We start from the raw sequence: 57,671 nt of genomic DNA, 5'->3' as shown, positions 1-57,671 counted from the left end.
CACAATACCCACATTATGGCCGCCACCCGTGAGGACGAAGGTCACATCACCATCCGTCATCAAGTGGATTTTATACACTGACTGCCAGGGAGCTACGTGGTCTTTTTCAGTGCTCACAGCAAAAACAGGCCACTGAATGTTTTCGGCGGCCACCGGTTTTCCTTCCACCGTATAACGCCCCTCGGCAAAATCATTTTTTAAAAAAAGTTTTTCAAGGTATTCGCTGTGCATTTTATAAGGCATTCGGGTAGCATCAGCATTCCAAGCGGTTAAATCAATCATTCCACGCCGCATGCCATGCATGTAATCTTGAATCATCTTGGACCAGATTAAGTCATAAGCACGCAACATCTGGAAAGAACCCGCCATTTGCTTCGTGTCCAGATACCCCTGTTCCTGCATCATGCTTTTCAGAAAATCCACTTGGCTTTCCGTCACAAAAAGCATTAATTCACCAGCCTCGGTAAAATCCCCTTGGGCTGCCAACAGCGTAAGGCTATTTAACCGTTCATCCTTGTCTCTTCCCATCACGGACGCCGTAATTAGGGCCAAGGTGCCGCCTAAACAATAGCCCATCAGATTGATTTTGGTCTCTGGTAGAATGGTGGAAACCGCATCAATCGCCGCCATGGCACCAAGACGATAATAATCATCCATCCCCAAATCACGGTCCTCTTTATCGGGATTGCGCCAGGAGATTATAAATACCGTGTGTCCTTGCTTTACGAGCCACTTCACCAAAGAATTATGTGGGGACAAATCCAGTATATAATATTTCATAATCCAAGCCGGCAGTATCAATATCGGCTCTTTGTATACCGTCTTGGTTTGTGACTCATATTGAATGAGTTCAATTAAATGATTTTGAAACACCACACGTCCTGGCGTAATGGCCACCTGTTGGCCTGGGATAAAGTGTTCGGAGCCTGTTGGTGGTGTGCCGGTTAGTTTTTCTAGCCAGTCTTCTAATGCAATTTGGCTGCCTTGAGTGAGATTAAGGCCACCAGTGCGCAGGGCTTCGTTGAATAAATCAGGGTTCGACCAGACAAAATTGGAGGGGGATAAAGCATCAAGCCATTGGCGTGCCCAAAATGAAACCGTGCGCTCCACCGGACGAGGTAACCCTGGTACATTCGTTGTAGCACGTCGCCACCAATCCTCCACCTGCAAAAACCCTTCTGCGAATAAACGCCATGGCATGGGCTGCCAACTGTCTTTTTTGAATCGCACGTCTTTACCACCAGCAGCACGGTCAACGCAAACGATGTTATTAATGCAATCATTGGCATGAACAAGAGGATAAGCAGCCAATTCCGATAATAATCCAGGGGTTTGGGCCAATTGCCAAAGCCAGGTGGAATAGGATGAACCGATTGCTGCGGGACTTATTCCCATAGTCCATTTCGCGAGGTTTGCGTGAACCAGGCGAGTAAAGAACAGAAAGAAATCATCAGGGGTACTGACCTCAGTAGGGACACAACACGAATCCAAATCGTCCATCGATTCTTTTTGCTGGGTCAATAGAATTTCCTTAGGACAACATTGCTTCTCTAATCCCTTCATCACCGGCATCCTTAGTATTAAGCTCTATAATCAATAAGATACAGTAATAATAGCACAAGATTTAACCCGCCTCCTTCGGTTCAAGAGCCACTTCATCCAGGGGGAAGGAACTAAATAATCACCCCGTGCGGATTTCTGAGGCCAGAGAGCGCTTCTATTTCTTGAGGCTTTAATAAGGATTCCTGCTTAAAGCCTAAACAGTTCGCACTGGCACTAAGAATATGGGCCCAAGTTTGACGATTGACAAACAGCATGCCTGCGGTATCCAAAGTTCCTCCTTGATTGATAAATCCTAAAAAGATAGTTTGCTTACCTGTGTCAAGCGGTCTTAGAACGCCTGCCATCACTTCAGGCCGCGTATGGCTTATAAAAATTCGTGAAGCAATGTGGGCAGGATAATACGCTTGGCGCAAACTGTAGGAGGTTTGAAAAAGCGCTTCCCGAGGAGTTCGTGGATTGCGAAAACGACCCGGCTCCATCATATAATTGACCACTGCCACAATGCCTCGTTCTGCAAGTCGCTTCTCAGCGATTAATGCGTGTTGCAATTGATAAGAGCCAATGGCTGTTAAAATGATGTCTGCTTTATCAGGATTCTTAAGAGGTCTCATACGAATTATCCCATCTTCCAACAGTTGCTTGGCTTGTTGCTCGCTCCATTGCAAAGGAACTTTTTCTTTAGATACCACCAACGTCACAATAGCACCATGCATCCGGTAACATCCATCAAGCGCTGCCACGGTAGAATTATAGTCGGCGGGAAATAACACACGCGACACATCCGAATATTCGCTTAACAAAGCTTCACACAAGGTGGTGTCTTGATGTGAGCGCTCATTCTTGCCATTTTCATACGTATGAGAAGTCAACACGAGAGGAACCGATAGCCATCCGGGTTTTTTGCCACACGCGTGTAACTCATCAGACCAATTCAATTCTTGCCGAATGGCACCTAGCATTTTGAGGGCAAAGGCTTCATAAGTCACCACTAGATTAATCCCTGCTTTATTACCAAGGCAGGCACAAACTACCGCTTCTTCATTGAGCACAGTAATCACTTGTCCATCGATGGCTTCCAATTCTTGAGACTCCACTTCCGTCACCCGATGTTTTAAATGATGGAGCGTCTTTAGCATGTGATTGGATAACATCTCGTCAGGATTCCCTACCCGTGGTCTTAACTCAGGATTGGCTTGTACGTAGGCTAAAAAGGTATTGTCAATAGCCGACATAGGACACCCTACGAGCTGCTCATTGCCATTCGTCGTGTAAAATAGTAACTGTGGGTGACTTTTTATTCGCACGTGACGATTGGCAATAGGGTAATCACGCTCTGATGGCCTCTTCGTTTGAGCGTGATTTTTTAAGGTGTCTCGAGCATGGATTAATTCAGCAAAAGGTACAAACAGTCGCTGTACCCCTTCATTAAAACGTCGTCTAGCCACCGCATCGGTTTTTGGATTGGCGCTTAAAGGAAGGCTATGCGCAGCATTGGTGCCCGCCCCATAAAATCCTGCCCCTTTAGGTGCCACAGCCACCCCATAAGGCAACAAAACAGGGTAAGATTCCTCTTTGACCAAAACACTTTGGCCGCGTGCTTGCAATAAACGTTCCCCTTCTAAAATGAGGCAAGCAAAGGCAGCCGGATCGGTGCCATCAAAGACCATGGGATCAAAATGATACGTTTTTAGGTGCTGTAAAAAGGAGGATAAACCTTCCCCTTGTGCTTCTAACGAGCGTTGGTCAATACGCCTGCCATTGAATATCATCATCGGAATGACGAAACCACAGTCTGTAGCACGCCACCAATGAGGCGCCCAATCCGAGCCACGCTGCTCCTCAAATGCCCCATCCGATAAGAAAGCAACCAAACTTTCATTAGGCAAGGGCATATGGCTATACTGTAAGCCTGCAAAACCAAGGTAACCTCCTTCTAAGATACCTCCTGCAGTATGGATATTGACATGACTGCCTAAGGGGGAATCCTGTTGCCCTTTTTTATTCAATCGATAAGAATAAAAATCAGTCACGTAACGAGTTAAGCCTTCATTGGTCAGTTCATAGCGCTTTTCATGTTCAGGGCACATATTATCTAACAAAAGATTCACACTATCGATAGCCGCCACACAGTGACCTTGTTCCATGACCCAACCACGAGTCCTCTCACTTAAGGCATTGGCGAGCATGAAACCGACATAAGCAGGCACCATATTGAGTGAACCTCCTGTATGGCCTTGCGGATTGGTTTTAAACGCATTCGGGTCTAAAGGCTGTCCTTCTAAATCGACACAACTCGCATAAGTTTGATGCACCACCAACCACATGGCCGCATTAGCAATGCGATCGGCGGCGGTAAACAATGCGAGAGTACTTGCTTCACTTTGCCCTTTTTGGGCTAACTCAGAAATGACGTATTGCACCTTGATTTGCGTTGCTTTTTGATGAGAAATGGCTCCATAGCCCATTGCCCATTTTTGGAAAAGCGATTGTTCATCAGCCATGTTACCATCCCTTTCAGTAATCCTTTCCGGATGTTTGTTGTGCTTGAATTTAATATAAGTGTAATGCATACCCGCTAATTCTCCATTCTTTAGGTTATGAAAGTCATTGAAGCATGGTGTTAATAAATTTCTAAGTAAAAAAGAAATCAGTGAGAATTTTCTTCGGAATGGTTCGTTTGTGCTAAGCTATAATAAATTATTGTGGCAATGTGATGGCATTCATGGACGAACAAGGCTTAAAACAAGGGGAAAGAACCATCCCCAAGGAACAGAATTCTTCATTCTCAGCATGGTCTCAATCTTATCAATTGTGGAATGATGGGCTTCATTACTCTATTGATTTTTGGCAACGAAGTACTTTATTTTTCGACACACTGCGCCAACGCGCCAATGACATGATGGCGCATGAACAACAAGGGATGCCACCGCCTCTGCGCTTTACATACGAGCAGGTATTGGATGGTCGAAACTTGAAACCCAAAACGAATTATGCGCTCCTTAAAATTCTTGAAGTCGACGATATTTGTTTTAAAAATTGTTTTGATCCCAATAAACCTCCTGTCATTATTGTCGATCCTCGTGCCGGTCACGGCCCAGGGATTGGTGGTTTTAAACGAGATTCTGAAATAGGAATTGCTCTGCATCGAGGTCATGCCGTTTACTTTGTCACATTTTACCCTCACCCCATCCCTCACCAAACTCTGAGCGATGTGCTGGCCACGATGAAGCAGTTCGTGGAACAAGTGAAAATCTGGCATCAAAACCAATCCCCCATTCTTTATGGCAATTGCCAAGCCGGTTGGATGTTGGCATTACTCGCTTCGGACTGTAAGGGTTTAGTAGGTCCACTGGTGATGAATGGCTCACCCATTTCCTATTGGGCAAGCAGCAAAGAAGAAACCAATCCTATGCAATTGCTCGGCGGATTGTTAGGAGGCGTGTGGCTTACTCGCTTTCTTTCCGATTTAAACGATGGAACATTGGATGGCGCATGGCTTGTGCAAAATTTTGAATGTTTAAATCCTACTACCGCTATCTGGGATAAATATCATCGTCTCTTTGATGAAATAGACACAGAGCGCGCGCGTTTTTTAGATTTTGAACACTGGTGGAATGGCTTTTATCAATTCAGTCAAGAAGAAATCACTGAAACGGTAGCAAGCCTTTTTATTGGCAATCAATTGGAGCGTGGCGAAATCACCCTTCATCACCATTGCGTGTTGGATTTAAAGCGTATTCATAATCCCATTGTGATTTTTGCATCCCAAGGCGATGAAATCACCCCACCTTATCAAGCGCTGCATTGGTTAAGAACTATCTACCCAACGACTACTGATTTAAAAAGGGCAAAACAATGCATTGTTTATTTGCTTCATCCTACGGTAGGTCATTTGGGTATTTTTGTTTCAGCCAAAGTGGTTCGCTTGGAACACCGCGCCATTTTAGAACATTGTGCGGCAATAGAGGAACTACCGCCCGGTTTGTATGAAATGATAATTGATAATCCCACAGGCGACCCGGATTGCAGCAAGGAACAGTATAGAGTTCGCTTTGAAGAACGTGATTTGACAGAACTTTGTTCCATCAAACCTCTCGAACCCTTTGAAAGCGTTCGCAAAATATCGGAAGCAAACGATTATCATTATCGCATCCTTGGTCAACCTTGGGTTCGAGCGTTTAGCAATCCATTGTCCACGTTTTGGTTAGAGAAAATGCATCCCATGCGTCTAAGTCGCACCGTTTTTTCCGAAAAAATGAACCCCACTATGCGTTCTATGTCATGGTTAGCCAGAGTAGTGGAAGAGAATCGCCAAGCTCTTGTAGAAGAGAATGTGTTCAAAAAACTGGAACAATTGGGTTGTGACATGATTCGTTCTTCAATAGAAAGCTTGAGGAATCAACGCAATGAATGCATGGAGCAGGTGTTTGAATTCCTCTACGGAGAATGACAATGAATAACGATTTGCATTGGTGGAAGGGAAGCCACCGCACTGGCATTGAGATGTTGAACTAAACAGTGAGTTGATAAGGATACCACAGATGAAAACGAAACACGAGCAACACCCTAACTCACACTATAAGCCACCTCGAAAGGCTTGGCAACCTTCTGTACGCGGATTAATTCTGATTCTTATTTTTGTGATTATCGGGTATTACCTCTTTACAGAACATCGGGCTCATGTGACTGGCTTTTTGGCGGCTTTTCCCTGGTGGATAGTACTGTTTTTATTATGCCCTTTAATGCACCTTTTTCATGGAGGGCATGGCCACCATCATGATAAAAAGGAAAACAACTCGGACTCTGATAAGGATGAATGATGGAACACTCTAACGCCTATGGTCTTTGGTTTTTAGTCATTGTTAACTCGGCCATTTTTATCCTCTTTGCCTTCAGTTTCACCCGATTCAAAACCAAGAGAGATTGGAAGAGTTTTGGTGCCTTTTCTGCCTTTGTCATCGCTTACTTTACGGAAATGTACGGTTTCCCTTTAACCATTTATCTCTTATCCGGCTGGCTTGCTAATTATTATCCGGGTATTAACCTCTACAGTCATGACAGTGGCCATCTACTGCATACGTTATTGGGATTAAAAGGCGATCCACATTTTGACCTGCTCCATATCCTCAGTAATCTCTTCATCTTGGGCGGCCTTTATTTGATTTATTCAGGATGGAGTACGCTTTATGCAGCACAGAAAAACAATCAACTTGCTACCACAGGACTTTACGCCTACGTTCGTCATCCGCAATACGATGGTTTCATTCTCGTCATGATTGGATTTTTATTGCAATGGCCAACCCTTATTACCTTAGTGATGTTTCCAATCCTAGTGTATGTTTATGTGCATCTTGCTCGGCGAGAAGAAAAAGATACCTTGGCTGAATTTGGGGAAGCTTATCAACGTTATGCCGATAAAACACCGGCTTTTCTGCCCCATCTTTTTTCTAAACAATCGACAAAAGGAGACGCGTCATGATGTTTTTATTTCACATCGCGATAACTATGGGTTTCATTGCATTTATATTAAGCATAAGTCTTCTTATTTGGGGACTGCGCCACCAGGGAGCTGGTGTGTCATTAGCTAAAGTACTAGGTTCCTTAATCGCTGTTCTTTCCGTGATTGGCGTACTATGCAGTGGCTATTATGGTATTAAATATTGGCATGAAGGCTACTTTGAAACACCCGCTGCAATGGAGAAGGTTCCACACTGATGAAGAACACAAAATGGAAGGTAAAGGCTGGCACTAATACTCGTCTTTTGCTTTTCATGACTGGCAGATGTACGATTAGGATAATCCATTGAAAAAATAATAAGGAGATTTCATTATGTTTAAACGGAATGCATTAATTCTATTGGCCGCTTGCAGTTTAGTGACCACAACGCTCTTTGCTGAGGAAATGTCTTCAGGTTCTCAAATGAATAATACGAATAGCATGGGAATGCAAAGTAATAATCAGCAGTCAACCCAACTACAAGAAGAAATGAAACAAATGCAAGAGTCAATAAAACAAATGCAGGAGATGCATGATAAGCTCATGAACGCGAAAACGCCAGAGGAAAAAAAATCGTTAATGCAAACTCAAATGCCCATGATGGAAGAAAACATGCATACCATGCAAAAAGGCATGAAGATGATGAAAGGTATGCACGATGATACAGCAAAACAACCTGAAATGATGGATCAGCGCATGAAAATGATGCAAATGATGGTGCAAATGATGCAAATGATGATGGATCGCCAAATGATGGGATGCCCAATGATGAAAAACAAATAAATTCTCTGGATGAAAGAGCCCATTACTCGCTCCAATCCAGTATGAGGCTCTTTCTTAATTAAATTTTTCTGATGGCACACAATGAATGTCATCTGCCACAAACAAAATTGGAACATGATGGGTAAAAACACGGTCATTGCTCAAAGTCATGAAAAACTAATCGGCAGGATAGTCGAAATCAATGGGCCTGTTGTCAAAATACGTTGTGATGTTTTACCTTCTTTACATCAGTCTCTTGAAACCCACACTGAGAATGATCAATATATTTTAGAGGTGTGTCAGCATCTTGATCAACATCACGTGAGAGCCCTCACACTTCATCGCGCAACGGGGTTGCAAAGAGGATTAGCGGTCTATGATCAAGGCACGTCATTACAAATTCCAGTTTCTAAAGAGTGCTTGGGCCGTCTTTTAAATATTTTTGGTGAGCCTTTAGATGGTGGCTCACCATTAGAAACCAATGAATACCGTGATATTCTAGCCAACCCCGCGCCACTTGAAATGACGATCGCTCAAGAGAGCATTCTTGAGACAGGAATTAAAGTGATTGATTTACTTTGCCCCTTCGTTAAAGGCTCTAAAACGGGATTGTTTGGTGGCGCAGGAGTTGGAAAAACGGTACTACTGATGGAGTTGATGCATGCTATTATTCAATTACATCAAGGGACTTCCGTTTTTGCTGGCATCGGAGAGCGCATTCGGGAAGGACATGAATTATGGTATGAGATGAAATCGGCCGGAGTGATGGATAAAACCCTCATGGTATTTGGTCAAATGGATGAATCGCCAGGGGTTCGTTTTCGTACAGGATTATCCGCATTAACCTATGCGGAATATTTGCGTGATACATTAGGACATGAAGTTCTTTTTCTTGTTGATAATATTTATCGTTTCGTGCAAGCCGGCAGTGAAATTTCAGGACTTTTAGGCAGGATGCCTGCGAGTGTCGGTTATCAACCGACCTTAATGACCGAGATAGCGGAACTTGAAGAGCGCATGACGTCGACTGCCAAGGGAGCCGTTACTTCCGTACAAGCCGTTTATGTTCCCGCCGATGATATGAGCGATCCGGCTGTGACTGGAATCATTACTCATTTAGATTCCATCATAGTACTCTCCCGCTCACAAGCAGGCAAAGGCATTTATCCTGCCGTAGATCCCTTAGCTTCCAAAAGTAAATTTATGGATAAAATCGTACTAGGGGATCGGCATTATTCCATTGCACAAGCCGTACGAGAACATCTAGCCCATTATCAAGAGTTAGAAGACATTATTTCCATGATGGGAATTGAAGAACTTTCTCCTAAAGACCGTGTTATAGTGTTGAGAGCACGCAAATTGCAGCGGTATCTGACGCAACCCTTTCATGTGACCAAACAACAAACGGGTATCGAAGGGAAATCGGTTTTATTAGACCAAACATTAACCGATTGTGAAGCGTTCATCAAAGGAGATTACGATGAATTTTCAGAAGATCAATGTTATATGATAGGCGCCATGAACAAAAGGAGTTAATCACTGAAATGGAACTTTTGACCATCCATCTCCAAAGTGCCACGCAGTATGAAACAATAGATAAAGTAGTTAGTTTTGTTGGCGAAGACGGCTCAGGCCAATTTGGGATTTTGGCTCATCATGCTCGAATGATGACCTGTTTAAAATTCGGTTTGGCTTGGTTTCGTTATGAGAATCATGAGATCGAATACTTAGCCTTACCAGGAGCCATTGTTTATTTTGTTGAAAATCAATTGCATATCGTAACAAGACATTATGTTCGCCATAAAAATTACCAAGCCATACAAATGGCAATAGAGGCAGAAGTACGTTGGGAAGAAGACAAGCTATTGCGTACGAAAGAAAGCTTACATCATTTGGATGAAGAAATGCTCAAGAGATTATGGAAATTAAAACGGCAGAATGCCTATGAAATTTAAAGATTCGAAAAAGGAACTTGAACAACAAGTGAAACGGAATATCCGTAAAATGAATGAAGCTAAAAAGGAGAAATCGACTTTATTAGCCCAAACGGTTTATTTGGGTACCTTAGGCTTTGTTTTTGTCTTACCTATCATTGCAGGAGCTTATCTTGGCGTTTGGCTGGATGAAAAAATGAAAGGGTTTTCCATTAGTTGGACAATCAATTTAATCATTGTCGGTGTGATTATTGGCGCAATCAACGTTTATCTTTTGCTTAAGGAATAACCATGGGAGAGGAAGGATTTTTAGCGCGTTGGGCATTTTCAATCGGTGGGCTACCCATCACACAAAGCGTATTGACCACCTGGTTTATTATGATGACCTTATTCCTTTTGGCATGGGTGTCGACTCGAAAGCGCTCTCTACGACAACCAGGAACTTGCCAAATCATTTTGGAGAGTATTTTGAGCACTATGCATGATGCGATAAAAGAAATAGTGCCTCAACACGTGGAACTGGTATTTCCTTTTGTAACCACCTTGTGGATTTTTATCCTTATTTCCAATTTAATTGGGATTATTCCAGGATTTTATTCACCAACGGCTGATTTATCCGTAACGGCTTCACTTGCGATGATTACTTTCTTATCGGTGCACTGGTTTGGAATTCGTGCCGAAGGGTTGCGAGATTATTTAAAACATTATATTAGGCCAACCCCCTTTTTGTTGCCTTTTCATTTGATAAGCGAAGTCTCTCGAACATTAGCATTGGCAGTTCGATTGTTTGGTAATATCATGAGTTTGCAATTAACCGCATTGATTGTACTCATGATCGCGGGATTTTTAGCCCCTATCCCGATATTAATGCTCCATATCATCGAAGCCATCATCCAAGCTTATATCTTTGGTATGCTGGCTTTAATTTACATTGCTGGGGGCATTCAATCCCATGAGCTTAAGAAGCAAGGAGAATCGTCATGAATGACATGAGTTGGTTTAGTTTAGCGTCAACCGTTATTGCAGCAATAGCCATTGCCATAGGAACAATAGGTCCAGCACTGGCCATGGGGCGCGCTATAAGTCACGCCTTGGATGCTTTGGCAAGGCAGCCTGAGGCTGAAAAATCCATCACAAGAACCTTATTTATTGGTTTAGCCATGATCGAATCGTTAGCCATTTATTGTTTGGTGATTGTTTTGATCATTCTCTTTAGAAATCCATTATTGTCTTATTTTGTAACGCAACAGGGATAAAGCCAATGGAACTCTCTTGGTCCACTTTCTCGTTAGAACTAATTAATTTCCTTATCCTCATTTGGATTTTAAAGCACTTTCTTTATACGCCAATACAAAAAACGATGTTGGAACGAAAAAAATTGGTGCAAGAACAATTAGAACATGCTGAAGCACTTCACAAAGAAGCGAAGCAATTGCAAATAAATTATGAAAATCGTCTCACCGATTGGCAACAAGAGAAAGCAACAATGCAAAGTGAATGGCAGCAAGCGATGGAACAATGGAAGTCAGAAGAGAGGTTTCATTTTGAAAAGCAATTGAGTGAAGAAAAAAAGCAAATTTTTTCCCATGAAATGCAGCGAGTCTCAGTAATCATTGAAAATAATGCCAAGGAAATGTTTCTTTTAGCTGGGAAATTTGCTGAAAAATTGTTAATTCCTTTTGCTGACGCGCATCTTGAAGAAAAAATCATTGAAAAAACCATCGAAGAGTTCCGTCATTTCCCAGTGGAAAAATGGCAATGGAGGAATACCATTTCGAAGGAAGACACTGTTTTCATCCAAAGCGCCTACCCCATCAAAGAACATCAGAAGCAGCATCTGTTACAAGTCATTGAACAATTAGTGCCAAAGAAACCCACAGTCCATTTTACAAAAAATCCAAAACTTCTAGCTGGATTAACCCTTCAAATTGGCCCAATATGTTTGCAAGCCAATCTTCGTGATGAATTAAAATTCTTTACCGAGATAAAAAATGAACTTGCCTAACACTCATTCTTTTCTTGAGAAGCAACGACAACGCCTTGAGAACTATCAATTTCAAATCAAAGTATCAGAACAAGGACAGGTTGTTTCAGTAGGAGATGGCATTATCTGGATTAAGGGATTACCCACGGCAGCCATCGATGAAATTCTTATTTCAGAGGATAATTGTTGTATCGCTATGGTCTTCCATCTCACAGAAGATCTTGTTGGCGCGATTATGTTAGTGCAAACCAAAAAATTAAAGGCAGGCACCCCTATTTTTCATCTCAAGCGAGCATTAAGTATTCCTGTAGGTGATAAACTGCTTGGACGAGTGATTGATCCGTTAGGCAATCCCTTGGATGGTGGTGAAATTCCTCCATGTGATGAACAAGGATTACTGGATATTTTGTCACCACCCATTATTCACCGCGACTTTGTGAATCGTCCCTTGTACACAGGAAACAAGATTATTGATAATTTAATTCCCATAGGCAAAGGACAAAGGGAGTTACTTATCGGTGACAATGGGGTTGGGAAAAGTTCTCTAGCGATTGATGTTGTAATCAATCAAAAAGATAAAAAAGTGTATTGTGTCTATGTATTGATTGGCCAAAAGCGTTCCACTGTGAGCAATACGATTCAATTATTAAAAGAAGCGAGGGCATTGGATTACACGACCGTTGTAGTAGCCCAAGCGATGGCATTACCAGGATTACTTTATCTTGCGCCTTTTGCAGGATGCGCCATTGCCGAGCACTGGATGAACAAAGGCTTAGATACGTTGATAGTCTATGATGATTTGAGCGCCCATGCCAATAGTTACCGTGAACTGTCCCTTCTACTGCGAAGACCCCCTGGACGTGAAGCGTTTCCTGCCGACATTTTTTATCTGCATTCCCGTTTATTAGAGCGCTCAACGTGTCTTTCTCTTGCCATGGGAGGCGGCAGTATGACCGCATTGCCTATTATCGAAACCAAAGAAGGTGACATTGCGACTTATATTCCAACAAATCTCATATCAATCACTGATGGACAAATCTTTTTTGATGAAAAATTATTCTCTTCAGGATTTCTTCCAGCCATTGATATCACAAAATCCGTCTCACGAGTCGGTGGCAAAGCTCAGCATCCGCAAATTAAAAAAGAAGCCGGCCGAATGAAACTGGATTACATGCAGTTTCTTGATTTGGAACTGTTCACTCGCTTTGGTGCAGGACTGGATGCCAAAATGCAACAGCAGATTCAAAAAGGACGCATTTTAAGAGAAATTCTAAAACAAGAACGATTTTCACCCATGCCTATTGAATTTCAACTCGCATGGCTTATTGCATATAATGAGGGTTTTTTTGACGAGTTGAGCTTAGAAGATACTCCTAAAATCCTCAAAAAAATAGAGGCAGAAATAAAACAGTGTCATTTGTCATTGGGAAGCCCAAGAGAGCAATGGAACAATGCTGTAAAAGAATGGCTGATGTAGCTTACTCATTACTCATCATTCATGCCAAAGTAAAGGGTATCATAACACGGAGGAGGTTTTATGACGAAGCGAATCAAACTCAAAGACCATCTGCATACCTTAGAAGACATTGGCAACATCATGACGGCCATGAAAAATTTGTGTTCTATTGAATTGAATAAAATCACCAGGTTTCTTTCCATTCAGAACAATGCCATTAAAACCATCCGTGAAGTGAGCAACGATTTTTTAAGTTTTTATCCCATTTTCCCTATGAATCCATCAGAGATTCGACCCGTAGTTTCTATTCTTATTGGCTCAGAAAGAGGTTTTTGTGGTAGTTTTAATGATAATGTGATTTATCAGTTAAACACTCTAAAAGAGAAACACCCTGAGTTTCAGCCCGCATTAATTATTGTAGGAAGTAAACTGGCCCTAAAAATGGCTCATGATTCGTGTATCGTTGCAGAAATAGAAGGGCCTAATGCTATTGAAGAAATTCCGACTGTGATTTTAAATTTGTTACAAACGTTAGAGAAAACTTCGTTACAAAAACAGGTGACATTGCATTCATGGCAGTGGGATATCCTCTTCAACGAAGAAGAACAAAATCAAATTCATACAAAAACATGGCAACCTTTTAACGAATTTTGCGTCAGTCCTGCGCGTCATTTTTCCATCCCACCCGTATTAAATTTACCTAATGACCAATTCTTTGCTGAGTTTGTTGATCATTACTTACTTTCAATGTGTTATTTTATTTTTTATCAATCGTTTTTTGCCGAGAATCATCAAAGACTTTTTCATTTAAATAATGCCCTAGATCGCTTAGAGAACAAAAAAAACTCACTAAAAGAACGTCTCAATTTACTGCGCCAAGAAGAAATTACTGAAGAAATTCAGAATATTTTGCAAAGCGCACAAGCGATTGCTGGTCATGATCTCACCTAGAATTATTAGGTAAAAAAGTAACTTTACCTTTTTATGGTGGCGTTTTCCCATGCAGATTACAGACGACTATTCTTTTCAACTGCCCTGGTTTTGTTTCTCCACGACATAAGGCATTATATTTTTCCTCTCCTGAAATCACTGACACAGCAATTCATGTGGACCTTGGATACTATTTTGATTTATTGGAAATTTATTAAGAATATGGGATAAACTAATAGGAGACGGGAAAACAAATAATCTCAGCGAAAAATACGCAAATGGTCTTTTCGGGAATAAGAAAGACACCTATGCTGACTGCGCCACTTAACTATCTAATGCTAATGCTTCAACCTTTTAAGTGAGCGCTTTGGAGGAAAGGATGCTGTTTCGATACATTAAACTTCAATGGCTTCAAACTTTGTTGATTTCTTTCATGCTCGTGGTGGCCTCTACGGCCATTGCTCAAAGCGCATCAGAAGAGCATGCCGCACATCATCCAGGAGGAGGCGAGAAAGAAGGAGGTATGATGAAACAAATCGGTTCCCCTCTCAAGGAACTTTACCCCTCTTTCATGAATTTACCCGTATTATCCCCAGAAAAACGCATTGAAATTCAACAAATGGCGCACCAGCGCATCGCATCGGGTATTGCGCTCATGAAAGGGGGATTGGGCGAGCTTTCGTCAGCATCAAACAGTAACGATTATTCTAAAATGCAGGAGGCCTTAGAGAAATTACGGGAAGGAATTGCCCAATATGAGAGTGGGTTGGCCGCTCTTCGTGCACTTGCTGAAGGAAAAAATCCGCGTGACATTGCATTACAGTGGTTTAAACGTGAAATGAATCTCCTTCCAAGTGCTCCTCAAGCAGAAAATATCTTAGGAGGCCCTTTTTTTCATTTAACAATTATAGGCCTATTTAGTCTGTTTTTTTTGATCATGATTTGGATGTATTTTTTTAAAATGAAAAGAGCCGCTGCCTTGCTTGACAGTTTAGTACAACAAAAAATAACTGTTTCTTCGGATGGATCACAGCCGCCCTTTTCAAAAACACTTAAACCAACCCCTTCGTCAGTATCCATTGAGCGAAGCCGCACCACCGAGGCTTCTAAAGCACCATCAGAAACCACATCCGCTTCGCTTACCTGTCCAGCTCATAAATGCCCAGTTCCTAAATTTCCGGTCATGAGATCGCTCACTGAACCAGAAGACAAGTGGGAAGGGAAACTTCGCGTTTGTCGTATTTTTCAAGAAGCACCAGGAATAAAAACATTTCATTTGGCATCACCAAACGAGGTGGCTTTGCCATTGACTTATTATCCTGGCCAGTTCATCACGCTCACTGCAGTAATTCATGGTAAAACGGTAAGACGCAGTTACACCATGGCTTCTACACCAACCCAGTTACATTATTGCGCCATTACAGTAAAACGAGAAGAACACGGTTTATTTTCTCGCTATTTGCATGACGAGGTTAAGGAAGGAGATCTACTGGATGTCATGGGGCCTAATGGTAAATTTACTTTTACTGGTGAAGAGGCGAAGAGCATTGTACTGATTTGTGGAGGGGTTGGTGTCACCCCGATGATGAGTATTATACGCTATCTTACCGATATTGGATGGCACAATGACATTTATTTGCTTTACTGTTGTCGTACGACCAGCGAATTTATCTTCCGCGAAGAATTAGAGCTACTTCAGGAAAGATATCTTAATCTCCGCGTGTATGCCTCCATGCTGCGTTCAGAAGGAACCATTTGGATGGGATTACAAGGCCTATTTACCAAGAATATTATCAGTCATCTTGTCCCTGATATTGCCTCTCATCGTATTCATGTTTGCGGCCCACCAGCGATGATGGAATCGATACTTGCTATCTTAAAAGAACTTAAGGTACCCGCTGATTTGATTCTAACAGAAGCGTTTGGACCAGAAAAGAAACCGGACATAACACAGGAAGACATAGATCTCATTAAAGCGGATACCCGCACGATGATTTCTTTTAGAAAATCTGGAAAAGTGGTTCCGATTTTGCAAGACCGAACTCTTCTTGAAATCGCTGAAGCAAACGGTATAACTATTGATAATGCGTGTCGAACTGGTCAATGCGGGTTATGTAAAGTGACATTGCTGTCAGGAGAGGTAACCATGGCTTGTGAAGACGCTCTTTCAAAGGAGGACAAACAACAGGGCCTTATCTTAGCCTGTCAGGCCAAAGCGACTCAAAATATTGAGGTGGATGCTTAATGAATGAGCAAGGACGTATGATAGTTTTGGGTCTGGTGCTGTTAATGCTTTTCACGTGGCTGGGCTTTACAGTCCATGCGTCTCCTCGTTTTGCAGGGAGTTTCTGGGGTGGGGTTTTTGGTGTCAGTGGCTCGATATTGATGCTCTTCCCACTACTCTATCTCTTTATTAAGCGTATTCCCTTTTTGAAGAATTGGGTTACACAGTACGTATCCATGAACACCCTGTTGTCCTGGCATATTTACGCAGGCATTATTGGTTCTATTTTAGTCTTGATTCATACAGGACATAAATTCAATAGCCCTCTAGGCATAGCGCTTACTACTATGACACTCATTGTCACGATTAGTGGTTTTATTGGTCGTTATCTCATGGGCTTTATTACTCATGAAATAGATGAAAAAAAGACCCTACTGATGGGATTGCAAAGACAATACCAAATAGTTGCTCAGGAATTGCAATCAGGCACATACTCCAATCAAAAAGTCGGGAAAGTCTCTCTTATAAAAGCTCGCTTGCTTTCATGGTTGATTAAAGACACCGCGTTTGATGGACATTTAATGAAATCAATAGAGATACGTGCTTTGTGTTTAGCGGATGCTATCTCTGAACTGGAATATGCCATCCGTTTTCATGAACACTTCAAACGCGTATTTCAAAAATGGTTAAAGTGCCACATTATTATCGCACTGGCATTGTATGTTCTGCTTGGTCTGCACGTGTGGTCTGGAATTTATTTTGGATTAAGGTGGTTTCAATGAAGCTTAGCTGGGCTACACTGGTTGCCCTTGCCATTTTAGCGGCACTGTCTTTTACAGCCTACTATAGGTCTTATCATGGAGATGAGGCCAGAAGTTTGACTAACCTGGTAGAGTGGCAAAGAATGGCAAGTCCTGGAGAACTCTCCAAAGCCCACTCTTTTCTGAGTCACAACTGCAATGCATGTCACACCCCAGTCAAAGGGGTTGAAGCAGTGAACTGTGTGGTATGCCATGCCAATAACGAATCGCTTTTAAAACGTCAACCAACCTCATTTCATGCCAACATAGGCAGTTGTGTCGCGTGTCATGCAGAGCACCAAGGTAGCAAGGCACGCATTACTCAGATGGATCATAATGCCTTGGTTTCGTTAGGACTGCAGCAACTTCATTCTTTTTCAAATGCAAATAGTGAAGAAGAGAAGTTGATTATTGAGCAGGTTACACTCTTTTTAGAGCAGAGTGAATCCAAGAGGCCAACGTTACTGGCAAGCCCCTATTTATCGACTCAAGAACTGACTTTACGGTGCGCCTCTTGCCATCAAAACAACGACAAGCACTTTAAATTATTTGGTGATGATTGTTCTGCTTGTCATGAAACGGCTCATTGGAGCATCCCTGAATTTAGACACCCTTCCCCTCGCTCAATGGATTGTGCTCAATGCCATCAAGCCCCACCAAGCCATTATATGGAGCATTTTAATATGATTTCAAAAGTAGTTGCTCATGAGCATGAAGCGCGTGTTGACCAATGTTTCCTTTGCCATCAAACCACTTCCTGGACTGATATTAAGGGCGTTGGATTTTATAAGCATCATTGAGGAAGGTTTAAGCTACTCTATGAATGCCTTTATTCCATTTTTTACATAGATCTTCACCACTTAATAAATTCGACATCACAAAAGCTTTCTTGCCAGTGATTCAAGCATCATGGTCAAGAGGAATTTCTGCTGCATCCCAAAGCCCCGGTTCCTACTTAAAAAAGAACAGCAACCCCTAAAGTAATTGTGTCTTGAGTAGTGGGTTCTCCCTGGCTTTGAAGAATCCTCTTAAGAGTCCCATACTCTTTATCATGTTCGTACTCTGTAAAAATACTAAGCCCCGGCTTAAGACGATAATAAGGTCTAAGGATATAACGCATTTGATTTAAACCATTGCCAATCTCATTTTTAACTACGGTGTGAGTGGCCAGAATGCTACGAATCCCCGTTATGAGGAAGAAGTTATCGGTCAGCTGGTTAGCTCGTGCTAACTGAATGTCAAACTTAACACTGCCATCACGGTAATACGTTCTAATATTGGTATCAATGTAGTAAGGCATCAATCCTTCAATACCAATACCAGGTTGCCAATAAGGTCCTCCCGGGCGATAAAAATAATTGACCCCACCTTTAATGGCCCAAAATTGACTAATCAAATGCCAATAGAACACATCGATGTCTGCATTTTCGACTGCTCCTTTATAGATTTCAGCATCCTCAGTATACAACTGCAGTTTATTGTAATCACCTCCATAGTAACCTCTAAAAGTCATTTCCTGAGCATTATGAAAAGGATCTTCGCCCAATTCGATATAGTTTGCGCGATAGAAGCCTTGATGATGTACTAAGGGGTGCTTGATGAGTGCAGTATCCAGCGGCATGACTTCGTCTTCTCTTACGATTGGTCGATTAATATAGGCTTGTTGAAAAGCAACATTTTCGGGCTTTAGAGTACCTTTGGAAATCTCGATGATGGTGGTGTACTGAAATACCCGCGCCATGCCCGCCGCCATGTGCAGAAGATGGTGGCAATGGAAAAACCATTGGCCACTGGCATCGGTATCGAAATCAGCAACAGCGGTAGCCCCTGGTGCCACCTCAATGGTATGCAACAGTGGATCGTAAGCCCCATGACCATTACGTAAAATAAACCAATGACCATGAATGTGCATGGGGTGACGCATCATCGAATTATTAGTAAAAATAATCCGATAACGCTTTCCTGGCTCAATCAGAATCGGTTTGGCTCTGTATTCTGGTAGACCATTAATAAACCATATGTAGCGATCCATATAACCAAACAATTCCATTTTAATAATCCCATCAACTGGTTTATTAGGATTATTGGTTTTCACTGCTGCTTTTAACTCTTGATATTTGGTTCCTATTGTGGTCGCTTTTGAAGAATCAGGCGGCTCTATCTTATCGCCTATGATGGTCGGCTCGATGGGCATCTTCATATCCATGGAATCATTCATTGACATGTTCGATTCCATGGTCATACCCTCGTTCTTTTTCCTCGCTGCGCTGTCGCTTCGATGAGTAGACTGAGTCGATTGATGGTTGTCCATAGCTCTGGCTACTGAAGAAGAATGTGCCTGCATCGAGTGAGACGATTGACCAGGTTTAGATATCTTAACGCTGTTCATTGCTCCATGATTCATCCCTGACATAGCCTTACTCTTATTCATCGAAGTCGATGAGGGATTCGATTTCATCGATGTGGCGTGAGCTGAATGATTTGATAAATTGTCCTTTTTTTTGTGGGCCGTCATGGAAGACATGGAGTGTTGAGGACTTTGCGAACCCATGGTCTTAGAATGGGAAGGCATGGTCATTGATGACTTCATCGCCGTTGATGATTTATTATGGCTCATCAAGGCATGCTGTTGGTTTCCATTCATCGCGCCACCATTCATAGACCTCATCATGTTGGCCATCATCTCTCTTGTAACAGGAAGTGGTTCAGGGAAAGGAGCCACCTGCTGATAATCAACGAATTGATTAGGGGAAGTCACTAAGGCACCATAGGCTTTGCCCAGAGTGTCAATCGACTCTGCATAAATAATGTAAGGCCTGTTTTTTTGAATTGTAACCAAGATATCATAGGTTTCACCCGGGGCAATCCAAAAATCCTCGATGGGATAAGGTGTGACATCATTGCCCTGGATATGTACCATCTCCACTTTGGCTTCAGGAATTTTGACACGATAGATGGTACTGGCTCCTGCGCCAATGAAGCGTAAACGTACGGTATCCCCTACCTTCACAGGGGCTGTCCAGGGAAGAGATTTGGGCTGACCATTTAATAAATACGCATCATAGGCCACATCACTCAGATCATAAATACTCATCCGCATTTGTTGCATCATTTTGTAATCAACGATTAATTTTTTACGTTCTTCTTGGGATGCTTTACGATAATCATGGAGAAACTTCGTAAGCGAGGGTTGTAGGGGGAATCGAGGACCGTAATAATCGCCGTCTTTTTTTAAATTCGCAAACACGTGTTCAGCAGGTGTGTTGATCCAATCGGATAACACCACCACATAATCTTTTGTATATTGATAGCTTGGGGGATGTGGTGGATCAATAATAAACGTACCATACAAGCCCTCTTGTTCTTGAACCTTGGCGTGGGCGTGATACCAATAGGTCCCCTGTTGATACAACTTAAAGCGATAATGGAACACCCCTCCTGGAGGAATTGGTTTTTGACTCACACCGTCCACCCCATCCATTTGCCAAGGAACAAGTAAACCATGCCAATGAATGGATGTCCCCTCATCCAAATGGTTATACACATTGATGGTGACATCATCCCCTTCTTTAAAATGCAAAGTTGGTGCAGGAATTTGCCCATTGACGGCAATGGCGCGCCTGGGTTTACCTGCAAAATTCACCGTTTTATAAGCAACCACTAAATTAACCGTATGTTTTGCTCCGCCTGTCAGGGTTAAAGGCTTTACCGTTTTAAGAGCTTGCTGGTTAGTAGCCTGTTGTTCCGTTTTGTAGTTCACAGATTTGGATTGAGACTGTATTGTCTTGGGAGAAGTTGGCGTTGATATTGCAGCACCGTGTTGTTCATGCTGGGCAAACAAAGCAGAAGAACTGAGCAGTAAAAAGGAAAAAATAAGGAAACAGCTTCTTCTTAAATAATACAAGTCCATTTTCGGCATGCCTCTATCCTTATATAAAAAATCGTATCAATGCTGAGATGCTTTGTCTGCTTTGGCGGGCACCAATACACCGTAACCATAGCGATAGACTAATTCCCCTCCATACCAAGCCGTTGTGAGTAACAACATTTGGACAATGAACAGCGCGATTAAGAAGGTCAGAGTCGGTTTTTGGGCTTTAATATAACGCCAAATTGACCAAAAAGCCATGAGTAAAATAGCACTTGCTGTAGCGAGTGCCCAGTTGCGGTGGATCACTTTCACGGTGTGCGCCATAGCACCATGTTTCACCGTATAAAAAGCATAAAACCCAGCCGAGACAGTAGCGATTGTACTCAATGCCGCGAGCCATAAACACCAACGTGCCACTATCTCAAATTCAATAACAAACAAGTTAGTTTCCCATCGGGTATAGGAAGCCAAGTAATTTGCGGCATAAAGAATAGCCGATACAGTAAATAAAGCCATGGTAAAATGGACAAAAATGGGATGCCAATTGGGGATAATTTCTATCATGGTCGATGCGTTCCTTATTTCAGTGTAGGGAACCAACATCCCCTTCACATTGCCTTGATTTTCCTATAAAAAAGGTGGGGCATGCCCCATGAGCTCTTTTGCAAATGGGTGCTTCCTCCAAAAATATCACGGCACACAAGGCAGCAACAGTTGGAGCGTAGTCACCCAATCAATTCATTTTAAACGTTTATTGATTTAATCTGAACTGGCCGAATTACCTTCGGGCATAATAAGTACGAATTTGGGCCAGCACCTTTTGCAATTTTTGCCAGTTGGCTTGTGTGCCTTCTTTATCATTGGCATCACCCGTTTTATCAAGGTGCTTTGCCAGTTGCTCCGTATATCCGACGTTTTGCTTAAGATTTTTGAGTTGTTCTTCAGACAAACTCGGGACTTGGCCAACCGACTTAAGGATTATTAGGATCCCTTAGTGACCTTAATTTTCCATCCTTTACCTCATCAGGCATCGAGAATGAATATCAACCAAGCATATTAAAATGTGTTTTTTGCCGTAATTGGCATACTATGTAGTATGCTATTATGGTATTAAATTCTGATCAATAATGGATAGTGTTTTTTAATGATTTCTAAAATTGATATGGAGATTTTTTATGAAATAATTATTGATACGACGTCTTGTTAACCATAAAATGAAAAAAATTGCTAATTCGCACTGCCACAGCTGTCATATTTACCACTAAAAAATACCAATACACCACTTATTATTTCTATGGTAAGTGGTGATATTGTATCTTACAGGGAGGCATTGAGAACATTACCGCCACTTGCCATATTAAATGATTATCACAATGAACACGTGCTCAATAGATACAAATAAGATCACCCGAATAATAAACTAACAAGCGAAGAAGCCTTTTCTGAATTAATGAAATATTTTTTGTTGTGTCAAAAACATAAAATAGATAGAAAAAATCACCCAATAAAGAAAATTTTAATTTTATGTGTGTAGTCCATGCGGAAATGAAAGAAATTGACGACATGTGGCATACCTTCCTACTCTTTACTAAAGATTACATGGATTTTTGTAATCATTATAATCATTATTTTGGTGAATACATTCATCACCACCTCGCTAAAGAAGATGAAGTGCTACCGAAAGAGGGATTTGAACAAGAATTTAATCTCTATTTATCTTATATTTATGACCACTTGGGCGAAGGAACTTTAAACGTATGGTTTAATGATTTACTCGCAGAAACTTTATAAGCAGATGTTCTTTTTAAATTATTCTATTCAAAACAAATTGAAATATATTTTGTTGCCTAATAGGTAAGCGAAGAGGTCGACCAACTTAAATCTACCCATTATAAAAAACATAACGCGCAGCCAGCATTAGTGCCAACCAATTCCTCCCGTGTTGTGTCCTTTGTACGTAGAAGAATCATTTTTTGAATTCAGGGCTGTTGTTGATGCACAAGAAGTAAACAAAGGGGATGAACTAACCAATATCCCTAACACGATAATCATCTTGAATAGTCTACGAGTTCGCATATTGATATTCCTTGCAATAAAATAGGTCTCATAAGTTAACAACCCCTCATTGTTAATTATAATAGCACAAAATCCGAGCAATCAATTGAATAGGAATGGTATGACTATATAGTTTGGAGATATTCAAACTCCCCAATAAAATTAAGTATTTGTTTTGAATTTTTATTGATTCAATAATAAGATAGGTTTCCATTTGTCGCTGTTATCAAGGAACAGTATTGTATGCGATTACGTCTATTAGCATTCCCATTAGCCGGAATTATCGTTGGTGTGAGCATTTATTCTGGAATCATTAATACGATTAAAGAATATGTAGACAATTATGTTGTTCAGCACCAAGATCCAGCAGCTTGGAATAATCGCGGGATAGATTATATGATTGGCAAAAAGGTACCCCAAAATTACTCTGAGGCAGTAAAGTGGTTTCAAAAGGCAGCAGAGCAAGCTGACACCATGGGTCAACGCAACCTTGGTTTAACGTACACAACCGGCAAAGGTGTTGCTCAAAATCATAGCAAGGCCATGAAATGGTTTCGAAAAGCAGCTGAAAAAAATGATCCCGTCGCTGAATTTAATCTTGGTGTACTCTATATAGAAGGCATTGGCATTTCACATAATGATGGGGAAGCTGTTAAATGGATCCACAAAGCAGCTGAACAAGGATTTCCAGACGCGGAACGTACTCTGGGTATCCTATATTTAACTGGCAATGGTGTAAAACAAAATGATGGTGAGGCAATAATATGGTTTCGTAAAGCAGGTGAACATGGCGATCTGGTGTCTCAGCGTACTCTCAGTGCAATGTATGCAGAAGGTAATCATACTCAGCAAAATGATTTTGAGGCGATGAAATGGTTTGATCTGGCTGCTAAGCAAGGAGATCCTATCGCTCAATATAATATAGCTATCGGTTTTTTTGTAGGGAAAGGTATGAAGCAAAATAATATTGAAGCAATGAAATGGTTTCATCTCGCTGCCAATCAAGGATTGCCTCAAGCTCAATACGCGCTTGCTGCAATTTATCATGATGGCCAGGGAGTTCCTCAAAATCATGATGAAGCACTAAAGTGGCTTCAAAAAGCTGCTGAGCAGGGGTACCCAGCGGCTCAGCAGCACTTGCAGAATCTTAAGCGAGAGTGAATCACGTGACTGTAATCTCTGATGACTTACCACCAATTTCGCTTTTATTGCCTTAATTTTTCTTACTTAAATAGGAATGTAAAAAACTAGGAACTCTCGTTATTGTTTACTGGATACGAAGGTGGTACTAATGCCTTCGAGTATGACTGGCCCAAATACGCCCAATAGAAGGATTTTTATGCTTTAAACCACTGCTCTGATTTTTGCCATTATTTTGAGTTTTTTTAGTTGTTGGAGTCAAAGACGTGCATGCTGAGACACTAAAGAATAAAAGAAGTGCTATTAAAAGAATGGTGCTCCTTAATACTGTTACAATATTCATAGCAAATCCTTATAAAATTAAAATGTTTATTCGCTCGTCGTTTTGCCATTACATCCATCCCTTGAATCTGCTTTATCCCTTATTTAACGAAACCAAGGCTTAGAATTTCCAATCCATGTGAAGCATGACTGGAACAAGTTGTTCTTTGCCATATCAATCTAGTTGATAGAACGTATCACATCAAACTCTTCATTCCAATCCAGCATATCGGCTGAGTCACTTTGTTCATAATGCTCTTCTTCTTGGAAAAGAAAAAATGCGTTCTCTTTTTCCTCTTCCAAGCTTTCCTGAACCAAGCATTCCAAGACCTCCATATCACTCATGATAGCTCCTCTATTCCAAGATCAATCCAAATCATCCGAGCATGATCAATACGATAAAACAACATAATTAGATGTTTCTTTCCAAATGAGGATGAACCACTTGAATAGGCTCTGATCCTTTGTCATCCTCCTATTTGCTCGATGGATTGAAGCAATCCATGCGCTTTACCTTCACCATTTTGAAAGAATGGCGATTCCCCTTTTATTTTTAGTCTGCTATTTTATAGCACTACTCAGATAAATAGTAAAAGTTATTGAGTTGCAATAACTTACCTTGCGATGGAATGGGCGCTAAGCGGTTTTCAACTTAATCGCCATGGTTTTCGCATGTGTTTTGTTACCGGTGAAGTGACTGTCACCTATGTTTGTATTTTTTGCCTAATGTCACAAAGCTTGTGCTGCGGCTTGTTACTGTCCAGCACCAGTTGCCTCATAAGTGAATGTTACCGAAGGGTCAATGTTCAACAATTGAGCAAGTCGACATCCTGACCTATACTTATATAAAGCTCCTTTTTTATTTTTAAGGAGTAAGGAGTGTTGTATGGATGTTTTAAAGGCATTAAAAATCGCCATTCCTGCAATCGCCCTTATGGGTGCACCTGTTGTTTCTGCGTTTACTCCTAATACTCCAGTAAACCCTCAAAGTAACGTCGTTTTAGCCGCAAATAACTATCATGGCGGACATCACAATGCTCCTCACGGAGGGCATCCTGGATGGATAAAGTGGAAAGGACATTGGATTTGGTGGGATGGGCATCATGGTTGGCAGAATCAATGGCATCATGGTGGGTACTATCATCACGGAAACCCTGGATGGCATCACGGCGGTGGTTGGCACCATGGAGGCGGGCATCATAGTGGGCATTAAATTAATTGCCCTCTGTGATTATTATTAATGAATCAGCTTGCCTTTCTGTCGAGCGGTCTTATCTTTTATCCCAAAACAGAAAGGCAGCTTACCATCAGGTGAGTTGATTGGCTGTGAATCAAGGAGTAGCCTAGGAGCCTGATGTAGCGTAATTGGCTCGAATTTGTACCAGCACCTTTTGCAATTTTTGCCAGTTGGCTTCTGTGCCTTCTTTATCATTGGCATCGCCTGTTTTATCAAGACGCTTTGCCAGTTGCTCAGTATACCCTACGTTTTGCTTCAGATTTTTGAGTTGTTCTTCAGACAAATTCTTGCTTAAATCGGGCAGTGCTTTGACTAAGTCTCGAATCGCAAACGCATGTTGGTGAATCGTATCCAGCTGATTGTCAGCCAACGCTTTATTAATAGCCGCAGCATGTTGGTCAATGGCCTCCCAAATGGCAGGAATGGTAGTTGGGATTGTCTGAGCTTCCTCTTCATGATTGGCAGCAGCATACGCAGGTGACAATAAAAACAGCAAAACAACAAGCAGGTTAAACAAACCTAGTGCTTTTTTATTAAAGAACTTCGTTATTTGATTCATCATGATTCTCCTTGAAAGTTTTCCTTTGCATACTGTCTTTTTTCACGCCAAGCTTCCATCGCGTTATACACTGTAGGCACCACAAACATATTTAAAAATGTAGAGGTAAACAATCCTCCAAGCAATACTTGTGCCAAAGGACGCTCCAATTCTTTCCCAGACGGGGAGCCCCACAACAGGGGAATTAAGCCAAGCGCTGCCGTTGCTGCGGTCATGAGCACAGGTACCAAACGGTCCAGAGTGCCTTGAATGACTACCTGTTCCCGTGGTTGTCCTTGGGTACGTAACTGATTGTAATGGCTTACTAAAATAATCCCGTTACGTGCCGCAATGCCAAATAAGGTGATAAACCCAATCATGGCGGCTACACTCATATCCCCACTTGCTAGAAACAAAGAAACTACGCCACCAATCAAAGCGAGCGGCAAATTAAACATGACCAATAATGCTTCACGGAAGGTGCCAAACGCTTTATGAAGCAAAATCAACATGATGAAAATGGCCAACGCGCCAAACAGAATTATCACACGAGAGGCCTGTTGTTGACTTTCAAACTGTCCGCCATACTGAATGAAATAGCCACTTGGCAACGACATTTTTTCCTTAATCCGTTGCTGCACTTCTTGAATCACGCTGCCCAAATCCCGCCCTTGCACATTAAACGCAATCACTAAGACGCGCTGTACGTTTTCCCGATTAATTGCAAAAGGTTGAGGCTCTAACTGAATATCCGCCACTGCACGCAAGGGGATTTTGGTTTCCTGATTCGCCGCTCCATGAGCATCAATCAACATGTTTTGAATGGTTTTCATGCTGTCTCGCCCTGCTTCACCCATGCGTACATACAAATCAAACGTTCGCTGGCCTTCGAGAACACTCGATACCGTCACCCCATTAAGAAGAACTTGCACATCTTCTGAAATCTGCCCCACATTAACCCCATAACGGGCCGCTTTCTCTCGGTCAATAGTAATGACCAACTGCGCCACCTTGATTTGTTGCTCTTTGTTCACATCCACCACCCCTGGCACGGTTTTTAAAATGGCTTCAACCGATTGACCTAATTCGTTAAGGGTAGCCAGATTATCGCCAAAAAGTTTCACCGCTACTTGCGCTCTGACTCCTGAGAGCACTTCATCCATACGATGGGCAATAAATTGCCCGACATTAAACACAGCACCTGGAATGTTCGCCAAATCTGCTCGAATACGTCGCAACAATTCATCCGGTGACATGGTTTTGTCTTTGTCAAAATCAAGACGCACATCAAATTCACTGGCATTGGGTGGCATGGCGTCTTCATCCAACTCACTGCGCCCTGCCCGTTGGGCAATGGAAATGACTTGCGGATACTTCAGCAAGGTTTTGCTCACTTGTTGCCCTAAGCGCATGGTTTCATCCAGGGAAGTCCCTGGAAGGGTGCTCATCGCAATAATAAAATTGCCTTCATGAAATTCAGGCAAAAACGAAGTCCCAAAAAAAGGAAGTAAGGCTAAAGCAAAAACAAAGGCAGCAATAGCCATAGTCACAACCGTTTTACAATGCGCTAACGACCAATTTAAACCCCTTAAAAAATGTTTTTTTAACCACATCACAAAACGAGTTTCCGCTTGCGCATGTTGGGCGATTTCTTCTTCGGTCAAATGATAACGCGCCTCTTGAGGCAATGCATGCATCACGACTTGAGTATCTTGTTTTTTTTCCGTTGTTCCTACTAAAAGAAGATAACAAAGAGCGGGTACTGTGGTAATAGAAACCACAAGTGAGCCCATAACTGATGCGATATAAGCAATGGCCAAAGGACTAAAAATCCGCTCAGAAATTCCTGATAAAAAGAAAATCGGCAAAAATACGAGGCTAATGATAATGGTCGCATAAACGACCGAGCTTCGAATTTCCAAAACCGCATCAAAAACAATTTCAATGGCGGGCACGGGCTTCTTGGCCAAACGATTTAATCGTAGGCGATGTACCACATTTTCAACGGTGATAATGCCATCGTCCACCACTTCACCAATGGCAATCGCCATGCCCCCTAAAGTCATGGAGTTAATACCAAAACCAAAATAGTGAAGAACCAAGAGGCCCACTATGAAAGAAACTGGCATGGAAAGAAACGTAATAAAGGATGCTCTCCAATTCATTAAAAACAAAAACAACACCGCAATGACAATGATGGCGCCTTCAATCAAGGCTCTGGTCAAGTTGTGGATCGCCGACTCAATAAAATTGGCTTGGCGAAATACTTCAGTTACTAATTCCACTCCTGCTGGCAACGAGCGTTTAATCTCCTCTAATGCTTGCTCGACTTTATAAGTGGTGGTTAAGGTATCCGCCCCATAGATTTTAGAAATCGTGCCAATGACCGCATTTTTTGCATTATAAGCCCCATCGCCCCGTTTGATTTCACCACCGAAAGCGACGGTGGCTACGTTATTAATGGTAATAGGAACTCCATTACGAACCACAATCAATGTTTTTTTAATGTCATCCAGTGTTTTGACGCGACCCATGGTACTCACCACAAACTCCGTACCCGCCTGATGCACAAAAGCACCAGGAACGTTTTGATTCGCAGACGTTAAAGCTTGACGTACCTCTTCAATGGTGATGCCATAAGCCACCATGCGTTGTGGGTCAAGCAGCACCTGATATTGCTTGACTTCTCCACCAACGGAAACCACCGCAGCCACCCCACCTAAAGCCAAGATACGGGGACGAATGGTCCAGTCGGAAATCGTACGCAATGTTTCAGGGCTTGCGCTATGGCTAATCAGTGCGTATTTAACAAGCCATCCCACGGCCGAAGTTACAGGCAGCATAACGGGTGCATTAGCCCCTGGGGGAAGGCGATTCACTGCTTGCTGAAGACGCTCGTTCACCAGTTGACGATTGCGATAAATGTCCGTTTTGTCATCGAATACCACCGTAATCGTCGATAATCCCACCGAAGTTTTTGATCGAACACTAGCTACCCCAGGTGTTCCATTGATGGCACTTTCCAAGGGATAAGTCACCAGAGTTTCCACATCTTGGGTGGCCATGCCAGGCACTTGCGTTTGCACCACCACTTGCGGCGGGGCAAATTCGGGAAACACATCCACTGGCATTTGCTGCAAGATATAGCCGCCTAACAAGCAGAGGATAATGGTCAAAGCTAAAATTAAGGGACGATTTCGTAAAGACCAGGCGATAAGATAAGTAAACATTTAATGAGGCTCCTCTTGGCCTGCTTTTGGTTTACTGCCCCCACTTAACCATAAGGTATAAAGCTCACGGTTGCCTTGAGTTACCACCAGGTCGCCAGGAACTAAGCCATCGGTAATTTCTGAATGCTCATCGTCCACCGCACCCACGTTCACCACGACGCGATCGTAGGTGTCGTCGTTTTGCACAAAAACAAAGGACTCATTATCCGCATGCAACAAAGCCGCATTAGGCACAGCCAGTGCTGCCTCATTATGAGCTAAAATAACGTTAGAACGCACAAACATACCCGGTTTGAGAAGCCCCTCCTTATTGTCTAAGGTAATTCTGATATTCACTGTACGAGTTAACGAGTCAAGATTCGGTTCGATTAAAGTCACTTGGCCTTTAAAGATTTGCTTGGGGTAACTTAGGGCATGAATATTCACTGCTTGCCCGACCTTAATCCTGCCTAAATCTTCTTCATACACTTGAGCAATCACGAATAATTTATCGCGATTGCTGATGTGAAAAAGAACGGTATTGGGCTCCACCGCTTGCCCTAAATTGATATTCCTGGCATCAATGAGGCCTGCAATCGGCGCTGTGACCGCAACACTCGGTGGTGGATTGCCCACTAATCTTGATTGGACTGTAGCTAAGCGCTGTCCTGCCTTGACTCTATCGCCTAAATTCACATCAATGGCGGTGACACTGCCACTAATCCGAATACTGACATCCGCTTGCGCATCCGGTAAAAGTTGAATTTGGCCATTCAAACCCAACAGTTGCTCCATAGGACGATTGGTGGCTTCTGCCACTTTAATCCCCAACATTTTGGTTTGTTGCGGTGTTAAATGCACTGGGCCTTTGGCTCCTCCTTCACTCACTTCAATTTCTTCGCCATGGGCAAAGCACCCTTGCATAGGAAGAAATAAACTTAAAAAAACACCAATAAAAGTAAGTCTTCTACTTCGTTGTCGTAACATGTTGACCATCACCATTCCTTTGATAAGCTAAGTAAGGACAAAATCCTTGGGCATTCCCAGAGCCAAGGGCTGTACACAAAGCCACATACACTTGTAAATATTTTTCTAGCGTTGCGAGATAGGTCATTTGCAAATCATTTTGTTGCTTTTGCACTTGCAAGACGTTTAAAAGCGAAATTTGCCCGTTTTCATAAGAATCTTGTGCCAGTTTTATGTTTTCAACCCCCAACTTAAGAGAAACCGTTTGTGTTTCTCTAAGACTCATTTTAAGCGCTTTCAGCTGTCCGTAATTACTCGCTATTTCCGTTTCAATACTTAAATTCAAGGCGCTTAACGCCATCATCGCTTGAGTTGCCGTGTGACTGGCTTCTAAAATTCGCCCCTGATTACGATTTAAAAGAGGGAGAGGTACCGAAAGAGTCACACCTAAGGTGCGGTCGGCGGGTTGAGGCGGTCCTTCTTCGACTACAATTTTATCTTGTTGGACACCAAGCCCTACCGTCCAATCAGCAAAACGCTCAGCTTTTGCCAAGCGGTGGTCGGCCTCGGCGCGACCCATCGATAAGACAATGGCTTGGCGGTCAGGACGATGGCTAAGCGCCCATGTTTTTAAGAGGGTTAATTCCGGGAGTTGTCGTCCTGTCACTAAATCGCCCTTAAGTAATAAAGGAGAGTCTGCTTGCCGCCCCATTAATTGATTAAGGGTAGCATTTTGACTGATGCGAAGACTATGCTGTAGATGCTTTTCTTGAGCAATACGCAGATATTCTATGCGTGCTGCATTCTCATCCAGCTTGGAAATCTCCGCAGCATGATAGCGATTATGGATGACATTGACTAATTCTTTATTGATTTTTAACAAATAATTCAATTGTTGCAGGCGACGTTCCGTAATTACCGCTGCATAAAAGGCATTCGCTACTTTGGCACTGAGTTGGCGCTCTGCTTCCCCAATTTCGGCCATGGCTTTCAGTACATCAAGGCGCGCAACGTTTTTTTGTTTTGCAATACGTCCAGAAATGGGGAAGGCTTGACTAAAACCCGCGCTGCGTGAATATTCCCCTTCATCATTAAATAAGCGATCGTCGTTATTGGAGAGATTAAGGCTTGGATTGGGCCAAAGACCCGCTTGGATTAAACGGGCCTTTGCAATCGCCACATTATAGCGAGCCGCTTTTAAATCCTTGTTATTCGCCAGAGCAATTTGGGTTATTTCTTGAAGAGTCAATGCATTAGCCAAAGAAGAATACAGTAGCAGAAGCACCACCCAACAAGAAAAAAGCCAAACCCTATTGTTTTCCATAACTGTCAGACTTCAAAAGAGTTATTGCATTGCGGCCTTACACTGGTAAGCCCGACCCACCATCCAATGATCTGCTACGAAATCATTTTTGGGATTGCCTTCATAAGTTTGCTGATGTTCGTTAACGAAAAGCGTATTCGCCCCTAAAAGAGCGGCTTTGTTTCTTAGGATATTCAGCTCATCCTGAATCAAATGTTCATGGGATTGATAGGATTGGCTCATGCCATTGCGATCGTACGCTCTGACTTCCCCTAAAAAAGTGCATGTTTTTAAGCGTTTTTCTGCTTTAAGAAGGGTCACTTTTTCGCCTTCTGGCGTGAGTTTGGCATTGTAAGAACAACCCATAAGAACAGCAGGAACGATGAATAGTAGTGCGCATTTCATTAGAGAGTGAGTCATGAATCAATACCTTTTTTATTATTCTTTAGTTCAGTATCTACTATCCCATAGGATTAAACAAGACGGGTACTAATAAAGACTGAAGCGATATCCAACATAGAACAGCGACTAGTTATCGCACGAACAGGCTTGTTGTGATGTGCATCCACGTTCTATTCGGTCATTTGCTTGACACAAGAAACGATGTGATTGCTTGTTGTCGCAAGCATTGGACTGTAGACACAAACAGCACCATTTACTTTTCGTTGCTTGGCCGCATAACAGGCCAAATCCGCTTCTTTAATAGCGGCATTCACTGAGGCCGAGTGACGGCTCATTTGAGTAATGCCAATAGAACAACCTAAATCCAGCGTGTCTAATGGGCCTGCATTAATGGATTGAGTAGCAACCGTCGCAAGATGTTCAGCAATCTTCTTGGCCTCACCTAAAGAGGTATTTTCCATCAACACAATAAATTCATCCCCACCATAACGCGCCACCACATCACCTTTTCGCAAACGCTGCCTTAGGAGTTGGCCAAAGGTTTGCAAAACAGTATCCCCCGCATCATGACCAAACCGATCATTCACTGCCTTAAATCGGTCTAAATCGATAAAGAGGACAACGACTTCACCGCCATGGAGTTGTATTTGTTGGAAACGCGTATTCAACATCTCAAAAAGATATTCCCGGTTATTACAACCCGTCAGCGAATCATAAGTCGCATGATCTCGTAACGTTTCATAGCGATTTTTAAAGTCATCCATCAATTCCATTTTTTGCATCGTCTTGGTCATGAGATGACACGATGAATCAATAGTGGTGGCACCCAGTAAAAACACAGTGGCGTAAAAATAATTAAGACAGTGGGGATCGACCAAAAGGCCATAAACAATGCTGGCCGAATAACTTAGAATAAAGAAGCTAATAAAAACAAGATAAGTCAGCCATTGCCAGCGGTAATGATTCGTTTGTTGTAATAATCGATTAACTAAGTAGGCTCCATTAATGAGAAAACCGATGCCAAACAGTATCATAAAAACTGGAATAACCATGATTTTGCCTTACAAAAAGCCAACTACTCCCCTTAGTATAGATCTACTTTTTTTCTTTTCTTTCATCAATAGTCTTTTTTTTTCATAATATTAACCGCCGCAACCTAAGCGCATTAACAATAACTGACACGGAAGAAAGCGCCATAGCAAGTGCCGCAATGATAGGACTTAAAAGTAAGCCGGTCAGTGGATACAAAATACCCGCTGCCAATGGAACACCTAGCATGTTGTAAATAAATGCGAAGAAGAGATTTTGACGTATATTACTCATCGTATTTTCTGACAAATGACGAGCCTTGGCAATACCACGCAAATCCCCATGCAGTAGAGTAATGCCAGCACTTTCAATGGCCACATCGGTACCCGTTCCCATGGCAATACCAATGTCTGCTTTTGCAAGTGCTGGGGCATCATTGACCCCATCCCCTGCCATAGCCACAATGAGACCTTTTTCTTTTAATTCACCTACAATACGGCTCTTATCCTCCGGCATGATTTCAGCCACCACTTTCTTTATACCCAATTGACTCGCTACCGCTTCAGCTGTTTTTTTGCTGTCTCCGGTGAGCATCACAATCTCAATACCGCTTTGCTGCAACTCGTGAATGGTTTCTGGGGTAGTCGATTTAATGGGATCTTCTACCACCAGAAGAGCCGCCGTTTTACCATCCACTGCCATGAACATGACTGAGGCACCTTGAGCGCGAAGCTCATCCGCTCGTTCAAGAAGGTCAACATTGTCACTTCCATGCTCTTGCATTAATTTGGCATTACCAATGGCAATGCGATGACCATTGACCTTCCCGATGACCCCCTTTCCAGTAGGTGCTTCAAAGTCGTCCACTGAGCCAAAGGACAACTGCTTTTCTTTCGCAGCCACTACGATAGCATGACCCAGAGGATGCTCACTTTGATGCTCAAGAGTAGCCGCAAACCCTAAAATAACCTCTTCATCAAATTCATCGTCAGTCACAATGCGGGTCAGTTTAGGACGCCCCTCCGTTAGAGTACCTGTTTTATCAACCACTAACGTATTGACCTTTTCCATGCGCTCCAAGCTTTCGGCATTTTTAATTAAAACCCCATTTTGGGCTCCTTTTCCAACCCCTACCATGATGGACATGGGTGTTGCCAAACCAAGAGCACAAGGGCACGCAATAATAAGTACTGATACAGCGGCAATTAAACCATAACTCAATGACGGCTGTGGACCTAGCAAGGCCCATAGAATAAAAGACAATAGGGCAACCAAAATCACTGCGGGAACAAACCATCCCGAAACGGTATCCGCTAATCGTTGAATAGGAGCACGACTTCTTTGTGCTTCACTCACCATTTGGACAATACGAGCAAGCATGGTATCACTGCCCACATGCAATGCGCTCATCACAAAACTACCCGTCTGGTTCATCGTCGCTCCAATGACTTTTGCCCCTGCTTCTTTAGTCACCGGAATAGGTTCACCTGTCACCATAGACTCATCGACAAAACTTCGCCCTTCCAGCACATCCCCATCCACTGGTATTTTTTCACCCGGACGAACTCGCAATTTATCCCCAACCTGAACCTTGTCGAGCGATACTTCTTCTTCACTGCCATCCTCTTTAATAAGATGTGCACTTTCAGGAGCCAATTTCAACAAAGCACGGATGGCACTACCCGTTTGCTCTCGCGCTTTGAGTTCCAGCACTTGCCCTAATAAGACGAGCGTTGTAATCACTGCTGCCGCTTCAAAATACACAGCGACCACCCCTTCCTGATTTCGAAACGCTTGGGGAAATACGCCTGGCCAAAGAACAGCCACCACACTGTAAGCCCATGCCACACCAATGCCCATAGCAATCAAGGTAAACATATTTAATTGGTGTGTTTTTAGAGATTGCCAACCACGTTTGAAAAAAGGCCAGCCGCCCCATAAAACCACCGGTGTGGCAAGAAGTAATTGAATCCAACTGGAAACATCGCCAGAAATAAAATGCTTCAAACCATGTCCACCCATCTCCAATATCACAACAGGCACCGTCAAAATCAACGCAATCCAAAATCGACGCCTCATATCAAGATACTCAGGGCTCGCAGCTTCCGAAACCATCACCGTTTCCGGCTCTAAAGCCATGCCACAAAGAGGGCAATTACCAGGGGCAGACTGGCGAATTTCTGGATGCATGGAGCACGTATAAACAATTGAACCTTCCCTTTTGGATAAAGGCACAGGAGGCTTGAGTGTCTTATGCTCCTGATGACAAGAAGCATGCTCTTTACCTGAATTAGGATGTCCTTGATGAGGGTTTTGTTTCATGAGTCACCTATTTTAATTATTAGACTTCTTTCGAAACTCGCTGCAGTGAGCGAAGTGCGAGGAGAAACGGAGCGCAGAACCGGAGTGTACACGCAGTCACATGAGGATTCGAGCACCGCATCGACGAAGTACTTTGCCGCTGCAGTAGAGTTTCGAAAGAAGTCTATTTAATGCCCGACGCCACCATGACCGCCATGTCCACCCGCACTGTGCCCTCCATAGCCCCCATCCGTCTCTTGCGAACTCTGTTTCACAGCATGATTACAAGAGTTCAAAAAGAAAATGGCCGAAAATCCAATGACCATTCCGATACCCCTGATTCGTTTAAACAGCGACATAGGACACTCCTTCGTCAATAAACACATTTTTTCATCCTTACTTTTTTAACGCCTTGGCGAGTTCATTTTTTACTAAAGTCTTTGCAATCAAATCACTTACGTCAATCGCATTAGTGATATAAGGAATGGTGTTACACGTGATGATTGTCACACCTTCTATCCCCGATAATAAAGAATAGGCCTCTTCTGCAAAAAGCGCATGCACCCCAATACAAATCACGGACTGAACTCCGGCCTTTTGTAAATGTGTCACCGTCTCCACCATGGTTCTGGCGGTGGAAATAATGTCATCCACCAATACTGGAGTTGAAGATTCCAACTTAAGCGTAGTTGGCACAGAAACAGCAACCTCTTTATCACCATGGCGAACTTTTTCCAAAACCACATAGGGAAAATGGCCTTTTTCTGCAATATCAGCAACCCATTGCTCACTTTCGCTATCAGGACCAATAATCACTGGTTTCTTAATACTGTTTTTAATCCAGGAGGCGATAGCGGTGGTGGCATGCAAAACAAAAGTAGGTATGGTGTAAATTTCAGCTAACGAGTGATAGCGATGCAAATGAGGGTCAACAGTCATCAACCAGTCAAATGTTGTGGATAGCATTTCAGCAAAATAACGCGAGGTGATTCCCTCGCCCTCATGAAAACGCGTGTCTTGACGCAAATAGGGAAGGTAAGGGGCAATTAAACCAATTGTTTTAGCACCTAATTCTTTGGCTGTTTTGGCAAAAAACAACAAAGGGAGTATTTTTTCATCAGGTCGGTTTAAGCTGTCCACCACAATCAGGTTGCGATTTTTAATGTGGGTATTGATTCTGACATAGCACTCCGTATCCGGGAAACGATGCAAGATGACGTCCCCCACCTCCACGTGCAGTGTCTCTTGTAATCGTCTAAAAAGGTCTGAAGCATCAAATAATGAAAATAAGATAGGCTTCAAGGCTTTTCTCCTAAAATAATGACTTCGGGTTTGCCGCGCAGAAAATCGCAGGCGTAGTTAAGTTCCCCTGAAGACTCCGAATGAATCGTAAACAAAGGCTCGCCTTGTTCCACTTGGGTATTAACATGAACGTGCAAGTCCACGCCTGCGGATTTCGAGTGAGGCGCTCCAGCCAACTTGGCCACCTGGGCCAATTTCCGATTATCAATCATCGCGACGTTACCCGTTTTTTGAGCCACTATAGGATAACTAAAAGGCGCCTTCTTCAACTCCCTTATCCCGCCCTGCGCCTCACAAATGGCTTGAAATTTTTTAAATGCTTGCCCACTCACCAATAATTGCTCAGCAACGTCTTTTCCTGATCCAGGAGATACCTTGGGAGAAAACTCCAGCGCTGCTCCTGCAATCGTCAACGCCCTGTCGCGCAAATCATGAGGGGCATGAGGCAACCCTTGTAACACCGCCAAGACATCGCGGGCTTCCAAGGATGGACCAATACCATGTCCTACCGGTTGTGAACCATCAGTACATAACACCTGAACAACAAGACCTAACTGTTTTGCTACTTCTTCAAGGGATTGCTTAAGAAGTAACGCCATGGCCTGGTTTCTCACTTTGGCAGTAGGCCCTACTGGAATATCAATGACCGCATGCGTTGCACCTGATGCAATCTTTTTAGAAAGAATAGAAGCAACCATTTGCCCTTCACTGTCTAAATCAAGAGCACGTTCCACGCGAATAAGCACGTCATCGGCAGGACTTAAACTCACCGCCCCTCCCCATACAATACAGCCGTTTTCTTTTTCAACCACGTGGCGCATGGCCTTCGGGCTTAAGTGTACCGGTGCTAAAGCCTCCATCGTATCTGCGGTTCCCGCAGGAGATGTAATCGCCCTAGAGGAGGTTTTGGGGATGGTCAAACCAAAAGCCGCCACAATAGGTACGATAATCAAGGTGGTGCGATTTCCCGGCAATCCTCCCACACAATGTTTATCCACTACGAGTGGTGAAGGCCAGGATAAGCGCTCACCACTGTCCATCATGGCCTTGGTCAATTTCATGATTTCAGTACTCGTTAAACGACCTGCGCTACTTGCCGCTAAAAAAGCAGCGATTTGCACATCAGAAAGTCGACCACTTAACACATCATCAACAATGAGCTTGAATTGCTCCAATGAGAGTTCCTTGTCATAAATTTTGCTGTGTACAACGCTTAAGGATTCCAGTGGTTTAGGATGCGAGAGTTGAATGTCATCCCCTTCTTTGGCATTGAGAAAATCCCACGCAAAATTGGATAAGCTTGCCTCACCAGGCTTTAAAAGCTCTGAGGTCACGACATTAAGCGTGGCAATAATCGAGCGCTGGCCCAAAGTCACCTGGATGCGCGTTTGAATCTCAAACCCCTCCGAATGACAGACATGGCAATCTTCTCGCATGTAGATAATGGCTTCGTGATAGGTTTTAATCCCTAAGTACTTTAAACGCAACCTATGATGCTCCTTCTGGATCACGACAAATCCTCCTCTTGCAGATAAGAAGGGATCGTACAGGGAAAACCTAATTGGCTTTCAATTTTCTCTTTAAGAGATTGGGCACCATGAGGCTCACCGTGCGTAATAAATATTTTTTTAGGCGAATGAGCAAACTGTTTGAGCCACTCTAACAATTCTTGATAATCGGCATGAGCCGAGGTGCTGCTCATCACCACCACGTTTGCGCGGATGGAAACAAGACTGCCATGAATTTTAACTTCCCGCTCGCCATTGACAATCCTGGCACCACGAGTACCTCCAGCCTGAAAGCCAGTAAACAACAGAGTGCTTTTGGAATCAGGAGCAAACCGCTTCAAATGATGGAGAATGCGACCACCTTGAGCCATCCCACTGGCGGCGATGATGATTTGCGGCATGGTGTGCCTGTCAATCTCTTTGGACTCTTCAGGCGTATTCACATACGTGGCCGCATGGCATAAACCCTTACATTGCTCTTCGGTTAGATGATGGTCTTTTTTATATGTGCATAAAAGATGAGTGGCATTAATGGCCATGGGACTGTCTAAAAACACAGGAACGCCTTTGGGAATCTCTCCTTTGCGCTTCAGTTCATAAATAAAATAAAGAAGACTTTGAGCACGCCCCACCGCAAAGGCTGGAATGATAACCGAACCACCTCGTTTGATGGTTTGATTAATCACCTGACCAATTTGAGGTAAAGGATCGATGGTATCGTGCAATCTATCTCCGTACGTGGATTCCATCACCAAATAATCCACCTCTTGAATAACGCTAGGCGCTTTCATCACTGGGTCATGAAGCCGCCCGATGTCCCCGGTAAATAAAATGGAACGGTCTTTCGTTTTTATTTTAACCATGGCGGCACCGACGATGTGGCCTGCGCGATGAAACTCAAAACTGAATTCATTAAATAATGGGTACGGTGCATTAAAATCAACCGTTTCAAAATAGTGTAATGCCGTTCTCGCTTCTTGTTCGGTATAGAGTGGCAAAGCAGGTTGATGCTTGGAAAACCCATATTTGTTGGCCAAACGTGCTTCTTCTTCCTGGAGATGACCACTATCGGGTAATAAAATAGAGCACAGCGCTTTGGTGCCAGGTGTTGCATAAATTTTGCCTTGAAATCCATTTTTAATGAGCAAGGGAAGATAGCCGGTATGGTCAATATGCGCATGAGTGACAATCACCGCATCGATGTCGGCTGGATTGACAGGCAATGGGGCCCAGTTACGCAAGCGCAATTCTTTATAGCCTTGAAAAAGACCGCAATCAATAAGAATTTTTCTAGAATTCACTGTCAAAAGATATTTTGAACCAGTGACCGTCTGGGTTGCCCCTAAAAAGGTTAATTTCATTTTGCCTCCGTCAGACTTCCTTGTTGTTTTAATTCCACTTGCCAACGCCACATCACATAAACCACGGGAATGACAATGAGAGTCAGTAAAAGGGCTGAAAAAACGCCACCCACCATGGGTGCAGCCAAGCGTTTCATGACATCCGCTCCAATGCCAGTGGCCCACATCACCGGCAATAACCCAATGATGTTCGCAAGGCCCGCCATCACCATGGGGCGAATACGGGATATGGCACAAAGGTGTACCATTTGAATTAAATCCGGCAAGGTTTTAAGTAGCCCCTTCTCTTTGTGCTCATTGTAATCCGAATCAAGGTATGCGAGCATCACCGCACTGGTTTCGGCGGCCACACCGGCTAAAGCAATCATTCCCACCCAAACGGCAATACTCATGTTGTAGCCCAAGACATAAAGCAACAGAAAACCACCAAATAAAGCAAAAGGAACACCGAGCATCACCATCAAGGTCTCCGTGATGGTGCGGAAGGTAAAATAAAATAAAACAAAAATAATGGCTAAGGTGAGTGGTACGAAAATCTTAAGCCGCTCATAAACCCGTTGCATGAATTCGTATTGACCTGACCAGGCCAGGGTGTAGCCTGGAGGCAATTTGACTTTGGCCTTGACTGCTTGCTTTAGCTCCTCCACGTAACCACCAATATCCCGACCACTGATATCAATAAACACATAACCTGCCAACATAGCATTTTCATCGCGGACCATGGCGGGCCCTGAACGGAAAGTGAGAGTCACCAATTGCGCAATAGGTACTTCAGCTCCACTTGGTGTTTTAACTAAAATACGATTGAGTTTATCTGGGTCGTCACGTAGCTCCCGCAAATAGCGCACATTCACCGGATAACGCTCACGCCCTTCAATCGTGGTAGTAATGTTTTCACCACCCACAGCCGACTCAATAATGCGATTGACGTCCATGATGGTTAAGCCGTAACGTGCCAGCTGGTCTCTATTGATTTGAAAATCAAGAAAATAACCGCCAGCCACCCGCTCCGCATAGACATTACTGGTCCCCTTTACTTCTTTGGCCACCATTTCAATTTCTTTGCCAATGGCTTCAATTTTTTTAATGTCGGGACCAAAAATTTTAATTCCAACAGCCGTTCGAATCCCCGTGGTGAGCATGTCATTGCGTGCTTTAATGGGCATGGTCCAGGCATTACTCACCCCGGGAAACTGTAAGACTTTATCCATTTCAGCCACCAAGTTTTCATAAGTCACTCCTTTGCGCCAAAATTCTTTAGGCTTTAACTCCACAATCACTTCCATCATATTAAATGGCGAGGGGTCGGTGGAAGTTTCTGCTCGTCCTGTCTTTCCAAACACATGGGCTACTTCTGGAAAGGCCTTTAATTTCTTATCCATTTCCTGAAGCAAAGCCGTTGCTTGAGTCACTGAAATACCTGGCAAAGTCACTGGCATGTACAAAATAGTGCCTTCATAAAGAGGCGGCATAAACTCAGCGCCAATGAGTTTGTAGAGAGGGATTGTGGCTAATGCCACCACTATGGCAACTCCCACGACAACCTTTCGATAGCTTAAAGCGAGCGTTAACACGGGTGCGTACATTGCTTGCATCAAGCGGGTGATGGGGTGTTTTTGTTCAGGAATGATTCGACCACGTACCAAAAGAGGCAATAGTACAGGAATTAGGGTGATGGCCAACAGGGCACTCATGAAAATCGCCAAGTTTTTAGTATAAGCCAACGGTGAAAACATCCGTCCCTCTTGAGCTTCTAGAGTAAAAACGGGCATAAACGAGATGGCAATCACAAGAAGTGATGAGAAAATCGCAGGACCTACTTCCTTGGCCGAATCGATTAACACTTGGGTGCGATCGCCTGGACTTCCTTTTGCCTCCCAATCCGCTAAGCGTTTATGGGCATTATCGACCATGATGATGGCAGCATCCACCATGTCGCCAACCGCCACAATAATCCCACCAATAGACATGATATTAAGCCCAATATGCAAGAAATAAATGGGGATAAAGGAAATCAAAATCGCAAGCGGCAAGGTAATAATGGGGATTAATGCGGAACGAAAATGACCTAAAAATACGATGATGAGTAACCCAACCACCACCAGTTCTTCAATCAAATTCCAATTGGCCGTGGAGATGGCTTCTTGAATGAGGTTACTGCGATCATACACAGGAACCATTTTTATTCCTTCGGGGATGGCAGTGGCCAATTCTTTTAATTTCTCTTTAATGCGACCAATCACTTGCAACACATCCTCACCAAAGCGCATGATGACAATGCCGCCCACTGCTTCTCCTTGGCCATTTAAATCGACGACCCCTCGGCGCATGTCCGAGCCAAGCTGCACAGTCGCCACATCACGCAGCAAAATTGGTGTGCCATTGGCATTAGTGCCTATGGCAATTTTTTCAATGTCCTCGGTAGATTTAATATATCCTCGCCCACGAATCATATATTCCACGCCTGAAAATTCAACCACCCTTCCACCGGTGTCATTATTGCTCATGCGAATTTTTTCGATGATGTCAGGAACCGACAGGTTGTAAGCAAGAACTTTGACGGGGTCCAAATTGACTTGATACTGCCTGACAAACCCACCCACACTGGCTACTTCAGACACCCCAGGAACTGCTCTTAACCAATAGCGTAAATACCAATCTTGAAACGTGCGTAACTCAGCCAGATTATGTTTCCCATTCTCATCCACCAAGGCGTATTGATAAATCCAACCCACAGGGGTCGCATCAGGACCTAGTTGAGGAGTAACCCCTTCGGGTAATTTCCCTGCCAGTTGACTCATGTACTCTAAAACACGAGAACGCGCCCAATAAATATCAGTACCGTCCTCAAAAATGATGTAAACATAAGAAAAGCCAAAATCAGAAAATCCCCGTACCGCAACCACCTTCGGTGCGGACAATAGGGCGGTCACAATAGGGTAAGTGACTTGGTCTTCCATTAAATCAGGAGAGCGTCCCATCCAGGTGGTGTACACAATCACTTGCGTGTCTGAAATATCAGGCAAAGCATCCATGCGGGTATTCTTAAGAGCCACATAGCCCATGAAAGAAAGCCCAAGCACAAAGAGCAACACAATAAAGCGATTGCGTGCACAAAATTCAATAATCCGTTCAACCATAAAATCCCTTTATTTCATAGGAATCTCATACATCATCCCTGTTCTTGAAAGGAAGAGCCTTACGAGATAACACTCATAAGCAATTCATCTTTTATTATTTGTGCTGCATGCCTCCCATGGCCGCTTTCAACTGGCTCTCCGAATCAATGAGGAAATTCGCAGACGTTATAATCTTATCTCCCTCTTTAACCCCTTTTACTATCTCAAGCAAATCGCCTGCTCTCACCCCAACAGTCACGTCTCGCCACTCAATTTTGCCATTGCCATGATAAATAAAGACCACCGCGCGCTCACCCGTGAGTAAAACGGCATTTTTAGGAACCACAAGACGTTCACCCAAAGGGATTTTGAGTTCCAGATTAACGTACATGCCAGGCTTTAATTGTTCTTTTTGATTGTCTACCTCAAAACGCACCTTGGCCGTTCGCGTTTTCATCTCAATGGTCGGATAAATAAAATCAAGCTTGGCTTTAAATAATTCATTAGGCAAATAGGTAAGCGTCAGGTCGGCAGTTTGTCCTAGTTTAATATAGGGCAACTCGTATTCATAAATATCCCCTAAAACCCACAAGCGTGATAAATCAGCAATCGTATACAATTCATCCCCCGGCTCAATACGCATACCGATAAGCGCCATTTTTTTAAGAACCGTTCCCTGGATGGGTGAGTCAATGGTCATCGTTCGAGTAATTTTGCCGGTACGCTTTAATTGCTCTATTTCCTTTTCAGAAATCCCCCACAGCAGCAACCGCTGATGGGCGGCTTGAAAGGCCCCTTGGGCACCACGGGCGGCACTGGAGGTGGTATTTTTGCTTAAGATTTTTTGAGCGTTTAAGGCAAGGAGATATTCTTGTTGGGTGGCGACCAATTCAGGGCTATACACCGTAAAAAGGGCTTGTCCTTTTTTTACTTTTTCGCCAGTGAAATTAATGAATAATTGTTCTATCCAACCATCAAAACGCACATGAATGTGGGCAACGCGCCGCTCATCGGCTTCAACACGACCCACCGTCCGGATTGTTTTTTCAATCAGTTGGCGGCGTACCGGCTCGGAGGTGATGCCAATAGCTTGTAAGCGGACTGGATCAATCACCATCTCATTTTTTTGCGTGGACTGTTTCATGTCCATCTTGCTATGTGTATCCGTTGCATTTTGTGCCTGGGTTAACTGCAACAAAGCCAGTAAACTCAAAACGAACACACCCCTTCTCATCACCTTCTGATTCATAAGTACGTCCCTGTGCTTTCTTCGATTTGTGCAATCGCTTTTTCATGTTCAGCAAGCTCACCGTGCCATTCCAATTCGTTTTCTTGCAGTGTCAACAAATTATTAAGCATCGTTAAAAAATCGACTTTACCAACCCCATAATTGGCTTGTGAAGAGGTAAACGTTAGAGTGGCTTGTGGAATGATGGTATGTTGAATTAGATGAATGAGCTTTGCCGAGCGCTCTGCCAACAAATAGGCATTTTTCACTTGGAAAGAGAGTGTGCGATAGGTCGTCTGCAAGTCTTCCATATCGGCGTTGTAACGGGCAAGTGATTCCCGTACGGCATTATTTTGCTTTTGCATGAAATAAAGGGGAACGGTTGCTTTTAACAACACTTGATAGCCTTTGGTATGCATTCCCGTATCATGAAGCCGTCCCCCCTCGATTTCAACGTCCGGGAAATAATCCATTTTACTTAACTTGATGGCTTGTCGTCCTTTTTGCACGTTACGCTGCTGCATGATTAATTGAGGCGCTCGCTGTTTCACGAGCGAATAAAAATACTCCAAATTGTGCCCCATTGGCGTGACAGAGAGTGTTGCTGGAGTACTGACCACCCTTTCTAAGGAACGATTCAAAAGACGGTTGATATCAGCTTGCAGGGATTGGCGTTGTTGCTTTAAGATGACTAAGCGCATCTCTAGACGGGAAACTTCCGTTTGGGCGCGATAAATGTCTTGTTGGGGTGTTTTCCCCACACTGTACGTCGCTTCAGCACTTTGTTCCATTTCATGGAGAAGCTCCTGATTTCTTTGCACAATCTCGATGGATTTATTGGCAAAGTAAAGGTCATAATAAAGCCGTTTTAATTCTGCAATCACGGCGAAACAGGTGGCTTGATACTCTGCTTGCGTGCGTTTGGCTTCAAGGGTGGCTATCCTTCCGCGAACCATGAGTTTGCCAGGAAAAGGAATTTCTTGACTCCCACCCAGCATTTGTTCACGCCTTGGATCTACATCCATAGGAATGTTCTCGGACATATTGATATACCCCGCGTTCAATTTCGGATCAGGAAGCGCTTTCGCTTGCGGAATCACGTGAATAGCAGCAAGCAGGCGGTCGCGTACCGCCCGAATTTGGGGATTGTTTTGCTTGGCTTCCTGAATTAACTGCAACAAACCGGGTGTGGGCTTGGCATAAGTCAATGACCCACTAAAACAGGCGCTTAAAACAACAGTCCAAATGATTTTTTTAATACTAAAACGCTTCATTAGGTGCCTTCCTTAACCATTTTTGCGCTTCTAAGATGAGCAAGGGCACCATACCTAATAGGACCCAAGAAAGACACTGGGTGAATGATACCGGTCCAATACCAAATAATTCTCGTAGCATGGGAATATGGTGAATGATAACTTGCAGCAAGAAACTAATGCTGACAATAAAAAACAAGCGAAGATTAGAGAAAAATCCCAATTGCCAGATGGTTTTGGTTTGACTTCGTGCGCTAAAGGCTCGCAAAAGCTCCTCAGTCACTAAAACGGAAAAGGCGGCATCCTGAGCCTGAATTAAATCCCCATCCATTAAATATTCATAAGCAAAAGCCCCAAGCGTCACCAAAGCCGTTAAGCAACCAATAAAGGTCACCCGTTTGAAAAACGAAATATCCATCATGGATTTTTGCGTGGCTCGGGGTGGACGATTCAAAATCCCTGGCTCGGACATATCAGTAGCTAAGGCAATAGCCGGCAAGCCATCCGTGATTAAGTTAATCCATAACAATTGGATGGGCAATAAAGGCAGCGGCCAACCGATTAAAAGGGCCACAAACACAACCAGCAATTCCCCACTGTTGCCTGCTAACAAATAAGCGAGCGTTTTAGCAATGTTGTCATAAATCGTGCGGCCCTCTTCAATACCGGCCACAATCGAGGTGAAGTTATTATCCATAACAATGATGTCAGAAGCTTCCTTAGTCACTGCCGTTCCTGTTTTTCCCATGGCAATTCCCACAGAGGCTTCTTTTAAGGCGGGCGCATCATTGACCCCATCGCCTGTCATCGCCACCACCTTGTTTTGTTTTTTCCAGGCACGTACGATTTTTAATTTATGCTCTGCTGTCACTCGGGCATAGACTGCAATGTCTTTAACACAGTGGCTAAATTCTTCCTCGGACAGGTTTTCAAGTTCATTACCCGTGAGCAGTCGTTCTCCTGTCCCCATAATACCGAGTTCCTGGGCAATGGCTCTGGCTGTATCAGGATGGTCTCCTGTAATCATCACCGGTTTGATACCCGCCATTTTACAGCGACTGACGGATTCCTTGCTACTGGCATGAGGTGGGTCCTGAAGACCAATGAGACCTAGGAAAATTAAGTGACTTTCAATCTCATTGTCTTCTTTTTCTAACTCGGCGAAGTCTAATGGCTTCTTCGCAAAAGCTAACAGACGCAATGCTTCACTGGCCATCAACTCACACGATTGTTGCATGCGCGCTTTGTCATTTGGCGTTAATTTTTTAACCCCAGTTTGGGTCAAAATATGAGTGCATCGCTCCAAAACAATTTCCGGTGCGCCTTTAACAAAAGCGATGAACTCCTTTTCTTCTTGGCATATCACCGTCATGCGTTTGCGTTCGGAGCTAAAGGGCAACTCCTTAATGCGAGGTAAAGAGGTTTGCAGCTCACCTCGCCAAACCCCTCCTTTGGCAGAAGCGACCATAAGTGCCACCTCAGTTGGGTCCCCAACCGTTGCCACTTGTCCATCTTGCTGTCTAAACTCGGCATTGTTGCAGGCCACCATAGCCCGCAAGGTGGCCTGCAACAACTTATCTTCAGAAACATTAATTTCTTGACCTTGAAGTACAAAACCTCCTGCTAGGTTATACCCTTCTCCTCGAATACCATAAACCTCACTGACTGTCACAAGTTTACGTGCCGTCATTTCACCCACCGTCAACGTTCCTGTTTTATCGGTGCAAATCACTTGTAAACTGCCGAGTGTTTCAACGGCCGCTAATCGCCTCACCAGCACGGAACGCCGTACCATGCGCTGCACACCAAGGGCTAACGCTACCGTGACAACAGCAGGCAAGCCTTCAGGAATCGCCGCAACCGCAAGACTCACGGAACTCATGAATAATTTAAAAATAGGAATGTTGCGAAGTAAACCTAAGCCGAAAATGGCAATAACAATAAAAAAGCAAAGCCATAATAAACGAGAACCCACTTGATTGAGTTTTTTCTGTAAAGGCGTTTCATCACGAGAGGCTTCACCCAGCATTTTGGCGATATGACCCATTTCGGTTTGCATCCCGGTCGCTACAACCAGTGCACGTCCCGTACCATCGGCAATGGCCGTTCCCATAAACACCATGTTTTTACGGTCAGCTAATGGGGTATCTTGAGTGCAAAGGTCCAGTTTTTTACCTACTGGCATGGATTCACCCGTGAGCGGTGCTTCATTGACCTTAAGTGCTGACAACTCAAAAAGACGGGCATCGGCGGCGATTAAATCACCATTTTCAAAAAGGATAACATCTCCTGGGACGATATCCGAAGCAGCAATCATTTTGGCATGGCCATCGCGCAAAACAGTCGCTTTTGGTGCGGCCATTTCCTGGAGCGCAAGCATTGCGCGATCGGCTCGGTATTCTAGAGCAAAACCAATAATGGCATTTAAAATAACAATGGCCAAAATAGCAATGGCATCGGCTTTTTCACTAAGTAAAAAAGAAACAATGACCGCACCCAAAAGCACCCAGGTGACTACACTACTGAATTGCTGAAAGAAAATAATGAGTGCTGATGTTTTTTTCTTTTGACTCAGCAGATTTGGCCCCACTTCTTCTAATCGTTGTGCGGCATCTGCTTCGCTTAAACCTAAAGTCAGGTCTATTTTAAACTGGGATGCGATATCCTGAATCGTTTTTTCATGCCATTGTTCTGCCATTGTAATTCATCCTTTGAATCGGCTCAGCCAGTATGTTCAAATGACCTTAATTCTTCCTAAAGTAACCTCATATTAATTACAGCATCACTGATGGCTTTCCGTTGCATTACAATCCAAAGACTATAGGGTTAGCGGCCACCACCGCCACCATGTCCAACATGGCCTTGAGCCACATGATTGTCTAAACTCTCTATATTTTTAGTAGAGGTACTGTTATTCATGCACGCAGCAAGTGCTAAACAACCAGCTAAAATTATCCAATGACGTTGCTTCATGATGGTCTTCCCCGATGATTTTAAAAGGAAATATGACTACAATATAGATGGTTTCACACAATAAATCAAAGCAGATGGGGCCTGTTGATGGCCTATGAATCAAACCATGATATCATTGTACTTACTGATTTGAATCAACGACAAACAAAATCATTAGAAACAATGATACTAATACATCCTTGATTGTTTTGGAGACCCAAGTCTTATGAAAAAATTGACCATCACCTTAATGAGCTTCTCATTAATCAATTTATATCATTCTATTGCTTTTGCTGAGAACTCCCACCATCACACAATGACCCATGTCACGTTAGAGTCTTCACAATCAGAGACTCGCACTACCATGCAATTATCAATTCAAGGAGTCATGGATAAAGAAAACAAAAAATTAGTATTGATTAAACTAAGCGATACTAAAAACAATAAACCAATCACTTTGGGCAATCTCATTGAGGCCCATACGCAGAAAATTCACTTGCTGATTATCGATGACCATCTCGTTGACTACAGCCATGTTCATCCAATAGAGACAAATATACCCGGTGTTTATCAATTTGAATGGCAGCCTACCCTGAAAAATGCCTCCTATCGAGCATGGGCTGATCTAATACCTGCGAATACCAAAAACCAAGAATACGTTGTTGCCGATTTTCCCTCTCCAAAAACTATAAAAAGAATTGAAGATCGAATGGTGAGACAACCATTATTTGAAAGTACCATTGATGGTTACACATTCAAATTGTCTTTTGATAAAACACCATTACACGTAGGTCAACCCATCATGGGCAAAATTGACATTGTCGATGCTAATGGAAAGCCTGTTCATACCCTAGAGCCGATTATGGGTGCTTTCGCTCACATCGTTGGTTTTAATGAGGACTTTAAAACAGTAACCCATGTCCATCCAATGGGTAAGGAACCAACAAATGGCTCTGAAAGAGGAGGACCTGAATTGCAATTTCATATTGAGCCTAATCAAGCCGGATTTATTAAACTATTCGCCCAAGTACAAATCAATGGAAAGACACTCTATGTTCCATTCGGAATTATAATAAAAAGTACCTAATGAAATGTTCCACTAAACCATTGATATGAGAATCGACTGAGCCAGCCCACTTTAATTTATACACTCTCGAGTATTAAGATAGATTTTTTGGAATTCTCACTTATCACAAAACAGAAACTTCACACAGTTGTCTCTCTAATCCCGTCTCTCAAATTAGATTGCATGTACCAAACCACTAAGTTATCAACAGCAACCCGTTTATGATCAATAGTTCTTTATGTTTTACATGACAAAATAAATTTTTTTAAATTAAACAATAGGATTCGTAGCTCAAAAATTATCTGCATTCAATCGCCCTTAGCTTAGATATTTTCGAATTTCAACTACTACACCAATAAGCTCACATTCATCCGGCTGTTTGATGCTAATCGTTGCCCATAATTCACTATTCGGCAATAGTTGAAATAAACAACCATCTGCTTCACCATATCGACGCAGCACAGTTTGTTTTTTCTCTGTTAGATAAACCAAGACATATTGACCTGGATTGGGTTGCAATTGGCCATCAATAATCACTATATCACCTGGATTGAGTTCGGCTTGCATGCTGTTATCCTCAACGATTGCTGCAAATAACGCAGCGCTTTTGACTGATAAATTAAAATTATCAATGACGATTATTTTCTCAAAGGCAAATGTGTCTTGTTGTCCTAAAATTTCTCTAGCATGTGGTGAGTCTTTAATACTCAATATAGGGATATATCGAAGCCTATTTTCAGAGCTTTGAATAAGATCTCCTTGAGGATTATCAGTTAAGCACAACAAATAAGAGGCAGACACATGTAGCTGGTCTGCAAGTAATTTAGCTTCCAATGGCCCAGGGCTTCGTGTTCCCTGCTCCCAATTACTAATTCTCGCAGGAGATAGTTCTGCTGTTCTTGCTGCTAATTCTTTAATCGTAATACCCCGTTCTTTACGAGCTTTGGTAATACGATTACCTATTTGTTCTCTAATATCCATTGTGATCCTTCAAAAAAATGAGACATACCCATTGACAAAAACACATTTCGTTTTATATTATGGATTAATTAAAACGTTTTGTGTTTTATAAATTAGTGATACATACCATATTTAATCATAAATTTATTTAAAAATCACATCCTGTTTTATTTTTTCTTTTTTATTCATTGATAATAGGTCATGCTATGGAATTTTTTATTATCACCCATCAGGAGCGTTCTGCACTCAGTGGTTTACCTTATCTACAACAATTAACTTATCTTCAAGGCATTAAACCCTACGTTGATTACAAAACAGGGTTAGTCGGTATTCGTCGTGGTATTAGTTATCAGTCATTGAGTGAAGCGCTTTACATAGAACCTCACTCTGGTATTAAAAGCGGTAGCCCAAGTAAAGATCAATTGCGACGTGCTTTGAAAGGGCTTGAGAAGGCTGGTTTAATTCAAATTCAGTCTTGGGAAAGGAAGCTTGTTTTACGTTGTTTATTACTGGACAGACTTGATTCTGCTCATAATAAAGCCGCCATAAAAGCACATGACTATAGCGCACCTCAAGACCCACAAAAAAGTCTATTAGATTCAACAAAATACGATACGAATAAACTAGATCCCGATACAACCCCAAAGGATGAACCCGCCACTCCTCAAGATAATAATAATTATTTTTTTATTTCTTTATCGCAAGCCTTTGATGTCTTCTGGGATCTGTACCCTCTGAAAAAAGAAAAAGAAAACGCTTTTGAGGTATTTAAAAAACTAAGGCCTTCTCAGAGCTTAGTCCAGCAAATCATAGCCAGCTTAACCGAACAAATTCAACTTGAGATAAAAAAACGTGCCGAAGGCGTTTGGGTTCCATCCTGGAAATATCCAGCAAATTGGTTAACACAGCGATGCTGGGAAACAACATCAACAAATCTTGAAGCCAAGGAGAATGACCATGCAATCCATGAAACAAATCGTAAATACGCATCATCTACAAACAGCATCAGGACTACAGAGTTGCGTGAAAGCCCAAGCTTCAGTGACGCCGAGTTCCAAAACATCTGGAAATTGCATTGAGCAAGTCAACAAACTGTTTCTGAAATTTTCAACCTTCTATGGACACATATGGCGCAGCCAATTCAAGAATGAAGCTTATTCAAATTTTGCACGTCAAGAATGGTCAAAAGCACTAGAAGGATTCGATATGCAGTTAATTGAGCAAGCAATTGATGAGTGTCTTAAAAACCGCGAAATGCCGCCTGCGCTGGCGCAATTTATTGAGTGTTGCAAGCAACTATCAGCCAGAAAAAAACAGTGTTTTCAAAGAGAACCTTACAAACCTTGTAATCCTGTTGTTGCCAACGCACACCTGAAAAAAATAAAAACAATCTTAAACATGAAATAAAAATAACCGGAGAAAAATAATGTTGGTACTGACAAGAAAAAAGGGTGAACAAATATTAATTGATAAAGGGCAGATTGAAATACACGTTATTTATCAACGAAGAGGTGTAGTCGCTTTAGGTATTAAAGCTCCAGCTCATATTGATGTTGATAGAAAAGAAATTTTTTTAAGAAAACAAACTAATCCTCAAAACACCGATATAGAGGAACCAAAATGAAAATAAGTGCTCAACTCTCTGTAATTAGCGTACTTAGCGTAGCAGCCTTTTATTCTATGGCAGCTAATGTTACTCAAGTAAACCGCTACGCGACTGTTGCCAACAAACCATTAGCAGCCCAGATCAATCCACTCCTTGCCATTCAACAAGTCCATTTTCCTCAAGAAGTACAAACCATAGGTCAGGCAGTTGAATGGTGGTTGAAGTTTTCAGGATTTTCTCTGGTATCGAAAGAAAAACAACTTCAGAGCCTGCAAACCGTCATGCGCCAAGCCTTGCCTCAGATTGATAGAAACCTCGGCCCTTTGACTGTTAAGGACGGCCTTGAAGTTCTTGTTGGCCAACAGTCCTTTACCTTAATTGAAGATCCTTTATTACGGCAAGTGAATTTCAAATTAAGAGCTGTAGTACGAAATGGGGGTATATCATGATTAATCGCACAACGACCTCAAAGTATTTATTGGCATCAGGTTTAGGCTTGACCTTAGCGGGTGTTATTGTTGGCATTAACTATTTTCCAACAAATAAAACGAATGATTCAGATGTTATTTCACATCGTCTTGATACCTTGCAAGCACAGCTTGGTGCTTTGCATGAGGAAGTTAAAAAGCCCGTTGAGACAGTAGATTTAACCGCTATTAACCAGGACTTTCATAAACTGACCTCCTTAATTGAACAGCTCAAAAATCACAATGAAACAGATCTTAATCGCCTGATCAATGATAATCGTGCTGAATTGACACAAAAGTTGGATGTCTTGCGTGAAATGGTGATGTCTTTGGATAAAAAGCAGCATCCCATTAAATACCTACCCGCGAGCAACTTACCGTTTAAAGTCATCAGTATAGACAGCATTCAGCAAGTCAGTGTGGCTACAGTGGCTTATAACTTTAAAACAGTGCCTTTGGAAAAAAGCGACCAATTAGCTGGCTGGACAGTATTAAGTATTGACTTCGGTCTACAACGCATGGAATTGGAAAACGGTAATAAAGAGCATGTTGTGGTGAGGATGGATGTGTTGCAGGGGGAATCTGATGCTTAAGTATTCTGCTTTCCTGATTCCCATATTAGCCTGTCATGCAGTACATGCTGATCTGACTATTCCAGGCTTAAATCAACAGCCCTTAAATCACATTGCCATTGAAGATAAAACATTGGCAAGAACAGGATTAACGACTAATGAAGACGATCTGACCTCAGAGCAAGACATCAATAAAATTACACTGACCGATACCCAATTGCATGAAGCTAAAGTGTGGGGATTAACAGCTGATGAAGAAAAACGTTATGTCCTGCTCATGCAAAATAAAAGCAAATTCTACTACAAAGGCTTAAGACAAACTCCTATTGATATTCTGGGTATTAATGCCAGAAATGAAACCGAACGCAACCATTTTGCAGAATTAGCAGCAAGACAGGAAGCCCAGAAAGTAGCTAAAAATATTGCTTGGAACAATGCTTTTTACAAGGCCTATAACGAGTTGTTTGTTAATGTCCCTGTGGTAGGTGATTTTGACCCATCTCCTTATTCACCCTATGCCCACAAACCAGTGCAATTAAGCCAGGGCGATACGCTGTATTTCTTTATCAAAGAGCAAGATGCTGTAAAAACCATTTTGTTGATGCTCTTTGATGCCATAGAGCAAACACCAAATGCACGGTTACATCTGATGTTACTGGACATGAATGATACGAGCATCCAAATCTGGGCAAATCAACATCAAATACCACAACATCTTGTAAATGGTGGCCGTATTACCCTTAACCACGGCGAACTAAGCTACCAATCCCTCAAGATCAAAAAGTCACTACCGCTGTTGCTACTCTCCCAAAACGGCCATTCCAGCATTGTTGATTTGGGAAGGTTTTAATATGAAAAAGTCAGCCATACTCTTTGGATTGTTGATGATTACGTCCTGCTATGCCTGGCAAGCCATTAACATGGAGCAATTCATTAAAGAAAGCCAAGCCCAGCTCACCGAAGAATCTTTAAAACTACAAGAAAAACTGGATGCAAGACTGCCCGTATCAAGTAAAGCCACTGCTGGCAAAGTAGAAAAGCGAAAGCTAACGCTTGTTAATTTCTCAAACCCCGTGTTTATCATTGGGGATGATGCAGCTTCATACCTTTGGTTGCAAGCCAACGCAAAAAAGCTTGAAGAAGCACAAGCCTTGGGCTTTGTCGCCAACATTAATACCAGTGAACAACTTCAGGCGTTACAACGCCTCACTAAAGCGCCTTTATTACCGGCTAACGTGGATGACTTAATGGAACTCTTTCAAGAAACCCATTACCCACTTGCTATCTTTGGGGAAGAATTATGGCAATAAGGACTGCAACGCCCAAACCCTCCAAAAAAACGGTCATGCGTTTTATGCTGCTTGTTTTATTGGGCTGGTTAATCCTTATGGGTTGGGTATCCAGTCTTTGGTGCTGTTTAGGGTTTGAAAAAGCGTTTAGTTCAGTTACCACACTTTCTCAAAAACAAACGCAAGCAATTACCGCATTTAACGGAATGAGTGTTGCTAACACCATTAAATCCTGGTTAAAAACCATTCCTACTCAAGATGTTGCCAACAAAGCAGCACAAACAGGCTCCCTGATTAAAAAAGGGCTGGATGGGGTGATACCTGATGAAACCAACGATTTAAATGAAATAGCACACGATTTTATCCTAATTGCCAATCAAGTTTGGTTACTGATGGGATTAACTACTCAAGTAATGTTCATCAAACTGGTTATTCTGATTTCGGCTATCCCTCTGTTTTTATTAATGGTCGTGGTTGGACTGGTTGATGGGTTAAATCAACGCGCTATCCGCACCGCATCACTAGGCCGTGAATCATCCTATGTCTTTCATCAACTCAATCGCCACGCCAAACGAGGCCTTTTACTGTTATTAAGCTTATGGCTTGCGCTGCCCATAAGCATCACGCCTGCCTTTGTTTTTGTACCTGCAAGCCTATTGTTAGGCATCATGGTTTCAATCACTGCAAGTCGATTTAAAAAATATTTGTAGGAGAAAAACATGAAACGATTATTGTTATTACTCATATTAAGTCTGCCAATGGCCTCTCATGCAAGTGACGATGCACTCAACCAAACGCTGGTCAGAATAATTAATCAGATTAATGCCATCATGCCTTTGCTTGATGAAGCAAAAACTGAAATTGAACCCAATACCCGCATCCAATTGCATATAGAACATTTTGAAGGCTCTGATGGAAAGAAACACGCAGGGCTTCGTACCGATTTACTGTCCATTCGTAATGCGCTGATTGATTACATCAATAAACCAGCCATTGAACCTAAAACCATCAAGCCGTTAGCTTTGGATTTTATAGGAAAGTGACTATGAGCAAAGTAGATATTGCCAAAACTTTTGCTTCCAGTTTTAAACAAGCTGCAGGCGATACAACTGCAAGTGCCTTTTCCGGCAGCATCCGATTTGTCGCCATCATGCTCGTCATTATTGGCCTTATTTGGTGCATCAATCAATTCATGGGCAATACAGAAAAAGAACAAGAAGGATTTCTTATCCTCCTAGGTTCCCGCTTAATCCGCATTGTTCTCGGATTTTGTTTATTCATTCTAATTTTAATCGTTAAGGGGAATTAATCATGAAAAAGTCAATTGCAAGTGTAAAACAATGGGGGCAACGAATGGGTGCAGGACTCATTACTTTAAATTATGCGCCTGCATTATTTGCCGATAACTGGTTTCCAAAAATCTCTAATGCCGATGACATCAGTGATGGTAATAAAAGCATGATGACAGTTACAGGTAACTATGTTCGTCAAGGCCTGGGATTATTGCTTTTTATTGCTGCCGTCATGAGTTTTATTAAATTCATCACTACCATTCAGCACGGTATTGAAGAATCCAAGAAAAATGATGGTTCTATGGTGGCCTTTGGTACGTTTGCAGTGATGGGGATTACTTATCTTGCTATCAGTATTGTAGCAGGTTATGTCGGCTACAGCATGATTACCAAATTTAAGATTTAGGGGGGGTATTCATGAATCAACCATCCTCACGTCATCTGTCGTTTGATTATGAAGCCTATAAAGGGTTAAGCCTAAGGGAGCTTTTCTGGATAGTGGTGGTCACAACTCCACTAATTAGCATGGGATGTGCTTTGGCAGGACTTTTTATTGGCTATCCTTTGGCCTTCGGATGTATTGGTTTCATTGTTGGTTTTATTGTGTCCATTACTTTTTGCCCTAAACGGGCAGCTGCCATTAAGGCTGGTAAACCGCATGGCTATTTAATGAAAAAAACTGTGTTGTTGATGGCAAAGTGGGGTTTAAGACACTCGCCCTACATTCACCATCAAGGTGTCTGGCAAAAATCAAGACTCGTGAGGTAGTTCTATGTTTCATTACTGGAAAAAAGTGGACAGTTTAAATCATATCAATCGGTTGTTATTAGCCTTTGTATCCGTGCTCATTTTGATTGTACTTGGTCTGATCATTACGCTGGCTAAAATACCCAATCGTTTTGAATTTTGGCTAACACCTTCTATGAGTAGTAATGGTGGATTAATCAAGGAAAACGCCATACCCAAAGAGTACGTTCAGGGTTTTGTTGCCACACTGCTACCCACCTTAAACACCTGGTCACAAGGTGGTAAAAAAGAATTTGCTACTAATCTTTCAGGCTTTCATTACTACTTCACTCCACGACACCAGACATTAATGGATAAAACCTTGATAGCTTATAAAGATGCTCAACTTTTTAATCGAATACAAGTAGCAAGTCTCTATCGGTTTATGGAAAACGAAGATGTCAAAGTAATCGCTCATAACACATGGGAAGTTCATCTGGTTTTACGCATTACCCAACGCTTAAAAGACGATAGCCCCATGGTCATTGCAGACAAGATTGTGGACTATCATGTACGTGTGGTCAAAATCAATCTCTCTCGCTTACAAAATCCTTTTCAACTGGCATTGGATGGTTACACCCAACCAGAAACACTCATCACCGATTTATTGGCAACCAATACAAGAGGTACACAACATGACGACAACTAAATGGTTACTCACGATAATTGCGTTAATTAGCAGTCAATACGCGCTTGCGCTGGATGCAGAGCATGTCTTGTGGGATAAAACACCCATCCCTGTTGAACTATCCTTGAATGAGGAAAGGCTCATCCATTTTCCTCAAGCCATTAGTATTGTAGATAATGAAGCAGCTTCCCAAACCGCGCTTTTGAAAATTCAGGATGCTTTATATCTGAAAGGCAAGGACGTTTTTAAAAACAAAAGACTCTTGGTGCAGCTCATGCCTCAAGGTGAGGTCATTATCTTAAACTTAAGCGTTAATGATAAAACTCATGATGTAAAACCAATAGAAGTGCTTTTGGAGTCCAAAGAAAGTACCAGCTCTCCTCAAGAAGTGGCCAATCCTCTGGATTTAAATGCTGTAACACTGACGCGCTTTGCCATCCAATCCTTGTATGCCCCACAAAGACTGTTGGTGATCCCTGATGGCGTGGGGCGTGTGCCTATGCAAACCCGAAAACAAGTAAGCCTTTTTTACGGTGCCAGTATTGAAGCAAGACCATTGATTTCATGGCATGGAGGAGCTTTTTATGTGACTGCGGTAGAGCTGAAAAATCTGTTGAACAAGGAAATAGTTGTTGATCCTCGCCAAATGATGGGTAACTGGCAAACCGCTACCTTTTAGTGTCCTTCCGGCAAGGCTGTGTGACAGAGTTTAAATGATTTTGTAAAGTACGCTCTCCTTAAATTGTGGAGATTTACTCAA

At 42.6% G+C, this 57,671-nt stretch carries 58 protein-coding genes and 1 pseudogene (1 of these 59 running past the window's edge); 35 read left to right on the top strand and 24 right to left on the bottom strand.

Annotation, left to right across the window (positions count from 1 at the left end):
* Positions 1-1,563, bottom strand: partial view of a PHA/PHB synthase family protein gene (locus Lani_RS14315; protein WP_019235665.1) — the 5' portion only. 228 nt of this gene lie to the left of the window's left edge; only the first 1,563 of its 1,791 coding nucleotides appear in the window; its start codon is at positions 1,561-1,563; its stop codon lies beyond the left edge, outside the window.
* A 110-nt stretch (positions 1,564-1,673) separates the two neighbouring features.
* The gene (locus Lani_RS14310) at positions 1,674-4,064 is read right to left on the bottom strand and encodes a phosphoketolase family protein (RefSeq protein ID WP_019235664.1); all 2,391 of its coding nucleotides are present in this window, start codon (positions 4,062-4,064) and stop codon (positions 1,674-1,676) included.
* A 212-nt stretch (positions 4,065-4,276) separates the two neighbouring features.
* On the opposite strand from Lani_RS14310, the gene Lani_RS14305 reads away from it, so the two are divergent.
* The 16 genes from Lani_RS14305 (at position 4,277) to Lani_RS14230 (ending at position 17,950) form a co-directional block, all read left to right on the top strand.
* Positions 4,277-6,013 (top strand): DUF3141 domain-containing protein, encoded by a 1,737-nt coding sequence (locus tag Lani_RS14305; protein ID WP_019235663.1) that lies wholly within the window; start codon positions 4,277-4,279, stop codon positions 6,011-6,013.
* A gap of 91 nt (positions 6,014-6,104) precedes the next feature.
* Positions 6,105-6,383: a DUF2933 domain-containing protein gene (locus tag Lani_RS14300; protein WP_019235662.1), complete on the top strand. Its 279-nt coding sequence runs from the start codon at positions 6,105-6,107 to the stop codon at positions 6,381-6,383.
* A complete protein-coding gene (locus Lani_RS14295) occupies positions 6,383-7,042 on the top strand; it encodes a methyltransferase family protein (RefSeq protein WP_019235661.1) in 660 nt (219 codons plus the stop codon). The genes Lani_RS14300 and Lani_RS14295 overlap by 1 nt, the downstream gene beginning before the upstream one ends.
* Positions 7,039-7,278 carry a hypothetical protein gene (locus tag Lani_RS14290; RefSeq protein WP_019235660.1) on the top strand — a complete coding sequence of 80 codons (240 nt, stop codon included), beginning with the start codon at positions 7,039-7,041 and terminating at the stop codon, positions 7,276-7,278. The genes Lani_RS14295 and Lani_RS14290 overlap by 4 nt, the downstream gene beginning before the upstream one ends.
* Positions 7,279-7,393: 115 nt before the next feature.
* On the top strand, positions 7,394-7,843 hold the full coding sequence (locus Lani_RS14285) for a substrate of the Dot/Icm secretion system (protein ID WP_019235659.1): 450 nt from the start codon (positions 7,394-7,396) through the stop codon (positions 7,841-7,843).
* A gap of 114 nt (positions 7,844-7,957) precedes the next feature.
* Entirely contained in the window at positions 7,958-9,358 is a 1,401-nt protein-coding gene (atpD, locus tag Lani_RS14280) for a F0F1 ATP synthase subunit beta (RefSeq protein ID WP_455565133.1), read from the top strand.
* 8 nt (positions 9,359-9,366) lie between these two features.
* Positions 9,367-9,777, top strand: a complete 411-nt coding sequence (locus Lani_RS14275; protein ID WP_040523572.1) for a F0F1 ATP synthase subunit delta/epsilon — start codon at positions 9,367-9,369, stop codon at positions 9,775-9,777.
* Complete coding sequence (locus tag Lani_RS14270; protein WP_019235656.1) at positions 9,767-10,045, top strand: AtpZ/AtpI family protein; 279 nt, start codon at positions 9,767-9,769, stop codon at positions 10,043-10,045. The genes Lani_RS14275 and Lani_RS14270 overlap by 11 nt, the downstream gene beginning before the upstream one ends.
* Before the next feature lie 2 nt (positions 10,046-10,047).
* Positions 10,048-10,740 carry a F0F1 ATP synthase subunit A gene (locus Lani_RS14265; RefSeq protein WP_019235655.1) on the top strand — a complete coding sequence of 231 codons (693 nt, stop codon included), beginning with the start codon at positions 10,048-10,050 and terminating at the stop codon, positions 10,738-10,740.
* Positions 10,737-11,012: a F0F1 ATP synthase subunit C gene (locus Lani_RS14260; RefSeq protein ID WP_019235654.1), complete on the top strand. Its 276-nt coding sequence runs from the start codon at positions 10,737-10,739 to the stop codon at positions 11,010-11,012. The genes Lani_RS14265 and Lani_RS14260 overlap by 4 nt, the downstream gene beginning before the upstream one ends.
* 5 nt (positions 11,013-11,017) lie before the next feature.
* Positions 11,018-11,761 (top strand): F0F1 ATP synthase subunit delta, encoded by a 744-nt coding sequence (locus Lani_RS14255; protein ID WP_019235653.1) that lies wholly within the window; start codon positions 11,018-11,020, stop codon positions 11,759-11,761.
* Complete coding sequence (locus Lani_RS14250; RefSeq protein WP_019235652.1) at positions 11,748-13,217, top strand: F0F1 ATP synthase subunit alpha; 1,470 nt, start codon at positions 11,748-11,750, stop codon at positions 13,215-13,217. Before Lani_RS14255 ends, Lani_RS14250 begins: the two co-directional genes overlap by 14 nt.
* Before the next feature lie 60 nt (positions 13,218-13,277).
* On the top strand, positions 13,278-14,147 hold the full coding sequence (locus Lani_RS14245) for a F0F1 ATP synthase subunit gamma (protein WP_019235651.1): 870 nt from the start codon (positions 13,278-13,280) through the stop codon (positions 14,145-14,147).
* Between the two features lie 358 nt (positions 14,148-14,505).
* Positions 14,506-16,371, top strand: a complete 1,866-nt coding sequence (locus tag Lani_RS14240; RefSeq protein ID WP_058388617.1) for a 2Fe-2S iron-sulfur cluster-binding protein — start codon at positions 14,506-14,508, stop codon at positions 16,369-16,371.
* The gene (locus Lani_RS14235) at positions 16,371-17,132 is read left to right on the top strand and encodes a hypothetical protein (RefSeq protein WP_019235650.1); all 762 of its coding nucleotides are present in this window, start codon (positions 16,371-16,373) and stop codon (positions 17,130-17,132) included. The genes Lani_RS14240 and Lani_RS14235 overlap by 1 nt, the downstream gene beginning before the upstream one ends.
* Entirely contained in the window at positions 17,129-17,950 is an 822-nt protein-coding gene (locus Lani_RS14230) for a cytochrome c3 family protein (RefSeq protein WP_019235649.1), read from the top strand. Before Lani_RS14235 ends, Lani_RS14230 begins: the two co-directional genes overlap by 4 nt.
* Positions 17,951-18,105: 155 nt before the next feature.
* Here the strand turns inward: Lani_RS14230 and Lani_RS14225 are convergent, their stop codons facing one another.
* The 3 genes and pseudogenes from Lani_RS14225 to Lani_RS14215 form a co-directional block, all read right to left on the bottom strand.
* A complete protein-coding gene (locus tag Lani_RS14225) occupies positions 18,106-21,069 on the bottom strand; it encodes a multicopper oxidase domain-containing protein (protein WP_019235648.1) in 2,964 nt (987 codons plus the stop codon).
* Positions 21,070-21,096: 27 nt separating this feature from the next.
* Complete coding sequence (locus tag Lani_RS14220; protein ID WP_040523560.1) at positions 21,097-21,624, bottom strand: DUF2231 domain-containing protein; 528 nt, start codon at positions 21,622-21,624, stop codon at positions 21,097-21,099.
* Between the two features lie 175 nt (positions 21,625-21,799).
* Positions 21,800-21,970, bottom strand: a pseudogene (locus tag Lani_RS14215) (transporter); the annotation flags it as partial.
* Between the two features lie 575 nt (positions 21,971-22,545).
* Between Lani_RS14215 and Lani_RS20825 the strand changes: the two are divergent.
* Both Lani_RS20825 and Lani_RS14205 read left to right on the top strand, forming a co-directional pair.
* Positions 22,546-22,812, top strand: coding sequence for a glycine-rich domain-containing protein (locus Lani_RS20825; RefSeq protein ID WP_019235645.1), 267 nt, complete (start codon positions 22,546-22,548; stop codon positions 22,810-22,812).
* Between the two features lie 507 nt (positions 22,813-23,319).
* Entirely contained in the window at positions 23,320-24,237 is a 918-nt protein-coding gene (locus tag Lani_RS14205) for a tetratricopeptide repeat protein (RefSeq protein WP_019235644.1), read from the top strand.
* 127 nt (positions 24,238-24,364) lie between these two features.
* On the opposite strand, the gene Lani_RS14200 is transcribed toward Lani_RS14205, so the two are convergent.
* A complete protein-coding gene (locus Lani_RS14200; protein ID WP_019235643.1) occupies positions 24,365-24,559 on the bottom strand; it encodes a hypothetical protein in 195 nt (64 codons plus the stop codon).
* A 158-nt stretch (positions 24,560-24,717) separates the two neighbouring features.
* Positions 24,718-24,882, bottom strand: a complete 165-nt coding sequence (locus tag Lani_RS20260; protein ID WP_019235642.1) for a hypothetical protein — start codon at positions 24,880-24,882, stop codon at positions 24,718-24,720.
* 541 nt (positions 24,883-25,423) lie between these two features.
* Between Lani_RS20260 and Lani_RS14195 the strand changes: the two genes are divergently transcribed.
* Positions 25,424-25,750 (top strand): hypothetical protein, encoded by a 327-nt coding sequence (locus Lani_RS14195; RefSeq protein WP_019235641.1) that lies wholly within the window; start codon positions 25,424-25,426, stop codon positions 25,748-25,750.
* Positions 25,751-25,880: 130 nt separating this feature from the next.
* Here the strand turns inward: Lani_RS14195 and Lani_RS14190 are convergent, their stop codons facing one another.
* The 7 genes from Lani_RS14190 to Lani_RS14160 all read right to left on the bottom strand — a co-directional run bounded on the left by Lani_RS14190 (position 25,881) and on the right by Lani_RS14160 (position 35,543).
* Entirely contained in the window at positions 25,881-26,333 is a 453-nt protein-coding gene (locus tag Lani_RS14190) for a hypothetical protein (RefSeq protein WP_019235640.1), read from the bottom strand.
* Complete coding sequence (locus Lani_RS14185; RefSeq protein ID WP_019235639.1) at positions 26,333-29,542, bottom strand: efflux RND transporter permease subunit; 3,210 nt, start codon at positions 29,540-29,542, stop codon at positions 26,333-26,335. The genes Lani_RS14190 and Lani_RS14185 overlap by 1 nt, the downstream gene beginning before the upstream one ends.
* A complete protein-coding gene (locus tag Lani_RS14180; protein ID WP_019235638.1) occupies positions 29,543-30,517 on the bottom strand; it encodes an efflux RND transporter periplasmic adaptor subunit in 975 nt (324 codons plus the stop codon). It lies immediately after the preceding gene.
* Positions 30,489-31,811: a TolC family protein gene (locus tag Lani_RS14175; protein WP_019235637.1), complete on the bottom strand. Its 1,323-nt coding sequence runs from the start codon at positions 31,809-31,811 to the stop codon at positions 30,489-30,491. Before Lani_RS14175 ends, Lani_RS14180 begins: the two co-directional genes overlap by 29 nt.
* Before the next feature lie 21 nt (positions 31,812-31,832).
* A complete protein-coding gene (locus Lani_RS14170) occupies positions 31,833-32,210 on the bottom strand; it encodes a DUF4156 domain-containing protein (RefSeq protein WP_019235636.1) in 378 nt (125 codons plus the stop codon).
* A 152-nt stretch (positions 32,211-32,362) separates the two neighbouring features.
* Complete coding sequence (locus Lani_RS14165) at positions 32,363-33,244, bottom strand: GGDEF domain-containing protein (protein WP_019235635.1); 882 nt, start codon at positions 33,242-33,244, stop codon at positions 32,363-32,365.
* An 82-nt stretch (positions 33,245-33,326) separates the two neighbouring features.
* Entirely contained in the window at positions 33,327-35,543 is a 2,217-nt protein-coding gene (locus Lani_RS14160; protein ID WP_019235634.1) for a copper-transporting P-type ATPase, read from the bottom strand.
* Here Lani_RS14160 and Lani_RS20255 point away from each other — a divergent pair.
* The gene (locus Lani_RS20255; protein ID WP_083028158.1) at positions 35,526-35,714 is read left to right on the top strand and encodes a hypothetical protein; all 189 of its coding nucleotides are present in this window, start codon (positions 35,526-35,528) and stop codon (positions 35,712-35,714) included. The genes Lani_RS14160 and Lani_RS20255 overlap by 18 nt on opposite strands.
* Here the strand turns inward: Lani_RS20255 and Lani_RS20250 are convergent.
* From Lani_RS20250 to Lani_RS20500, 9 genes are all read right to left on the bottom strand, one after another.
* Positions 35,711-35,908: a hypothetical protein gene (locus Lani_RS20250; RefSeq protein WP_127908256.1), complete on the bottom strand. Its 198-nt coding sequence runs from the start codon at positions 35,906-35,908 to the stop codon at positions 35,711-35,713. The genes Lani_RS20255 and Lani_RS20250 overlap by 4 nt on opposite strands.
* Before the next feature lie 10 nt (positions 35,909-35,918).
* The gene (locus Lani_RS14155) at positions 35,919-36,824 is read right to left on the bottom strand and encodes a ribose-phosphate pyrophosphokinase (protein ID WP_019235632.1); all 906 of its coding nucleotides are present in this window, start codon (positions 36,822-36,824) and stop codon (positions 35,919-35,921) included.
* Positions 36,821-38,374 carry a thymidine phosphorylase family protein gene (locus Lani_RS14150; protein WP_085956475.1) on the bottom strand — a complete coding sequence of 518 codons (1,554 nt, stop codon included), beginning with the start codon at positions 38,372-38,374 and terminating at the stop codon, positions 36,821-36,823. The genes Lani_RS14155 and Lani_RS14150 overlap by 4 nt, the downstream gene beginning before the upstream one ends.
* Entirely contained in the window at positions 38,332-39,693 is a 1,362-nt protein-coding gene (locus Lani_RS14145; RefSeq protein ID WP_019235630.1) for an MBL fold metallo-hydrolase RNA specificity domain-containing protein, read from the bottom strand. Before Lani_RS14145 ends, Lani_RS14150 begins: the two co-directional genes overlap by 43 nt.
* Complete coding sequence (locus Lani_RS14140) at positions 39,690-42,833, bottom strand: efflux RND transporter permease subunit (RefSeq protein ID WP_019235629.1); 3,144 nt, start codon at positions 42,831-42,833, stop codon at positions 39,690-39,692. The genes Lani_RS14145 and Lani_RS14140 overlap by 4 nt, the downstream gene beginning before the upstream one ends.
* Before the next feature lie 94 nt (positions 42,834-42,927).
* Positions 42,928-44,061: an efflux RND transporter periplasmic adaptor subunit gene (locus Lani_RS14135; RefSeq protein ID WP_019235628.1), complete on the bottom strand. Its 1,134-nt coding sequence runs from the start codon at positions 44,059-44,061 to the stop codon at positions 42,928-42,930.
* Positions 44,058-45,314, bottom strand: coding sequence for a TolC family protein (locus Lani_RS14130; protein WP_019235627.1), 1,257 nt, complete (start codon positions 45,312-45,314; stop codon positions 44,058-44,060). The genes Lani_RS14135 and Lani_RS14130 overlap by 4 nt, the downstream gene beginning before the upstream one ends.
* A complete protein-coding gene (locus Lani_RS14125; RefSeq protein ID WP_019235626.1) occupies positions 45,301-47,991 on the bottom strand; it encodes a cation-translocating P-type ATPase in 2,691 nt (896 codons plus the stop codon). The genes Lani_RS14130 and Lani_RS14125 overlap by 14 nt, the downstream gene beginning before the upstream one ends.
* A gap of 128 nt (positions 47,992-48,119) precedes the next feature.
* A complete protein-coding gene (locus tag Lani_RS20500; protein ID WP_019235625.1) occupies positions 48,120-48,266 on the bottom strand; it encodes a hypothetical protein in 147 nt (48 codons plus the stop codon).
* A gap of 205 nt (positions 48,267-48,471) precedes the next feature.
* Here Lani_RS20500 and Lani_RS14120 point away from each other — a divergent pair, with 205 nt between their 5' ends.
* Positions 48,472-49,332, top strand: coding sequence for a hypothetical protein (locus tag Lani_RS14120; protein WP_019235623.1), 861 nt, complete (start codon positions 48,472-48,474; stop codon positions 49,330-49,332).
* 297 nt (positions 49,333-49,629) lie between these two features.
* Here Lani_RS14120 and Lani_RS14115 read toward each other — a convergent pair whose 3' ends face one another.
* Positions 49,630-50,292, bottom strand: coding sequence for a helix-turn-helix domain-containing protein (locus Lani_RS14115; protein WP_019235622.1), 663 nt, complete (start codon positions 50,290-50,292; stop codon positions 49,630-49,632).
* 185 nt (positions 50,293-50,477) lie between these two features.
* Between Lani_RS14115 and Lani_RS14110 the strand changes: the two genes are divergently transcribed.
* The 14 genes from Lani_RS14110 to Lani_RS14045 all read left to right on the top strand — a co-directional run bounded on the left by Lani_RS14110 (position 50,478) and on the right by Lani_RS14045 (position 57,590).
* Positions 50,478-51,350, top strand: a complete 873-nt coding sequence (locus Lani_RS14110) for a hypothetical protein (RefSeq protein WP_019235621.1) — start codon at positions 50,478-50,480, stop codon at positions 51,348-51,350.
* 127 nt (positions 51,351-51,477) lie between these two features.
* Complete coding sequence (locus Lani_RS20820) at positions 51,478-51,678, top strand: hypothetical protein (RefSeq protein ID WP_019235620.1); 201 nt, start codon at positions 51,478-51,480, stop codon at positions 51,676-51,678.
* A 19-nt stretch (positions 51,679-51,697) separates the two neighbouring features.
* On the top strand, positions 51,698-51,895 hold the full coding sequence (locus Lani_RS14100) for a carbon storage regulator (RefSeq protein ID WP_014843975.1): 198 nt from the start codon (positions 51,698-51,700) through the stop codon (positions 51,893-51,895).
* The gene (gene pilL2 / locus Lani_RS14095) at positions 51,892-52,326 is read left to right on the top strand and encodes a PFGI-1 class ICE element type IV pilus protein PilL2 (protein ID WP_019235619.1); all 435 of its coding nucleotides are present in this window, start codon (positions 51,892-51,894) and stop codon (positions 52,324-52,326) included. Before Lani_RS14100 ends, pilL2 begins: the two co-directional genes overlap by 4 nt.
* Positions 52,323-52,937, top strand: a complete 615-nt coding sequence (locus Lani_RS14090; protein WP_019235618.1) for a hypothetical protein — start codon at positions 52,323-52,325, stop codon at positions 52,935-52,937. The genes pilL2 and Lani_RS14090 overlap by 4 nt, the downstream gene beginning before the upstream one ends.
* Positions 52,930-53,766, top strand: a complete 837-nt coding sequence (locus Lani_RS14085; RefSeq protein ID WP_019235617.1) for a TIGR03759 family integrating conjugative element protein — start codon at positions 52,930-52,932, stop codon at positions 53,764-53,766. The genes Lani_RS14090 and Lani_RS14085 overlap by 8 nt, the downstream gene beginning before the upstream one ends.
* A 1-nt stretch (position 53,767) precedes the next feature.
* On the top strand, positions 53,768-54,226 hold the full coding sequence (locus Lani_RS14080; RefSeq protein WP_019235616.1) for an integrating conjugative element protein: 459 nt from the start codon (positions 53,768-53,770) through the stop codon (positions 54,224-54,226).
* Positions 54,217-54,915, top strand: a complete 699-nt coding sequence (locus tag Lani_RS14075) for a TIGR03747 family integrating conjugative element membrane protein (protein ID WP_019235615.1) — start codon at positions 54,217-54,219, stop codon at positions 54,913-54,915. The genes Lani_RS14080 and Lani_RS14075 overlap by 10 nt, the downstream gene beginning before the upstream one ends.
* Before the next feature lie 9 nt (positions 54,916-54,924).
* Positions 54,925-55,248, top strand: coding sequence for a hypothetical protein (locus Lani_RS14070; RefSeq protein WP_019235614.1), 324 nt, complete (start codon positions 54,925-54,927; stop codon positions 55,246-55,248).
* A gap of 2 nt (positions 55,249-55,250) precedes the next feature.
* A complete protein-coding gene (locus Lani_RS14065) occupies positions 55,251-55,514 on the top strand; it encodes a hypothetical protein (protein ID WP_014843982.1) in 264 nt (87 codons plus the stop codon).
* A 2-nt stretch (positions 55,515-55,516) separates the two neighbouring features.
* Positions 55,517-55,903, top strand: coding sequence for a hypothetical protein (locus Lani_RS14060; protein WP_019235613.1), 387 nt, complete (start codon positions 55,517-55,519; stop codon positions 55,901-55,903).
* Positions 55,904-55,914: 11 nt separating this feature from the next.
* The gene (locus tag Lani_RS14055) at positions 55,915-56,265 is read left to right on the top strand and encodes a TIGR03750 family conjugal transfer protein (RefSeq protein WP_011947241.1); all 351 of its coding nucleotides are present in this window, start codon (positions 55,915-55,917) and stop codon (positions 56,263-56,265) included.
* A gap of 4 nt (positions 56,266-56,269) precedes the next feature.
* A complete protein-coding gene (locus tag Lani_RS14050; RefSeq protein WP_019235612.1) occupies positions 56,270-56,932 on the top strand; it encodes a DUF2895 family protein in 663 nt (220 codons plus the stop codon).
* Entirely contained in the window at positions 56,919-57,590 is a 672-nt protein-coding gene (locus tag Lani_RS14045) for a TIGR03749 family integrating conjugative element protein (protein ID WP_019235611.1), read from the top strand. The genes Lani_RS14050 and Lani_RS14045 overlap by 14 nt, the downstream gene beginning before the upstream one ends.
* Positions 57,591-57,671: the final 81 nt, after the last annotated feature.

The organism is Legionella anisa (assembly GCF_001467525.1).
GTDB lineage: Bacteria > Pseudomonadota > Gammaproteobacteria > Legionellales > Legionellaceae > Legionella > Legionella anisa.
Note: the sequence above shows the minus strand (reverse complement) of the source record. Positions and strands in the feature narration are given on the sequence as shown.

Excerpts from the sequence above, each read along its gene's own strand:
- Lani_RS20250 (WP_127908256.1), bottom strand. The coding sequence starts at position 35,908 with ATGTGTTTATTGACGAAGGAGTGTCCTATGTCGCTGTTTAAACGAATC.
- Lani_RS14310 (WP_019235664.1), bottom strand. The coding sequence starts at position 4,064 with ATGGCTGATGAACAATCGCTTTTCCAAAAATGGGCAATGGGCTATGGA.
- Lani_RS14130 (WP_019235627.1), bottom strand. The coding sequence starts at position 45,314 with ATGAAGCGTTTTAGTATTAAAAAAATCATTTGGACTGTTGTTTTAAGC.
- Lani_RS14275 (WP_040523572.1), top strand. The coding sequence starts at position 9,367 with ATGGAACTTTTGACCATCCATCTCCAAAGTGCCACGCAGTATGAAACA.
- Lani_RS14075 (WP_019235615.1), top strand. The coding sequence starts at position 54,217 with ATGGCAATAAGGACTGCAACGCCCAAACCCTCCAAAAAAACGGTCATG.
- Lani_RS14245 (WP_019235651.1), top strand. The coding sequence starts at position 13,278 with ATGACGAAGCGAATCAAACTCAAAGACCATCTGCATACCTTAGAAGAC.
- Lani_RS14200 (WP_019235643.1), bottom strand. The coding sequence starts at position 24,559 with ATGAATATTGTAACAGTATTAAGGAGCACCATTCTTTTAATAGCACTT.
- Lani_RS14080 (WP_019235616.1), top strand. The coding sequence starts at position 53,768 with ATGAAAAAGTCAGCCATACTCTTTGGATTGTTGATGATTACGTCCTGC.
- Lani_RS14195 (WP_019235641.1), top strand. The coding sequence starts at position 25,424 with ATGGATGTTTTAAAGGCATTAAAAATCGCCATTCCTGCAATCGCCCTT.
- Lani_RS14185 (WP_019235639.1), bottom strand. The coding sequence starts at position 29,542 with ATGTTTACTTATCTTATCGCCTGGTCTTTACGAAATCGTCCCTTAATT.
- Lani_RS14135 (WP_019235628.1), bottom strand. The coding sequence starts at position 44,061 with ATGAATCAGAAGGTGATGAGAAGGGGTGTGTTCGTTTTGAGTTTACTG.
- Lani_RS14260 (WP_019235654.1), top strand. The coding sequence starts at position 10,737 with ATGAATGACATGAGTTGGTTTAGTTTAGCGTCAACCGTTATTGCAGCA.
- Lani_RS14165 (WP_019235635.1), bottom strand. The coding sequence starts at position 33,244 with ATGGTTATTCCAGTTTTTATGATACTGTTTGGCATCGGTTTTCTCATT.
- Lani_RS14090 (WP_019235618.1), top strand. The coding sequence starts at position 52,323 with ATGATTAATCGCACAACGACCTCAAAGTATTTATTGGCATCAGGTTTA.
- Lani_RS14170 (WP_019235636.1), bottom strand. The coding sequence starts at position 32,210 with ATGACTCACTCTCTAATGAAATGCGCACTACTATTCATCGTTCCTGCT.
- Lani_RS20820 (WP_019235620.1), top strand. The coding sequence starts at position 51,478 with ATGCAGTTAATTGAGCAAGCAATTGATGAGTGTCTTAAAAACCGCGAA.
- Lani_RS14250 (WP_019235652.1), top strand. The coding sequence starts at position 11,748 with ATGAACTTGCCTAACACTCATTCTTTTCTTGAGAAGCAACGACAACGC.
- Lani_RS14115 (WP_019235622.1), bottom strand. The coding sequence starts at position 50,292 with ATGGATATTAGAGAACAAATAGGTAATCGTATTACCAAAGCTCGTAAA.
- Lani_RS14220 (WP_040523560.1), bottom strand. The coding sequence starts at position 21,624 with ATGTTGGTTCCCTACACTGAAATAAGGAACGCATCGACCATGATAGAA.
- Lani_RS14060 (WP_019235613.1), top strand. The coding sequence starts at position 55,517 with ATGAAAAAGTCAATTGCAAGTGTAAAACAATGGGGGCAACGAATGGGT.
- Lani_RS14205 (WP_019235644.1), top strand. The coding sequence starts at position 23,320 with ATGCGATTACGTCTATTAGCATTCCCATTAGCCGGAATTATCGTTGGT.
- Lani_RS14180 (WP_019235638.1), bottom strand. The coding sequence starts at position 30,517 with ATGGTCAACATGTTACGACAACGAAGTAGAAGACTTACTTTTATTGGT.
- Lani_RS14070 (WP_019235614.1), top strand. The coding sequence starts at position 54,925 with ATGAAACGATTATTGTTATTACTCATATTAAGTCTGCCAATGGCCTCT.
- Lani_RS20255 (WP_083028158.1), top strand. The coding sequence starts at position 35,526 with ATGAGGGTTTTGTTTCATGAGTCACCTATTTTAATTATTAGACTTCTT.
- Lani_RS14065 (WP_014843982.1), top strand. The coding sequence starts at position 55,251 with ATGAGCAAAGTAGATATTGCCAAAACTTTTGCTTCCAGTTTTAAACAA.
- Lani_RS14285 (WP_019235659.1), top strand. The coding sequence starts at position 7,394 with ATGTTTAAACGGAATGCATTAATTCTATTGGCCGCTTGCAGTTTAGTG.
- Lani_RS20825 (WP_019235645.1), top strand. The coding sequence starts at position 22,546 with ATGTGTGTAGTCCATGCGGAAATGAAAGAAATTGACGACATGTGGCAT.
- Lani_RS14145 (WP_019235630.1), bottom strand. The coding sequence starts at position 39,693 with ATGAAATTAACCTTTTTAGGGGCAACCCAGACGGTCACTGGTTCAAAA.
- Lani_RS14240 (WP_058388617.1), top strand. The coding sequence starts at position 14,506 with ATGCTGTTTCGATACATTAAACTTCAATGGCTTCAAACTTTGTTGATT.
- Lani_RS14125 (WP_019235626.1), bottom strand. The coding sequence starts at position 47,991 with ATGGCAGAACAATGGCATGAAAAAACGATTCAGGATATCGCATCCCAG.
- Lani_RS14235 (WP_019235650.1), top strand. The coding sequence starts at position 16,371 with ATGAATGAGCAAGGACGTATGATAGTTTTGGGTCTGGTGCTGTTAATG.
- pilL2 (WP_019235619.1), top strand. The coding sequence starts at position 51,892 with ATGAAAATAAGTGCTCAACTCTCTGTAATTAGCGTACTTAGCGTAGCA.
- Lani_RS14085 (WP_019235617.1), top strand. The coding sequence starts at position 52,930 with ATGCTTAAGTATTCTGCTTTCCTGATTCCCATATTAGCCTGTCATGCA.
- Lani_RS14255 (WP_019235653.1), top strand. The coding sequence starts at position 11,018 with ATGGAACTCTCTTGGTCCACTTTCTCGTTAGAACTAATTAATTTCCTT.
- Lani_RS14160 (WP_019235634.1), bottom strand. The coding sequence starts at position 35,543 with ATGAAACAAAACCCTCATCAAGGACATCCTAATTCAGGTAAAGAGCAT.
- Lani_RS14055 (WP_011947241.1), top strand. The coding sequence starts at position 55,915 with ATGAATCAACCATCCTCACGTCATCTGTCGTTTGATTATGAAGCCTAT.
- atpD (WP_455565133.1), top strand. The coding sequence starts at position 7,958 with ATGATGGGTAAAAACACGGTCATTGCTCAAAGTCATGAAAAACTAATC.
- Lani_RS14265 (WP_019235655.1), top strand. The coding sequence starts at position 10,048 with ATGGGAGAGGAAGGATTTTTAGCGCGTTGGGCATTTTCAATCGGTGGG.
- Lani_RS14120 (WP_019235623.1), top strand. The coding sequence starts at position 48,472 with ATGAAAAAATTGACCATCACCTTAATGAGCTTCTCATTAATCAATTTA.
- Lani_RS14050 (WP_019235612.1), top strand. The coding sequence starts at position 56,270 with ATGTTTCATTACTGGAAAAAAGTGGACAGTTTAAATCATATCAATCGG.
- Lani_RS14230 (WP_019235649.1), top strand. The coding sequence starts at position 17,129 with ATGAAGCTTAGCTGGGCTACACTGGTTGCCCTTGCCATTTTAGCGGCA.
- Lani_RS14100 (WP_014843975.1), top strand. The coding sequence starts at position 51,698 with ATGTTGGTACTGACAAGAAAAAAGGGTGAACAAATATTAATTGATAAA.
- Lani_RS20500 (WP_019235625.1), bottom strand. The coding sequence starts at position 48,266 with ATGAAGCAACGTCATTGGATAATTTTAGCTGGTTGTTTAGCACTTGCT.
- Lani_RS14290 (WP_019235660.1), top strand. The coding sequence starts at position 7,039 with ATGATGTTTTTATTTCACATCGCGATAACTATGGGTTTCATTGCATTT.
- Lani_RS14110 (WP_019235621.1), top strand. The coding sequence starts at position 50,478 with ATGGAATTTTTTATTATCACCCATCAGGAGCGTTCTGCACTCAGTGGT.
- Lani_RS14175 (WP_019235637.1), bottom strand. The coding sequence starts at position 31,811 with ATGGAAAACAATAGGGTTTGGCTTTTTTCTTGTTGGGTGGTGCTTCTG.
- Lani_RS14190 (WP_019235640.1), bottom strand. The coding sequence starts at position 26,333 with ATGAATCAAATAACGAAGTTCTTTAATAAAAAAGCACTAGGTTTGTTT.
- Lani_RS20260 (WP_019235642.1), bottom strand. The coding sequence starts at position 24,882 with ATGAGTGATATGGAGGTCTTGGAATGCTTGGTTCAGGAAAGCTTGGAA.
- Lani_RS14300 (WP_019235662.1), top strand. The coding sequence starts at position 6,105 with ATGAAAACGAAACACGAGCAACACCCTAACTCACACTATAAGCCACCT.
- Lani_RS14305 (WP_019235663.1), top strand. The coding sequence starts at position 4,277 with ATGGCATTCATGGACGAACAAGGCTTAAAACAAGGGGAAAGAACCATC.
- Lani_RS14225 (WP_019235648.1), bottom strand. The coding sequence starts at position 21,069 with ATGCCGAAAATGGACTTGTATTATTTAAGAAGAAGCTGTTTCCTTATT.
- Lani_RS14270 (WP_019235656.1), top strand. The coding sequence starts at position 9,767 with ATGAAATTTAAAGATTCGAAAAAGGAACTTGAACAACAAGTGAAACGG.
- Lani_RS14295 (WP_019235661.1), top strand. The coding sequence starts at position 6,383 with ATGGAACACTCTAACGCCTATGGTCTTTGGTTTTTAGTCATTGTTAAC.
- Lani_RS14140 (WP_019235629.1), bottom strand. The coding sequence starts at position 42,833 with ATGGTTGAACGGATTATTGAATTTTGTGCACGCAATCGCTTTATTGTG.
- Lani_RS14045 (WP_019235611.1), top strand. The coding sequence starts at position 56,919 with ATGACGACAACTAAATGGTTACTCACGATAATTGCGTTAATTAGCAGT.